The 50700-nt window shown below is 73.0% G+C and carries 43 protein-coding genes, 1 tRNA gene and 1 pseudogene; 17 read left to right on the plus strand and 28 right to left on the minus strand.

Annotated features, from left to right (window positions below):
- The 4 genes and pseudogenes from AB0G50_RS30605 to AB0G50_RS30620 all read right to left on the minus strand — a co-directional run.
- Nucleotides 1-234: pseudogene (locus AB0G50_RS30605) on the minus strand (PucR family transcriptional regulator); the annotation flags it as partial.
- A 77-nt stretch (nucleotides 235-311) separates the two neighbouring features.
- Nucleotides 312-1418, minus strand: coding sequence for an o-succinylbenzoate synthase (gene menC / locus AB0G50_RS30610; RefSeq protein ID WP_360115514.1), 1107 nt, complete (start codon nucleotides 1416-1418; stop codon nucleotides 312-314).
- Complete coding sequence (locus AB0G50_RS30615; RefSeq protein WP_360115517.1) at nucleotides 1415-2311, minus strand: GNAT family N-acetyltransferase; 897 nt, start codon at nucleotides 2309-2311, stop codon at nucleotides 1415-1417. The genes menC and AB0G50_RS30615 overlap by 4 nt, the downstream gene beginning before the upstream one ends.
- A gap of 31 nt (nucleotides 2312-2342) precedes the next feature.
- On the minus strand, nucleotides 2343-3512 hold the full coding sequence (locus AB0G50_RS30620) for a M20 family metallopeptidase (RefSeq protein ID WP_360115520.1): 1170 nt from the start codon (nucleotides 3510-3512) through the stop codon (nucleotides 2343-2345).
- A gap of 358 nt (nucleotides 3513-3870) precedes the next feature.
- On the opposite strand from AB0G50_RS30620, the gene AB0G50_RS30625 reads away from it, so the two are divergent.
- Nucleotides 3871-4839 carry a carbohydrate-binding protein gene (locus AB0G50_RS30625; RefSeq protein WP_360115523.1) on the plus strand — a complete coding sequence of 323 codons (969 nt, stop codon included), beginning with the start codon at nucleotides 3871-3873 and terminating at the stop codon, nucleotides 4837-4839.
- Nucleotides 4840-4854: 15 nt separating this feature from the next.
- Here the strand turns inward: AB0G50_RS30625 and AB0G50_RS30630 are convergent, their stop codons facing one another.
- Nucleotides 4855-5505 carry a hypothetical protein gene (locus AB0G50_RS30630; RefSeq protein ID WP_360115526.1) on the minus strand — a complete coding sequence of 217 codons (651 nt, stop codon included), beginning with the start codon at nucleotides 5503-5505 and terminating at the stop codon, nucleotides 4855-4857.
- 497 nt (nucleotides 5506-6002) lie between these two features.
- On the opposite strand from AB0G50_RS30630, the gene AB0G50_RS30635 reads away from it, so the two are divergent.
- Nucleotides 6003-6470, plus strand: a complete 468-nt coding sequence (locus tag AB0G50_RS30635; RefSeq protein ID WP_360115529.1) for a hypothetical protein — start codon at nucleotides 6003-6005, stop codon at nucleotides 6468-6470.
- Nucleotides 6471-6652: 182 nt separating this feature from the next.
- Here AB0G50_RS30635 and AB0G50_RS30640 read toward each other — a convergent pair whose 3' ends face one another.
- From AB0G50_RS30640 to AB0G50_RS30660, 5 genes are read right to left on the minus strand one after another with little or no spacing between them, the layout of a single operon-like run.
- Nucleotides 6653-7639 carry an aldo/keto reductase gene (locus AB0G50_RS30640; protein WP_360115532.1) on the minus strand — a complete coding sequence of 329 codons (987 nt, stop codon included), beginning with the start codon at nucleotides 7637-7639 and terminating at the stop codon, nucleotides 6653-6655.
- Nucleotides 7639-9372, minus strand: coding sequence for a CocE/NonD family hydrolase (locus tag AB0G50_RS30645; RefSeq protein WP_360115535.1), 1734 nt, complete (start codon nucleotides 9370-9372; stop codon nucleotides 7639-7641). Before AB0G50_RS30645 ends, AB0G50_RS30640 begins: the two co-directional genes overlap by 1 nt.
- A complete protein-coding gene (locus AB0G50_RS30650) occupies nucleotides 9365-11941 on the minus strand; it encodes a N,N-dimethylformamidase beta subunit family domain-containing protein (RefSeq protein WP_360115538.1) in 2577 nt (858 codons plus the stop codon). The genes AB0G50_RS30645 and AB0G50_RS30650 overlap by 8 nt, the downstream gene beginning before the upstream one ends.
- Before the next feature lie 40 nt (nucleotides 11942-11981).
- Nucleotides 11982-12887 (minus strand): helix-turn-helix transcriptional regulator, encoded by a 906-nt coding sequence (locus AB0G50_RS30655; protein WP_360115541.1) that lies wholly within the window; start codon nucleotides 12885-12887, stop codon nucleotides 11982-11984.
- Nucleotides 12888-12919: 32 nt separating this feature from the next.
- Entirely contained in the window at nucleotides 12920-14806 is a 1887-nt protein-coding gene (locus AB0G50_RS30660; RefSeq protein ID WP_360115544.1) for an ABC transporter ATP-binding protein, read from the minus strand.
- A 245-nt stretch (nucleotides 14807-15051) separates the two neighbouring features.
- Here AB0G50_RS30660 and AB0G50_RS30665 point away from each other — a divergent pair, with 245 nt between their 5' ends.
- From AB0G50_RS30665 to AB0G50_RS30685, 5 genes are all read left to right on the plus strand, one after another.
- Nucleotides 15052-16641 carry an ABC transporter substrate-binding protein gene (locus AB0G50_RS30665; RefSeq protein ID WP_360115546.1) on the plus strand — a complete coding sequence of 530 codons (1590 nt, stop codon included), beginning with the start codon at nucleotides 15052-15054 and terminating at the stop codon, nucleotides 16639-16641.
- A gap of 5 nt (nucleotides 16642-16646) precedes the next feature.
- Entirely contained in the window at nucleotides 16647-17591 is a 945-nt protein-coding gene (locus tag AB0G50_RS30670) for an ABC transporter permease (RefSeq protein ID WP_360115549.1), read from the plus strand.
- Nucleotides 17588-18472, plus strand: a complete 885-nt coding sequence (locus tag AB0G50_RS30675; RefSeq protein ID WP_360115551.1) for an ABC transporter permease — start codon at nucleotides 17588-17590, stop codon at nucleotides 18470-18472. The genes AB0G50_RS30670 and AB0G50_RS30675 overlap by 4 nt, the downstream gene beginning before the upstream one ends.
- 10 nt (nucleotides 18473-18482) lie before the next feature.
- The gene (locus tag AB0G50_RS30680) at nucleotides 18483-19703 is read left to right on the plus strand and encodes a multidrug effflux MFS transporter (protein WP_360115554.1); all 1221 of its coding nucleotides are present in this window, start codon (nucleotides 18483-18485) and stop codon (nucleotides 19701-19703) included.
- Between the two features lie 187 nt (nucleotides 19704-19890).
- Nucleotides 19891-21318 (plus strand): thiol-activated cytolysin family protein, encoded by a 1428-nt coding sequence (locus AB0G50_RS30685; RefSeq protein WP_360115557.1) that lies wholly within the window; start codon nucleotides 19891-19893, stop codon nucleotides 21316-21318.
- A gap of 40 nt (nucleotides 21319-21358) precedes the next feature.
- Here AB0G50_RS30685 and AB0G50_RS30690 read toward each other — a convergent pair whose 3' ends face one another.
- Both AB0G50_RS30690 and AB0G50_RS30695 read right to left on the minus strand, forming a co-directional pair.
- Entirely contained in the window at nucleotides 21359-22195 is an 837-nt protein-coding gene (locus tag AB0G50_RS30690) for an NYN domain-containing protein (RefSeq protein WP_360115560.1), read from the minus strand.
- Nucleotides 22196-22236: 41 nt separating this feature from the next.
- Nucleotides 22237-22887: a peptidylprolyl isomerase gene (locus AB0G50_RS30695; RefSeq protein ID WP_360115563.1), complete on the minus strand. Its 651-nt coding sequence runs from the start codon at nucleotides 22885-22887 to the stop codon at nucleotides 22237-22239.
- Between the two features lie 319 nt (nucleotides 22888-23206).
- On the opposite strand from AB0G50_RS30695, the gene AB0G50_RS30700 reads away from it, so the two are divergent.
- On the plus strand, nucleotides 23207-26368 hold the full coding sequence (locus AB0G50_RS30700) for a S8 family serine peptidase (RefSeq protein WP_360115566.1): 3162 nt from the start codon (nucleotides 23207-23209) through the stop codon (nucleotides 26366-26368).
- 125 nt (nucleotides 26369-26493) lie between these two features.
- Here the strand turns inward: AB0G50_RS30700 and AB0G50_RS30705 are convergent, their stop codons facing one another.
- The 5 genes from AB0G50_RS30705 to AB0G50_RS30725 are packed head-to-tail and all read right to left on the minus strand — an operon-like array spanning nucleotide 26494 to nucleotide 28877.
- Complete coding sequence (locus tag AB0G50_RS30705; RefSeq protein ID WP_360115569.1) at nucleotides 26494-27045, minus strand: hypothetical protein; 552 nt, start codon at nucleotides 27043-27045, stop codon at nucleotides 26494-26496.
- An 18-nt stretch (nucleotides 27046-27063) separates the two neighbouring features.
- Complete coding sequence (locus AB0G50_RS30710) at nucleotides 27064-27186, minus strand: hypothetical protein (RefSeq protein WP_360115571.1); 123 nt, start codon at nucleotides 27184-27186, stop codon at nucleotides 27064-27066.
- On the minus strand, nucleotides 27186-27725 hold the full coding sequence (locus AB0G50_RS30715) for a hypothetical protein (RefSeq protein WP_360115574.1): 540 nt from the start codon (nucleotides 27723-27725) through the stop codon (nucleotides 27186-27188). The genes AB0G50_RS30710 and AB0G50_RS30715 overlap by 1 nt, the downstream gene beginning before the upstream one ends.
- Nucleotides 27697-28167: a hypothetical protein gene (locus tag AB0G50_RS30720; RefSeq protein ID WP_360115577.1), complete on the minus strand. Its 471-nt coding sequence runs from the start codon at nucleotides 28165-28167 to the stop codon at nucleotides 27697-27699. The genes AB0G50_RS30715 and AB0G50_RS30720 overlap by 29 nt, the downstream gene beginning before the upstream one ends.
- Complete coding sequence (locus AB0G50_RS30725; RefSeq protein WP_360115580.1) at nucleotides 28164-28877, minus strand: hypothetical protein; 714 nt, start codon at nucleotides 28875-28877, stop codon at nucleotides 28164-28166. Before AB0G50_RS30725 ends, AB0G50_RS30720 begins: the two co-directional genes overlap by 4 nt.
- Nucleotides 28878-28982: 105 nt before the next feature.
- Here AB0G50_RS30725 and AB0G50_RS30730 point away from each other — a divergent pair, with 105 nt between their 5' ends.
- Nucleotides 28983-29390, plus strand: a complete 408-nt coding sequence (locus tag AB0G50_RS30730) for a MauE/DoxX family redox-associated membrane protein (RefSeq protein WP_360115583.1) — start codon at nucleotides 28983-28985, stop codon at nucleotides 29388-29390.
- Here AB0G50_RS30730 and AB0G50_RS30735 read toward each other — a convergent pair.
- From AB0G50_RS30735 to AB0G50_RS30745, 3 genes are all read right to left on the minus strand, one after another.
- The gene (locus AB0G50_RS30735) at nucleotides 29322-30911 is read right to left on the minus strand and encodes a SelB C-terminal domain-containing protein (protein WP_360115586.1); all 1590 of its coding nucleotides are present in this window, start codon (nucleotides 30909-30911) and stop codon (nucleotides 29322-29324) included. The two genes, AB0G50_RS30730 and AB0G50_RS30735, sit on opposite strands and share 69 nt — an antisense overlap.
- 34 nt (nucleotides 30912-30945) lie before the next feature.
- Nucleotides 30946-32226, minus strand: coding sequence for an L-seryl-tRNA(Sec) selenium transferase (gene selA, locus AB0G50_RS30740; RefSeq protein ID WP_360115589.1), 1281 nt, complete (start codon nucleotides 32224-32226; stop codon nucleotides 30946-30948).
- Between the two features lie 9 nt (nucleotides 32227-32235).
- Nucleotides 32236-32330, minus strand: a tRNA-Sec gene (locus AB0G50_RS30745).
- Between the two features lie 33 nt (nucleotides 32331-32363).
- Between AB0G50_RS30745 and selD the strand changes: the two genes are divergently transcribed.
- Nucleotides 32364-33347, plus strand: a complete 984-nt coding sequence (selD, locus tag AB0G50_RS30750) for a selenide, water dikinase SelD (RefSeq protein ID WP_360115592.1) — start codon at nucleotides 32364-32366, stop codon at nucleotides 33345-33347.
- Nucleotides 33348-33530: 183 nt separating this feature from the next.
- A complete protein-coding gene (locus tag AB0G50_RS30755; protein WP_360115595.1) occupies nucleotides 33531-35282 on the plus strand; it encodes a M28 family peptidase in 1752 nt (583 codons plus the stop codon).
- 54 nt (nucleotides 35283-35336) lie between these two features.
- Here the strand turns inward: AB0G50_RS30755 and AB0G50_RS30760 are convergent, their stop codons facing one another.
- Entirely contained in the window at nucleotides 35337-35951 is a 615-nt protein-coding gene (locus tag AB0G50_RS30760; protein WP_360115598.1) for a helix-turn-helix domain-containing protein, read from the minus strand.
- Between the two features lie 105 nt (nucleotides 35952-36056).
- On the opposite strand from AB0G50_RS30760, the gene AB0G50_RS30765 reads away from it, so the two are divergent.
- From AB0G50_RS30765 to AB0G50_RS30775, 3 genes are all read left to right on the plus strand, one after another.
- Nucleotides 36057-36779, plus strand: a complete 723-nt coding sequence (locus AB0G50_RS30765; RefSeq protein ID WP_360115601.1) for an SDR family NAD(P)-dependent oxidoreductase — start codon at nucleotides 36057-36059, stop codon at nucleotides 36777-36779.
- Nucleotides 36780-36879: 100 nt separating this feature from the next.
- Nucleotides 36880-38406, plus strand: a complete 1527-nt coding sequence (locus AB0G50_RS30770; protein WP_360115604.1) for a spherulation-specific family 4 protein — start codon at nucleotides 36880-36882, stop codon at nucleotides 38404-38406.
- A gap of 52 nt (nucleotides 38407-38458) precedes the next feature.
- Nucleotides 38459-39433 (plus strand): hypothetical protein, encoded by a 975-nt coding sequence (locus AB0G50_RS30775; protein WP_360115607.1) that lies wholly within the window; start codon nucleotides 38459-38461, stop codon nucleotides 39431-39433.
- On the opposite strand, the gene AB0G50_RS30780 is transcribed toward AB0G50_RS30775, so the two are convergent.
- From AB0G50_RS30780 to AB0G50_RS30795, 4 genes are all read right to left on the minus strand, one after another.
- Nucleotides 39425-39898: a hypothetical protein gene (locus tag AB0G50_RS30780; protein WP_360115610.1), complete on the minus strand. Its 474-nt coding sequence runs from the start codon at nucleotides 39896-39898 to the stop codon at nucleotides 39425-39427. The two genes, AB0G50_RS30775 and AB0G50_RS30780, sit on opposite strands and share 9 nt — an antisense overlap.
- A gap of 208 nt (nucleotides 39899-40106) precedes the next feature.
- On the minus strand, nucleotides 40107-40985 hold the full coding sequence (locus AB0G50_RS30785; RefSeq protein WP_360115613.1) for a hypothetical protein: 879 nt from the start codon (nucleotides 40983-40985) through the stop codon (nucleotides 40107-40109).
- Nucleotides 40982-43084 carry a hypothetical protein gene (locus AB0G50_RS30790; protein WP_360115616.1) on the minus strand — a complete coding sequence of 701 codons (2103 nt, stop codon included), beginning with the start codon at nucleotides 43082-43084 and terminating at the stop codon, nucleotides 40982-40984. The genes AB0G50_RS30785 and AB0G50_RS30790 overlap by 4 nt, the downstream gene beginning before the upstream one ends.
- Nucleotides 43081-43689 carry a toll/interleukin-1 receptor domain-containing protein gene (locus AB0G50_RS30795; protein ID WP_360115619.1) on the minus strand — a complete coding sequence of 203 codons (609 nt, stop codon included), beginning with the start codon at nucleotides 43687-43689 and terminating at the stop codon, nucleotides 43081-43083. Before AB0G50_RS30795 ends, AB0G50_RS30790 begins: the two co-directional genes overlap by 4 nt.
- A gap of 363 nt (nucleotides 43690-44052) precedes the next feature.
- On the opposite strand from AB0G50_RS30795, the gene AB0G50_RS30800 reads away from it, so the two are divergent.
- A complete protein-coding gene (locus tag AB0G50_RS30800; protein WP_360115622.1) occupies nucleotides 44053-45300 on the plus strand; it encodes a helix-turn-helix transcriptional regulator in 1248 nt (415 codons plus the stop codon).
- 155 nt (nucleotides 45301-45455) lie between these two features.
- Here the strand turns inward: AB0G50_RS30800 and AB0G50_RS30805 are convergent, their stop codons facing one another.
- Complete coding sequence (locus tag AB0G50_RS30805) at nucleotides 45456-45884, minus strand: hypothetical protein (protein ID WP_360115625.1); 429 nt, start codon at nucleotides 45882-45884, stop codon at nucleotides 45456-45458.
- A 293-nt stretch (nucleotides 45885-46177) separates the two neighbouring features.
- Here AB0G50_RS30805 and AB0G50_RS30810 point away from each other — a divergent pair, with 293 nt between their 5' ends.
- Together AB0G50_RS30810 and AB0G50_RS30815 are read left to right on the plus strand one after the other, a co-directional pair.
- Nucleotides 46178-47815 (plus strand): ABC-F family ATP-binding cassette domain-containing protein, encoded by a 1638-nt coding sequence (locus AB0G50_RS30810; RefSeq protein WP_360115628.1) that lies wholly within the window; start codon nucleotides 46178-46180, stop codon nucleotides 47813-47815.
- Between the two features lie 100 nt (nucleotides 47816-47915).
- The gene (locus tag AB0G50_RS30815) at nucleotides 47916-48347 is read left to right on the plus strand and encodes an Ohr family peroxiredoxin (protein WP_360115631.1); all 432 of its coding nucleotides are present in this window, start codon (nucleotides 47916-47918) and stop codon (nucleotides 48345-48347) included.
- Between the two features lie 47 nt (nucleotides 48348-48394).
- On the opposite strand, the gene AB0G50_RS30820 is transcribed toward AB0G50_RS30815, so the two are convergent.
- Nucleotides 48395-49390, minus strand: a complete 996-nt coding sequence (locus AB0G50_RS30820) for an alpha/beta hydrolase (RefSeq protein ID WP_360115637.1) — start codon at nucleotides 49388-49390, stop codon at nucleotides 48395-48397.
- 85 nt (nucleotides 49391-49475) lie between these two features.
- On the minus strand, nucleotides 49476-50700 hold a 1225-nt coding region (locus tag AB0G50_RS30825; protein WP_360115634.1), incomplete at its 5' end, for a LuxR C-terminal-related transcriptional regulator.

Consider the following 50700-nt stretch of genomic DNA (forward strand, 5'->3'; position numbering starts at 1 on the left):
CGCGCCGAGTCCGTGCAGGAGCCGGACGACGCTGTCCGGCTCCTGCACGCCCACGCCCAGCACCACCGCGTGCGCCGGGAACTCCGAGGTGTCGCGCGGGTCGTGGATCACCACCCCGCCCAACCGCTGCCGGGTGCTGCGGACTCCCGCGATCGGCTCCAGCAGCACGTCACCGAGGTCTTCGAGCACGCGGGCCAGGTTCGTGTGGGGCCGGGCGGGCAGCGGTGTCAGCACACCGCCGAAAGTAACGGCGGTCACAGCGAACCTCTTGGTGTGAAGCGACCAAAATCGACCCCTGAATTGGGCCGTTCCTACGAACGCACCCAGAGCCGTCCGGTCGCGACCTCCGCCAGCCGCTCCGGGATCGGCGTCACGCCGAGCCCCGGCCCGGTCGGCACCCGCAGGTGCCCGTCCTCCAGCACGAACGGCTCGGTGACGTCGAAGCGGAAGTAGCGCTCCGAGGCCGAGGTGTCACCGGGCAGCGTGAACCCGGGCAGCGAGGCGAGCGCCACGTTGGCCGCCCGGCCCAACCCGGTTTCGATCATTCCGCCGCACCACACCGGGACGCCGTGCGCCGCGCACACGTCGTGCACCCGTCGTGCCTCCAGGTAACCGCCGACCCGGCCGGGTTTGACGTTGACCACCCGGCACGCGCCGAGCCGGATCGCGTCCGCCGCCGAGCGGGCCGAGACGATCGACTCGTCCAGGCAGATCGGCGTCCGCAGGTGGGCGGCGAGGTCCGCGTGGCCGAGCACGTCCTCCTCGTCCAGCGGCTGTTCGATCAGCAGCAGGTCGAACGGGTCGAGCCGGGCCAGGTGCCGGGCGTCGGCGAGGGTGTACGCGGTGTTCGCGTCGACCTGGAGCAGCACGTCGTCGCCGAACCGCTCGCGGACCGCGCGCACCGGCTCGACGTCCCAGCCGGGCTGGATCTTCAGCTTGATCCGCAGGTACCCCGCGTCGAGGTACCCGGCGACCGCGTCCAGCAGCCTCGGCACCGAGTCCATGATGCCGACCGACACCCCGCACGCGACCGTGTCCCTCGTGGACCCGAGCAGGGAGGCGAACGACTGGTCGTGCGCGCGGAGTTCGGCGTCCAGCACCGCCATCTCCAGCGCCGCCTTGGCCATCCGGTGCCCCTTGAAGCGGGCCAGCAGCGGCCCGACCGCGTTCGCGGTGAACTCCCCCGCGCGACCCAGTTCCGGCACCAGGAAGTCGCGCAGCACCTGCTCGACGCCGTCGGTGTGCTCCGAGGAGTAGACCGGCTCGCGGATCGCGCCGCACTCGCCCCAGCCCTCGCCCACCGACGTCTCGACGCGGAGCAGCAGCAGCTCCCGGGCCTCCTGGGTGCCGAACGACGTGCGGAACGGCGCCACCAGGGGAATCCGGACCCGGATCAGCTCGACCCCGACGAGTTTCACGACGTCGGCCCGGTGGCCACGACGTACCACCCGGCGCGGTCGAAGCCGACCACCGAGCCGCCCTCGGCCATCAGGCCGTCGAGCACCTCGCGCAGGGCGTGCCGCCACTCGCCGCCGAGCGCCGGGTGGGTCCGGCGCAGGTCCTCGATGTCCGGTGGCACCGCGACGAGCACGACCGGTCCGTCCACCCGGCCGAACACCGGCCCTCCGTCCACTGTGGATGACAGGCCGACGACGGCGCCCCGCTCGCGCAGCGCGGCGGTGTCGGTGCGGGCGGGCTCGCCCAGCGCCGCCGCGCGCACGGCGGGTTCCGCGATCCGCCACGTCACCATCAGCCGGTCCGTCTCGCCGGCGCCGTTGATGCCGTCCCGCATGAGCCCGTAGAAGTTCGGCAGGTACCGGGTGGGCAGCGCGCCGAGCTTGGTGAGGTTGAAGTGCGCGTTGCGGCGCACCAGCGGGTCGAAGGTCCAGGAGATCGAGGTGACGCCCTGGTCGAGCGCCCAGGCCCGCTGGTGGAGCTTGAGCGCGAACCCGAGCCCACGCCCCAGACCCTCCCGCGCCACGCCGGCGATGTGGCTGTGCAGGCTGCCCTTGGTCGGCTCGCCGAAGAAGCCGAAGCACGCGCCGAGGAGCCGGTCGCCGTCGAACGCGCCCGCGACGTAGTTGCCCGCCACGACCATCGCCCGCAGCAGCTCCACCGACACCAGCCGGCCGCCGTCGCCCGGTTGCCAGATCGCCTCGTACAAGTCGCACACGGCGGCCAGGTCGGGCACCGCCGTCAGCGGGCTCACCCGCACACCGGACGCCTCCGCCGCGGCGGTCGCGGCCCTGTTCGCCTCGTCCCGCACGGTCGGCGGCACGAGACCTGGCACGTTGGTCACGAGATCTGTCACGGCACCATCCTCTTCGCGCCGCACCGGCGAGTCACCGTTGTCCCGCAACAGTTTTCGCCGCTTCGTTCGTCGTGGCGGACGGAGTCCGGCCGGCCAGCAGCGCCGCGGTGAGCGCGTGCAGCAACGCCGTCCGGCGCGGCACCTCGGCGACGATCACGTGCTCGTGGTCGGCGTGCGCGCCGCCACCCACCGCGCCGAGCCCGTCCAGCGTCGGCACGCCCAGCCCGGCGGTGAAGTTTCCGTCCGACGCGCCGCCCACGGCGGCCTCCGTCAGCGGCGCGAGACCGAGCCGCTCGGCCAGCTCCGACGCGAGGGCGAACAGCCCGGCCGAGGCCTCGGCGTCCAGCGGCGGCCGGTTGACGCCGCCCTCGATCCGCACCACCGCGCCGGGCAGCACCGGCCGCGCCGCGCGGATCTCCCGGTCCACCCGCTCCTGCTCGGCCAGGTCCCACACCCGCACGTCGACCGCGACGCCCGCGGCGGCCGGCACGGTGTTGCTCGTGGTACCGCCGGACAGCGCGGTGGGCACCACGCTCGTGCCCCGCTCCGGGTCGGCCAAGCCGGTCAGCGCGAGGATCTGGTGCGCGAGCTCGACGCCCGCGTTGATCCCCTTCTCCGGTTCCAGCCCGGAGTGCGCGGCCCGACCCTCGACCCGCACCCGGTAGAGCGAGGTGCCCTTGCGCCGGGTTTTGAGCGCGCCGCCGTCGGCCGAGGCCTCCAGCACCAGCACGGCCTCGCAGCCGCGCGCCTCGTCCTCGATGAGCGGGCGGGAGAGCGGCGAGCCGATCTCCTCGTCACCGGTGATCAGGATCGACAGGCCGGACCGGTCGTCGAGCGCGGCGGCGGCGTGCAGCGCCATCACCACGCCCACCTTCATGTCGAAGCACCCCGGGCCGCGCAGCACCCCGTCCTCGACCGAGAACGGGTGCGTCTCCAGCGAACCGTGCGGCCACACCGTGTCGTGGTGCCCGAGCAGTAGCACCCGCGACGGGCCGTCGCCGAACCGCCACCGCAGGTGCGTGCACCCCTCGGTGACGATCCGCTCCGGCTCGGCGCCCAGCAGCCGGGCGCCGAGCGCGGCCACCACCTCGGCGCTGCGCGCGACCGCCTCGTGGTCCGTCGAGGGCGATTCGCAGCGCACCAGGGACTCGATGTCGGCCAGCAGCGCCGGCAGCGTCGGGTCGATTTCCTCGGCCGTCATCTCGGCTCACCTCTCCACGGCTTTCCGGGAACGTGCGGAGTTCCCCGTCGCGGACGACGGGAATCCCGCCGACCGACCCTAGGACGTCGCCCGGCGGCCACGTTCGTCCAAGCCGACGAACCCGCGACGAGGTCTCCATCCGCGCGGACGAACCCCCCGTCGCGCCGACCGCTTATACGCCTTCCCTGCCATGGAATCAACGAGACCTTGCCCACCCACCGACACCCCCGGTTGCGCTCTAGCCCCCGACGCCGCGTGGGTGGACGCTGACAGGGCCGCGATGTCCTGGGGGGACAGCGAAATCTCGTCGCGTGCGCCCTCCTCGACGTGCGGTCCGTCCTGCCTGGGGAGGAAAACCGTGAAGTCGACCCTCTTACACCGCGCACCACTGCGCCTGGCCGCCGTCGCGCTGCTCGCCGCCGGCACCCTGTTCACCGCCGGCACGGCGTCCGCGGCGCTCCCGGAGTCCACTGTGGACACCGGACCGGCGCCGGACGCCCCGATCAGCGGGAAACTCGTGCCCGCGCTGCGCGGCGAGGCGGCCAGAGCCGCCACCGGGCCGCTGGTGGGCGAGCAGTTCCGCGAGCTGGGCGAGGCGCGCCACGCCGTGCCGGGCGCCAAGACCTCGAGCATCACCCCGTGGACCGGCGCGCTGCACGTGGTCTGGGGCTCGTTCCCGTCGGTGAACTCCGACGGCGCGCAGGCCACCCACACGATCAACCCGGGCATCCACCTGTCCGCGACCAACCCCGACGTGGTCTACGCGCCGACGCTGGACCCGAGCGGCAAGACCTGCATCGAGGTCACCACGTTCTACTGGCAGGGCGGCAACGGCGTCGGCGCGTGGGACTGGTGCGCCGCCTCACCGGGCTTCGCCGCCGTGTCGTGGATCGACACCACCTTCGTGAACACCTACACGAGCCAGTTCCAGGGCGTTCCGGCGTACACGGTGCAGGACGTCCAGACCAACGCGACCACCAACTCCTGGACCGCGTACCTGTACAACTACACGACCTCGTCCTGGGACGCCCTGTTCACCAGCGCGGACCCGGGCAAGCTCACCAACCCCGGCGGCGGCTGGGACATGTTCGAGGTCTACACCAACTACAACTCCGCCACCGGCCAGGGCCACTACTGCACGGAGACCTACGGCACCCAGTTCCACGCGACCAACATCAAGATCAAGGTCGGCGGCACGTGGAGCGGTCTGACCACGGCCAACTCCTCGGTCACCCCGCCGGGCAGCGTGTCCAGCACGTCGTTCGGCTGCAACGGCCTGACCTTCAGCCTGCCGACCGCGAACAGCCACTGGCAGGTGACGAACTAGCCGCGGACCGGGCGCTCACCCGGCCCGCAGCACCGCCGGGTCCACAAAGGACTCCTCGCGGGGGATCCCCGTGCGGTACTCGCCCTCCGAGTCCCACGACTCCTCGGCCTCGCCCAGCCGGTCGACCAGCTCGAAGAAGCGCTGCTCGACCGGCTTCAGGGCGGCCACCGCGGGTGCCAGGTCGAGGTCGGCCACGAACCGGGCGCCGGTGCGGCCCACCGCGAGGACGGCCAGCCAGCCCTTGTCCTCGGGCCGCCACAGGCTCCCGCTCGTCTCCGCCCAGAACAGCACCACGTCCTCGGCGTCGGCGGACTTGTGCGGGCCCGCGGCGGCGAGCAGGGCCAGCGCCGTGTGCACGCCCGCCTCGTCGTAGCCCAGGTGGAAGAGGTACGCCTCCAGCGCGCCGTCGCGGTGCAGCAGCACGGTCGTCTCGGGTTCGCCGTCGCACGCCCATCCAACCCGGTCCGCGAAGTACTCGCGGGGCGTCGTGGTCTCCACCGACTCCCACTCGTCCTCGACCGCCCGGCCGTCCCAGTACCAGCCGTCGAACACGGCGGTCGGGTTCGCGATCACGGCGGCGGGGTCCGGCGTCGGCGTGTCCAGCCACGCCTCGAACGCCTCGCGCGTCATCGGGATGCGGGCGGCGACCATGAAGCTGTCCGACACGACGTCCTCCTCCGGTGCGGTCGCGGCCGAGGTTAGCAACGGGCGTGGTCCCCTGATCACCGCCCCACGAGCAGCGGACCCGCCACGCTGCTGCCCGCCGACCCCTTCCGGACCGAGGTGGGGTGCGACGACGCGCTCACCGCGGCCGAGGAGTGGGCCGCGGACCGCGAGCCGCGCCGGCCGTGCTCGGCCACCGGTGTGACGGCGCGGTCGACCCCGGGTCGCGCGGCCCGTTCGTGCGGCCGAGCGACATCTCGAGGTGCCCCCCTTTCCCGGGGGCGCGGAATTCCGCGCTGCGCGGTGACCGGCCGGACCTCCCGACGTCCGACCGCACCTCGACGTCCGGGGAGCGCGACGCTCGACGTGACGATCACCGCACGCGGCCCGACCGCCAGTGACAGGACGGCGGTCGTGAGTGCCTTTTTCCGCCGGCGCCGACGAATGACCATTGCCCCCAACGGAATGTGCCGTTCGACGTGCAGGGAGCGAGGAGAGGCATGGGCAAGTACGATCACCTCTTTGTCCGGAACATGCGGGAGTGCGCCGACGACCTCGTCAACGAGGGTGCCGCCGCGGGTGGCGAACGTCCGGCGAACATCGGCAACCCGTACGGGCTGATGCGCGGCATCGACGTCGACCTCAGCAAGGTCCACATGGCCTACAGCTGGATCAACCCGACGTCCGAGCAGGTGCACTGGGTCAACGACCACGAGCACACCTACGACGAGGTGCTCATGTGGATGGGGAGCAACCCCGACGACATCCACGACCTCGGCGCGGAGCTCTACCTGGACATCGAGGACGAGCGGCACGTGGTCACCACGACCGGCTCCGTGTTCATCCCGGCGGGCACCCGCCACTGCCCGCTCGGCTTCTACCGCGTCGACCGGCCGTTCACGTTCATCGCGCTGTCCCTCAACCCGGACTACGCCTCGGACGAGAACGTGCCGCCGCAGCACTCCTGACCCGAAGAGCGGCGGGCCGGGCGACCCTTCTCCGCCCGGCCCGCTTTTTCGTGCCACGACACAGGGGAACGGGCCGGGTGCACACCCCCGGCCCGTTCCTTCGTGCCCGTGGTGGCCCGCGCGAAGGCCACCACGGGGCAAGGCCCCCGGTGCCGGGCACCGGGGGCGTTCCCGTGACCGGCCTAGGCCGGGATCGGCCCGCGGCCCGCACCGGTGGCGCGCAACGCCGTCACCACCTCGTCCAGGTCGTCCGCGGTCAGCTCCAGGGTCGCGGCCGGCAGCCAGCCGTCCACCTGGGACGCGGTGCGCGCGCCGACGATGGCCGCCGACACCCCGTGCACGCTCGTGGTCCAGGCGATCGCCACCGCGCCCACCGTCACCCCGTGGCGGTCCGCGATGGGCCGCAACGCCTCTTGCAGCGCCAGGTTGCGCTCCAGGGCCGGTGGGCGGAACTCGGCGTTGCGCGACCGCCAGTCGTCCTCCGGCAGCGCGGCGGCCCGCTGCGCGGTGAACGTGCCCGAGAGCAGACCCGCCGACATCGGGCTGTAGACGATGACACCCGTGCCGTTGCGCGCCGACCACGGGATCACGTCGCCCGCCGCGTCCCGCTTGACCAGCGACAGCGGCGGCTGGAGCGTGTCGACGTGCCCGACCGCCTGGCACCGGTCCAGCTGCTCGACGTCCATGTTGGACACCCCGACGTGCCGGACCTTGCCCTCCTGCGCCAACTCCAGCAACGTGCCCCAGGACTCCTCGATCGGCGGACCGGTCGGGTCCGGGTCGTGGATCTGGTACAGGTCGATGTGGTCGACGCCGAGCCGGCGCAGCGAGTCGTGGCACTCGCGGCGGATCGACTCGGGCGTGAGGTCCTGGTACTCGACGCCGTTCGCGTCCCACACCAGGCCGCACTTGGTGAACACCAGCGGCCGGTCGGCGGCGGGCAGCGCGGCCAGCGCCCGGCCGACCACCTCCTCCGAGTGCCCGAACCCGTACACCGGCGCGGTGTCGACCCAGTTCACGCCGCCGGCGACGGCCCGGTGCAGCGCGGCGACCGACTCGTCGTCGGACTGCGCGCCCCAGCCCATCACGCCGGGGCCGCCGGTGACCCAGCTGCCGAAGCCGACCGCGCTGATCTTCAGCCCGGTTCGGCCCAGTTCGCGTGCCGGCATCAGCTCTCCGTTCGATAAGGACGCGTGGCGTCCGGTGGCACGACCGGCAGCACGATCCGGGACGCGTGCGCGCCGGCGTGGTGCACGTTCTGCAACGCGCTCACCAGCTCGGTCGACGTGCCCGGCAGCTCGCCGGTGTTGGGGTTGCGGTCGAAGTGCGGGAAGTTGCTGCTGGAGATCTCGACCCGGATCCGGTGGCCGGGCTTGAAGATGTTGCTGGTGGCACCGAGGTCGATCCGGTACTCGACCACCTCGCCCGGCGTGACCAGCTCGGGCACCGCGCCGCGGTAACGGGCGCGGACGATCCCGTCGGAGATGTTGCGCGCGTAGCCGCACGGTCCGACGTCGACCAGCTTGGCGGTCCAGTCGGTGTCCACCGCGGAGGTCGCGGCGTGCAGCACCACGGTGATCGGGCCGGTCACGTCGAGCGGCTCGGTCAGCGGCTCGCTGGTGTACACCAGCACGTCCTCGCGCGCCTCGACCGGCCGCTGGTCGTACACGCCGCCCTGGAGGTGCACGGGGTTGCAGCACAGCGACCCGCCGAGCGTGGGCACCGGGTTGCGCGGGTTGTAGACGAAGCTGTCCGGCGGCTGGTCGCCCGGCGTCTCCCGGGACAGCGTGCCGTCACCGTGCAGCGTGTTGGCCCGGCCACCGCTGTGCAGGTGCCAGTCCTGGTACTCGGTGCCGGGCAGCGGCCACGAGTCGGCCTCGCGCCACTTGTTCTCCCCCATGGCGAACAGCAGCACGGTCGGGTCCGCGCCGGTGATCTCGACGCCGCGCAGCCAGCGGTCGAACCAGCGCAGCTGGAGGCCGTCGACGTCGAGCGCGCCGCCGGTGGACCGGCCGCCGAAGTTGTACTCCCCCACCGGGTTGCCGCGGAACAGGCCCTCGTGCGGCCACGGTCCGACGAGCAGCCGCTGCCGGTCGCCCACCGCGCTCTGCCCGGCCACGCCCGCGAAGTTCGCCAGTGTGCCGCCCAGGAACGTGTCGTACCAGCCGCCCATGTTGAACGCCGCGACGGTGAGGTCCGGGTAGGACGTCGACACGTTCAGCTTCCGCCAGTACTCGTCGTTCTCGGGGTGGCGCAACCACTCCCGGTAGTACGGCGCGACCTGGTCCAGGTACGGGTGGTCGGCCAGCGGCAGGATCCCGGTGGTGTCGACGAGCTTGTCCAGCGCGTCGGTCAGGTCCTCGGACACCGACGCCGGCACCGACGGGTCGCGGGCCGCGTTGTGCGAGGCCAGCGACAGCGTCCAGCCGAGGCTGAAGCCGAGCTGGAACGCGCCGCCGCGGTAGACCCACCCGTGGTGGTAGTCCGACGCGGTGACGTTGGGCGCGATCGCCTTGAGCGCCGGGTGCCCGGACATCGCGGCCTGCCACTGGGTCACGCCGTCGTACGAGCCGCCGAACATGCCGACGTTGCCGTCGCACCACGGTTGCGCGACGGCCCAGTCGATCGTGTCGTACCCGTCCTCGCGCTCGTGCACGAACGGGGTGAAGGTGCCACCGGACGCGCCGCGGCCGCGGGTGTCCTGCATGACCACGGCGTACCCGGCCTTGGCGGCGCGCAGCGCGAGCGTGCCGTACATGCCGAGACCCGTGCGGTCGTAGGGGGTGCGGAAGACCAGGACCGGACAGCGCTGTCCGACCGGGCGGTACACGTCGGCGTACTGGACGGTGCCGTCCCGCATGGGGATGGCGGTCAGGACGTCCACGGTGAGCGATTCAGGCATTGTCGTCCAACCACTGGTCGAGAACGTTGCGGGTGAGGGCGGAGAGCCCGTTGTCGTAGCCGTTCGCGGACAGGCCGCTGCTGTAGGAGATCGAGCCGGTGGCGAACACCGAGCCGCCGCCGCGGGTGCGGAAGAACACGATGTCCGAGCGCACGTCGGGGTTCTCGGTGGCGCCCTGGCCCGGGTGCGTGCCGCTCGACTCCTCGACGGCGAACTGGTAGTCGTCGTCCATGCCCTCCGAGGTGGCGAGCACGAGCGCGTCGGGCGGGCTGCCCAGGGCGATGTCGTAGCGGTCGATCTCGTTGCCGGCCGCGCCTCCGCCGCCGTCCAGCGCGACGTCGCCGAAGACCTCGGTGACCTTCTCCAGGAAGCGCTTCGCCTCCTCCTGGTGGCTGTCCGGCCCGATCCGGTAGTGCCCGGACGGCCCGCCGCCCTGCGCGGAGAAGCCGACGCCGAACACCTTCTGCGGCGCGCGGCTGCGGCCGTACCAGAGGCCGCCGCGCTCGCCGGTCGTGGCGTGGTGGTACTCGCCGGGCCTGGCCTGCCAGCTGCGGGTGCCCAGCTCGCCGCGGCGCAGCTCCATCACGTGCGGCAGGTCCGGGTGGAAGGAGACCACCCAGTAGTAGCCGTTGCCGCCCAGGTACGCCAGGTTGCCGCCACCGTCCACGTAGGACTCCAGGCCGTCGATCATCTGCTCGGAGGCGTACTCCGGGTGCGACCCGGTGAGCACGCCCTTGTAGCGGCGCAGCAGGTCCACACCCTCGGCGTGCAGGTCGTGGTCGGTGATGACGTCGAACGAGTAGCCCAGTTCGGTGAGCCAGTCGAGGATGTAGAGGTCGGCCGCGAGCAGGAACGGCGACAGGTGGATCCGGAAACCGGGCGCCAGCGTCAGGATGGGTCTACGCCAGGAGATGTACGACACACCGCTGCCGTCGGTGTGCCGCGCGTACCCCGAGTGCCCGAGGTCGTAGCGGTGCTCCAGGAACGCGGTGCCCGGCGGCACCACCGACACGTAGCCGAGGCCGCGCTCGTTGGAGTAGGCCAGGTAGGTCGCGGTCGGCAGCATCAGCGCGAGGTCGCCGGTCGCGGTGCCCCGGGGCGGGCGCACCACGAACGGGATGGACTGCGCGGCCGAACCGTCGGTCGCGGTCACCCGCAGCGCGTACACGCCGCTGGGCAGGTCCGCCGGCACGGTGAACTCGTGGCTGGGCGTCCAGTCCGCGTCGGCCAGCGCGTCGTCGTGGAAGTGGATCGCGGCGTACCCGTGCGGGTCGGCCGCGTAGTGCTCCACCCGGCCGCTGAAGTGGCGCCCGGTCACGCCGCGCACCGGCAGGTTCACCAGGTGCCCGTCGAGGCCCGGTCGGCCGGCGCACGGCACCACCAGGTCGGCCGCGGTCCGACCGGGTTCGAACTCCCAGCGCAGCGGCGCCTCGTGGTCCCGCGACACGGCCGCGAGCAGCGCGGCCCGGGACAGCGGGTGCGGCCACAGGCCCGGCCGTTCGATCTTGCCGTTGTAGTGCCCGGACTCCGGCGTGCGGGCGCCGAAGAGCAGGTCGCCGTGGTCGGCGGGGGTGAACGCGGCCTCGACCCGCTGTTCGACGACCTGCGGCCGGTCGTCGACCACGATCGGGCTCACCCGGCTGTTCACGCTGGTCACCAGTGGTTTGGTGACGAGGACGGCACGCCCGGTCGCCGGGTCGTAGCTCGCCGCCACGCCGTGCCACTGGTGCAACGCGAGCGGGGCGTCGAGGCGGACCGCGGTGTCCCGGGTGCCGTCGCCGAGCCACAGGGTCGGCCGGCCCTCCTCGTCCAGGCCCAGCGCGTAGCCGCGCGACCCGTCGTTCCACCGCGACACGACCGACTGCGGACCGCCGGTGAGGTGGGTCGGGTACACGTACGCCGCGATCGTGAACCCGCCGTCACCGGCCGTCACGCCGTGCGGGTCGCGGACCGCGATGTGCGAGCCGAGCCTGGTGCGCTGCACGTGGCCGCGGTGGGTGCCGAGCCAGGCGTCCGGCACCGGCTCCACCCGCACGCCCGGCCCGTCGGGCGCGTCGACGGTGTGCCGGAGCCGGATCAGCTCGGTGGTGTACTCCGCGACGTCCTCGGCGCTGACCATGAACGTGATCGGCTCGCCGGGCGAGGCGCTGACCCGGTCCGCGTAGCCCAGCAGCACCGGGCCGTCCTGGCGCAGCTCCGGCCCGTCCACCGCGTCGGTCGGGGCCTCACCCCACCCGAACACCTCGAACAGCTCCCGACGCAGGCACGCCTCGCGCGCCGCGTCCAGGCTGTCGAACACCCGCCGGTCCGCGAGCCGGTAGGTCGCGCCGCGGCGGATCGGCGGCCGGGCGAGCTGCCAGCGCTCGCCCGGCGTCGCCTCGTAGACGCACACCCGCTCGGCCGCCGGTCGGGAGTCGAGGAACCGCGCCAGCAGGCTCGACGGCTCCCGGTTGACCGCGCGCGGGTCGCGGATCCACTCGGTCACCAGCTCTTCGGTGATCAACGGACGGAGCTGCTCGGCACGGCGCTCGGCGAACCGCGCCCTGATGGCCACAACTGAGGAGTCCATGGTCAGACGCTATGCAGCCGCTCCGGGTAGGGGTAGCTCGTCAGGTCGGCGAGCGTGTCACTGAACGGAGGTGATCCGCGCCGCCCGCGTGCCTGCGGAACTCGCCGGGGCTCATCCCGGTCTCCCGCTTGAAGAACCGCCCGAAGTACGAGGGGTTGTCGAACGAGAGCCGTTCGGACACCTGGGCCACGGTCAGGTCCGTGTGCGTCAGCAGTCGCTTCGCCTCGACTGTCAACGCGGCCCGGATGATCTCCGCGGGTCGCTTGCCGGTGGTCCGCTTGACCACGTCCGCGAGGTGCTTCGAGGTGACCCCGATGCGGCTCGCGTACCCGCTCACGGTCTGCTCGTGCGGCAGCTCCTCGCTGACCAGCCGGAGGTAGTGGCGGGCCAGGGCGGTGCCCCGGTCCTCCTCCACCCGCCGGGCGCCCGCGTCGGTGTGCAGCCGGCGCATCTCCACCAGCAGGATGTGCAGGTAGGCCTGCAACACCGAGAGGTCCGCGCCGCCGGGGCGGCCGTACTCCCGCTCCATCGCGGTGATCAGCTCGGTGACCGGGCCGACCTGGTCCGGGTCCAGGTGCAGCGCGTGGCCGGTGCCGAGCGGGTCGAGCGCGAGGGACTGCCGCGGCGACACCCGGTCGCCGTACTGCGGCACCAGGAACTCCTCCACGAAGACCATCACGTGGCCCTCGAGCGGCGCCCGGCGCTCCCAGAACTGCACCTGGCCGGGCGCGATGAAGTACAGGGTCACCGGCGCGACCTCGTAGGGCACGAAGTCGATCACGTGGGTGCCCGACCCGCCGGTCACGCACACCAGCTCGTAGAACTCGTGCCGGTGCGGGTACGACGCGTCCGACCACGGCGCGAGGTCGGCGAACGACCCGATCGCGAAACCGGGCGGTCCGTCGGCGATCAGCGGGTCGTCGAACCGGTGGGTGGGAAGGGGCACGGGATTGGGCTGCACTACACCACTTCCTGCTGTCACTCGGGCGAGACCGGCTGCGGCGCGGACTCGCGGGCGGGCGGGGTGAGGCCGGGGTTGGCGGCCAGCAGGGTCCGGGTGTACTCGTGCTTCGGGTCGGCCGCGATCTCCTCGGGCGTGCCGACCTCCAGCAGCTTGCCGTTCTTCATCACGCCGACCCGGTCCGCGACGGACAGGATCAGGCTCAGGTTGTGGGTGATGAACAGGAAGCCGAGGTCGTGCTCGCGGCGCAGGTCCAGCAGCAGGTTCATCACCTGGCCCTGCACCGACACGTCGAGCGCGGAGGTCGGCTCGTCGGCGATGATCAGCCGCGGCTCGGGCGCGAGGGCCCGTGCGATCGCCACGCGTTGACGCTGGCCGCCGGAGATCTGCGCCGGAATCCGGTCGATGATGGACTTCGGCAGACCCACCTCGTCCAGGAGCGTCTCCACGCGTCGACGCAACGCGGCGCCGCGCAGGTCGGTCAGCTCGCGCAGCGGCTCGGCGATGATCCGGCCGATGGTGTGCCGGGGGTCGAGCGAACCCTGCGGGTCCTGGAAGACCAGCTGGACCGTGCGGCGGAACGCGCGGGCGTCGCCCTCCAGTCCACGCGGCGTGTGCCGTTGGCCCGCCACGGTGATCGTGCCCTCCGTGGGGTGGTCCAACGCCGCGACGAGCTGACCGAGCGTGGTCTTCCCGCTACCGGATTCGCCCACCAGGCCGAAGAACTCGCCCGGCCGGATGCTCAGGCTCACCCCGTCGACCGCGGCCATCCGCTCGCGCCGGCGCAGGCCGAGCAGACCACCGGAACGTCCACTGCGGGTGACGAACGCGCGCCGCACGCCGTCGATCTCCAGCAACGGCGCGGAGTCCTCGTCCGCCTCCGCCGCCGCGGGTGCCGCGACCGGTTCCGCCAGCGGCAGGTCGACCGGTCCGACACCGGGGTTCCAGCACGCGACCTCGACCCCGTCGACGGTCACCAGCGGCGGCTCGTCCACCCGGCAGCGGTCCGAGCTGTGCGCGCAGCGCGGCGCGAACCGGCAGCCGGCGAACTGGTTCGCGGGCTCCGGAACCGATCCCGCGATGGACGGCAGACCCTCGGCACGGCGCACGCCGATCTGCGGAACGCACTCGACCAGTGCCCGTGTGTAGCGGTGCTTCGGCGAGCCGAGCACCTGCGCGGCCGGTCCGACCTCGACCAGCCGGCCCGCGTAGAGCACCGCGATCCGGTCCGCGATCTCGGCCGCGACACCCATGTCGTGCGTGATGAACACGCACGCCATCCGGTGCTCCCGCTGCACGGTGCGGAACAGCCGCAGGATCTCGGCCTGCGTGGTCACGTCCAGCGCGGTGGTCGGCTCGTCGGCGAGCAGCAGGTCCGGGCCCGCCATCAGGGCCATCGCGATCATCACGCGCTGCTGCATGCCGCCGGACAGCTGGTGCGGGTAGAGGTTCGCGATCCGCTCCGGATCGGCGAAACCCACCTCCTTCAGCAGGTCCAGCGCTCGGGCACGGCCTTCGGCGCGGTGGTCGCCGCGTCCGCCCGGCGGCGCGGGGAACGCCTCTCCGAGCTGCGCGCCGATCCGCTGGGCCGGGTTGAGCGAGTCCAACGCCTCCTGGAACACCATGCCGATCCGGCGTCCGCGGTACGAGCGCATCTGCGCGGCGCTCAACTCGGTGAGGTCGACGTCGTCCAGCCGGACCGCTCCGGTGGTGCGCACCGACGTCACGAATTCCAACAGCCTGATCACGGAGAGCACGGTGACCGTCTTGCCGCTGCCGGACTCGCCGACCACGCACAGGGTTTCCCCTGAATCGAGACTCAGCGTCAGTTCGTGCACCAGTTCGGTGGCGACCTCGTCGGAGAGGACTCCGACGGAGAGGCGATCGATCTCCAGTAGCGACACGGGTGTCATCCCTTCCGCCGGCCGGCACGACCCCGGATCCGACGATTCTGTACCCCAAACAGCTCCACTATCAAGGGTTGCGGGGCAGTGTGCAGTGCCGGCGCGCGTCTGTCCACAGTGGGTGGTGGGGTCGGGGGCCACTTCGCCTCAGTGACAGAAAACCCGACACCGACGTCTGTGCGCCCCCTGTGGGCCGGATTACGTTCTCGGCCACCGACCTGCGGAATCAGGCAATAGGAGCCGCAATGGAGCGCACCGCCACACGTCCCAGGCACAGGATCGCCGCCCTCGCCGCAATAGGGCTGGTGCTGGGGGCCTGTGCAACGCCCCGGACCCAGTCCGCCGACGAGGCCGGCCCCGCCAAGCGAGGGGGAAACCTGAACGTCCGCCTCGCTCAGGACCCCGCCTCGCTGGACACCGTCCAGAACACCAACGCCGGGGTCACCTACATCGGCCACGAGGTGTTCGAGCAACTCGTCACCATCAACGCCGACTACCAGCCGAAGCCCGTGCTGGCCGAATCGTACAAGAAGGGCGACGACGGCCTGAGCTACACGTTCACCCTCCGCAAGGGGATCGTGTTCTCCGACGGCTCTCCGCTGAAGTCGTCGGACGCCGTCGCCTCGCTGAAGTACTGGGTGGGCAAGGGCAGCTACGCGGGCTCCCTCAAGCCCGTGCTCAAGGACATCACCGCGCCGGACGAGAACACCGTGCTGGTGACCCTCTCCGCGCCGTTCAACCTCGTGGCGCTGATGGCCGCGAGCCACGGCAGCGGCATCCGCCGGGAAGCCGACATCGCCGCCGCCGGACCCACCGGCATCCCCCGCGACAAGGCGATCGGCACCGGCCCGTACAAGGTGAAGTCCTGGACGCCGGGCCAGGAGGTCGTGCTGGAGCGCAACGACAAGTACCAGCCGCCCAGCGGCGAGTCGAGCGGCTACTCCGGCAAGAAGAACGCCTACCTGGACACGATCACGTTCAAGGTCGTCGCCGACTCCGACGCGGTGCTCAACGGTCTCCAGACCGGGATCATCGACGTGGCCGAGGCGTCCAACGACCAGTACGACCAGGTCAAGCGGAACGACACGCTGAAGGTCGGCCTCGAGGGCACCGCGAACATCCAGTACCTCGCGCTCAACCACAACTCCGGGTCGATCTTCGCCAAGCCCGAGGCGCGCGAGGCGATGAACCTGATCGTGGACAAGTCCGCGATCATGGCCTCGCAGGGCGTGCCGGACCTGGTGTCGCCGAACAACGGCGCGTTCGCCGCGGAGACGAACAAGGCCATGTACTCCGAAGCGGGCAAGGCCACGTGGTCCAAGCACGACCCGCAGCGCGCCAAGGAGCTGTTCGCGGCCGCCGGCCTCACCGCCGGGCAGAGCGTGCGGATGATCACGACCGACGAGTTCCCGCAGTTCAAGGACGCGCTGGTGCTGGTGCAGAGCGAGCTCCAGAAGATCGGCATCACGGCGACCATCGACAGCTACGACTTCGCGACGCTGATCGGCCGCAAGAACAACGAGCCGAACAGCTGGGACGTGCTGGCCCTGATGGACGACGCGAACCCGCCGGTTCCGTCCTACAGCGACAACGTGCAGGGTCTGGACAACATGGGCTACCCCAGGGACCAGCTCGCGCCGCTGCTCACCGCGTACAACTCGGCGACCACGCCGGAGGACCAGAGCAAGGCGATCGACAAGATCCAGGAGTTCACCGCGCAGAACCTGCCCACCATCACGCTGTACAACGGTCGGTCCTATGTGGCCTACAGCGCGAAGGTCAAGGGTTACAGCGGTTGGGGCATGGAGTTCGCCGACGTCTGGCTGGCGGGGTAACCCCGGTGGCAGCGGTCGTACTCCGCCGGTTGCGCGATCTCGTCATCGTGCTGTTCGTGGTCGGCACCGTGCTGTTCTTCCTCCTGCGGTCCATTCCGGGCGACCCGGCCCAGGTGCTGCTCGGCACCAAGGCCGACCCGGAGCAACTCGAACGGCTCCGCCGGGATCTCGGGCTGACCGGGCCGCTGCCCGAGCAGTACCTGCACTGGCTGGGAAACGTGCTGACGGGCGACTTCGGCACGTCGATCAAGTACCAGCTGCCGGTGCCGCAGATGATCCTCGACCACATCGCGCCGACGCTGACCCTGGCGGTGCTCGGCACGGTCATCAGCTTCCTGCTGACCGTGCTGATCGTCACCTGGGCCACCGTGTCGCCGCACAACCGGGTGGCCCGGTTCGTCAACCGGGCCGCCCAGTTCGGGCTCGCGCTGCCGGAGTTCTGGTTGGCGCTGCTGGCGGTCTACCTGTTCGCGCTGACCCTCGGGTGGTTCCCGACCAGCGGCTACACGCCGCTGTTCGAGGACCCGGTCACCGCGATCAGCCAGTTGGCGCTGCCGTTGACGGTCCTCGTGATCGGCCAGACCGCGTTCCTCACCATCACCATGGAGGAGAGCGTGCTGGGCGAGCTGTCGCAGCTCTACCTGCGCACCGCGCGGGCCAAGGGCGTCGGCGAGCGGCGGATCATGCTGCGGCACGTGCTGCCCAACTCGATGCTGCCGGTGCTCACCACGGTGGGGTTGAACTTCGCCTCGCTGATCGGCGGCGTCGTGGTGATCGAGAGCATCTTCGTCATCCCGGGTCTCGGCACCATGCTGCTCGGCGCCGTCTACGCCCGCGACTTCCCGCTCATCCAGGGCGGGGTCATGTTCGTCGCGTTCCTGTTCGTCGTGGTGAACCTGCTCGTCGACCTCGCGTACGCGCTGATCGACCCGAAGGTGAGGGTGTCATGACGGCCGTGCCCGTCGGGGACGTGGTCGCACCGGCCACGTCCCGGTCCCGCTCGTTCGTCCGCCGCAACGCGACCCTGGTGGTCGCGGGCGGGCTGCTCGTCGGCATCACGCTGCTGGTCCTCGTGCTGCCGTTGCTCCTGCCCGACCCGAACGCGCCCGACCCGGCGAACCGGCTGCTGCCGCCGTCGGGCGAGCACCCCATGGGCACCGACAAGTACGGCCGGGACCTGTTCGCCCGCTGGGCGTCCGCCGGCCGGGTGTCCATCGGGATGACGCTGCTGATCACCGCGTGCGCCGCCACGCTCGGCACGTTCATCGGGCTGGTCGCGGGGTTCTTCACCAAGGCCGGCACGGTGATCATGCGGATCGTGGACGCGTGGATGGCGTTCCCGTCGATCATCCTGGCGATCGTGTTCGCGGTCGTCGTCGGACCGGGCATGGCGAGCGAACTGCTCGCCGTCACCATCATCTTCACCCCGTACACGGCGCGGATCATCCGCAGCCGCGTGCTCGGCCTGGCCGCCCGCCCGTACGTGAACGCGGCGCGGGTGTCCGGGATGGGCCCGTGGAAGATCCTGGCCGTGCACGTGCTGCCGAACACGCTGCCGCTGGCGGTCGTGCAGTGCGTGCTGCTGTCGGCGGGCGCGATGCTCATCGACGGCTCGCTGAGCTTCCTCGGGCTCGGCATCTCACCGCCCACCGCCACCTGGGGGAACATGGTCGCCGACGGGCGCACCTACCTCCAGGACCACCCGACGATGGTGCTGTTCCCCGGGTTGACGATCGCGCTGTTCGTGTTCCTGCTGAACCTGGCGGGCACGAGTCTGCGCGCGTTCGTGGACCCGCGGGCCCGGCTGCTGCTCGCCCGGCGGCGCCGATGAGCGGGCGCGCGTGAGCGAACCCGGTGTCGAGGCGCCACCGGTCGTCCGGACCCGCCGGCTGCTGTTGCTGCTCGGTGCGCTCTCGACCTTCGGACCGCTGTCCATCGACCTGTACCTGCCGGCGCTGCCGGCGTTGGCCCGCCAGTTACACGCGTCCGAGGACGCCGCCCAGTGGAGCATCTCGGCCTGCATGGTCGGACTGGCCGTGGGGCAGCTGTTCATCGGACCGCTGAGCGACCGGGTCGGCCGGAAGCGGCCGCTGCTGATCGGCGTGGCGACGTACGCGGTGGCGTCACTGCTGTGCGCCACCGCGCCGTCGATCACGACGCTGGTCCTGCTGCGGCTGGTGCAGGGGCTGGCCGGGTCGGCGGGCATGGTCGTGGTCGAGGCGATGGTCCGGGACCTCTACGAGGGTCGCCGGATGGCGCGGATCCTGTCGCTGCTGATGCTCGTCGGCGGGTCCGCGCCGATCGTCGCGCCGGTGCTCGGCGGGCAGCTGCTCTACGTCACCGACTGGCGCGGGCTGTTCGTCGTGCTGGCCGCGATCTCGGCGCTGCTGCTGATCGCGGTGGTGGCGCTGCCGGAAACGCTGGTGCCGGGTCTGCGGCACGCGGGCGGCCTGCGCCGGGCGCGCGCCGGGTACGCGGCGGTGGTGCGGGACCGGATGTTCGTCGGCTGCACGCTCGGCACGAGCATCGGCAGCATCGCGCTGTTCGTCTACATCTCGATCAGCGCGTTCGTCCTGGAGGGCGGCTACGGCGTCAGCCCGCAGGTGTTCTCGCTGATCTTCGCGGTGAACTCGGTGGGCCTGGTCCTGGGAGGCTGGCTCAACTCGTTGCTGCTGCGCCGCTTCACCCCGGAGCAGCTGCTCGTCGCGGAGTCGCTGGTGGCGGTCGGCGCGAGTGCCGTCGCCACCGTCGCCGCCCTGCTGCACGCACCGCTGGCGGTCTTCCTGCCGATCCTGTTCCTGACCATCATGAGCGGCGGCCTGGCCTCCCCCAACGCCACCGCGCTGGCCCTGGAACGCCACCCGGCGAACGCCGGCACCGCCGCGGCCCTGTTCGGCAGCACGGGCTTCCTGTTCGGCGCGGTGTTCGCACCCCTGGCGTCCCTGGGCGGCACCGGCGCGGTCGCCATGACGTGCGGCATCTTCGGAGCCCGCATCGCCTCCTGGCTCGCCTACGCCCTCGTCGCCCGCCCTGGCCGGGTGACCGCCCCGCTGCCGCCGTGACGAGGTCGTCCGTCCGTTGTGGACGGACGACCGACGTGCCCGTTCCCGGTGGGGTCGACGTCGCCATCGCGCGGTCGACCCCACCGCGAATGGAATAAATTCCTTTGCGGAATTGATCCGTCACGATGAATGCGCCGGACACCCCACTCGGCGTAACGCGGTCTACTCCGCGCCCGATCTCACCGGCGTGAGCGACAGGGCCGTGATCGGCGCGTTGTCCGCAATTCTCGTGTTCGCCTCGGCGACGGCCTGCACCGTGACCGAAAAGCCGATCGCGGCGGTCGCGGACCAGTACCGGTGCACCACGACGACCGAACAGCGTTCCGCGGCGCGGGACAAGGTCGCCACGCTCGATCCCGCGTCGGATTGGCTCTACCCCGGTTCGATCCTGCGTCCCGATTCGGCGGACAGCCGGCAGTTCGTGCCGTCGACGGGCCTTCCCCGCGCGCCGCTGACCTATTCCATCTCCACTCAGCTACAGCTCGCCGGAACGCATTCGGCGACCTTGCCGAACCCGAGCCTGTCGGCCTACCGCGATTCGCTCGCCGGCCTGCTCGGCTCCGGCACGTCCGGCGCGACGGCCGCCGATCTGCACTGGGACAGCATGGAGATCACCCAGGCCGACCAGGTCGGCCTGTTCCTGGGCGCGGGTGCGGGCGTGGCCGGGACGGCACGGGTCGGCGTGGACTTCAAGTGGAGCGACACCTCGGTCCGCAGCCGGGCACTGATCAGGTTCACCCAGACCTACTTCACCGTCGACGTGGACAAACCCGCGACACCCGCCGGGTTCTTCGCCCCCGACGCGCCTCGCGACGAGGTCGACCGACTGCTGGGCGCCTCACCCGCCTACGTGTCCTCCGTCGCCTACGGCCGCACGGCGGTGATCGCGTTCGAATCGACCTACGCCGGTAACGAGGTGACGGCGGCGCTCAACGCCAAGCTCGGCTGGAACTTCGGGTTGACGACCGTCGACGGCGGCGCGGGCGCCTGGCACGAGTCCGCGTTGCGCAACACCCGGTTCAGCGGGTACATCCTCGGCGGTTCCGGCGCCGACGCCGCGCGCTCCTTCGACGGCCTGGACGCGGTGAAGGCCTACATCGCCGACGGCGGGAACTACTCGGCGTCGTCGCCGGGCGCTCCGATCTTCTACCGACTGACCGACATCGAGGACAACACCACGACCGGAGCCGGTCAGTCGGTCGACTACCCGGTCCGGAAGTGCGAGCGGCAGCGGGGGAAGGTCGGGATCCGGCTCGTCGAGATCCGGGTGGACTCCGACGACGACGTCGACGTGTGCGGGTGGGGTTTCGCGCGCAACGGGGACAGTCGCGTCGCGCTGTTCGACCGGGACTGCACGAAGAATCGTGAGATCGCCGTCGAACCCGCCCGACCGTGGCGGCCCGATGCCGTCCAGGTGCTCGACGTCGCCACGTCCCCCGGCCAGACGATCGACATCACCATCCGGCTGGTCGCCTCGGTGTGGAACGGGTTCGAGGAGATCGAGACCAGGGTGGCGAAGATCGGGTTCGAGGACGGGTGGCGGGGAACGCACGAGATCAGGTTCGCGCACGAGGCCATCGCGATGACCGCGGTTCTCGAACTCGTGCCCGGCTGACCACAAGTCCACAGTGGACACCTGCGCCCCGCGGGCACGATCACTCGGTGCGGATCGCGTGCGCCCTCGGGTACTTGCGGCCCGGTGTCGGGGTCGGCGAGCCGGTGAACGACACCGGGGTGCCCGTCGGGAGCATGGTGTGGCCCTCGGGCAGGTCGTCGCGCGAGGTGAACCACGACGCGCCGCGCGAGTCGGTGATGAAGCCGTGCGGTTGGCCGGAGCGCCAGCCGGTCACCGTGCCCCGGCGCCTGCCGCGCGGCGAGCCCGGTGCCGAGGCGACGACCTCCGCGGACCGCACGAACGGTCGGCGCAGCGGGTAGTCGGGACGGTCCGTCGGGGCGAACAGGGCGTCGAAGCCGGGGGTGGCGGTCGCGGCGGCGCGCAGCGGTGCGGCGGTGCGGGGTGTCCACGCGGGCGGCACGGGCGTGGACGGCACGTCGACCACCGGCACCAGGACCCGCACGCCGCGCGCGGTCAGCCGGGAGGCCAGCGGGGCGAAGTCGGCGTCGCCGGTGACCAGCACGACCCACTCCAGCGGCAGGGTGGTGGCGCTCTCCCACACCTCCAGCGCGAGGTGGACGTCCACGCCCTTCTCCTTGCCGCCGTGCAGCGGGAGGTCGTGCCGCACGACGCCGGCCGAGGCCAGCACCGCGTCGAACGAGGCGGCCGGGGTCTCGATCCGGCCGCGGACGTAGTGCGCGGCGAGCACCGGGCACGCCTCGAGCGGCAGGCCGGTCGTGGTGTGGACGTGCCAGCGGAGCGCGTCGTGGAAGCCGTCGAGCGCGATCCGGGCCGCCCTCGGGTGCGCGGTCGCGTAGAAATCGCTCAGGTACGCGAACCACGTGCCGTCGTAGAAGACCCCGATGCGTCCCTTCACCCCGGGGAGTTTACCCGCCGGTCCTCTGAGGACGCCGGTCCTCAGAACGTGAACGCCCACAGGACGCGCACCGGGTGCCGGGGCAGGCCGTCCTGGGCGTCGCCCGCGATGCCGGCCGCGACGATCCGGTCCAGCGTGTCCAACCCGCGCGTCACGCGGCCCAGGACGCTGTAGACGGGCGCGATGTTCGCGTGCGAGTGCACGAGGAAGAACTCGCTGCCGTTCGTGCCCGGGCCCTGGTTGCCCATCGCCACCGTGCCGCGCGGGTAGGTCTCGGCGCCGGTCACCTCGTCGGCGAACCGGTAGCCGGGTCCGCCCTCCTCGGCGCGGTAGACGTCACCGCACTGGAGGACGCCGAGCCGGGGCGAGTTCGTCAGCCGGAAGCACTGGGTGTTGTCGTAGAACAGATTGCGCACGAGGTGCGCGAAGTTGTGCACGGCGCAGGACGCGTTCGCCCGGTCGAGTTCGATCACCACCGGGCCGTAGTTCGTGACGAGGACGGCGGTGGCCCGGCCCCTGGTCGACGCGGTGGGGCTGGGCGGTCGCACCGGTTTGGCGGCCGGGTTCTCCGGCGTGGGGGTGAACACGCACTGCTTCGTCCGCCCGGTGTCGGCGGGCGCGGCGGAGGCCGGCGCGGCGACCCCGACGAGGGCCGCGAGCAGGACGAGCGCGGAGACGGCGATCCTTCCCATCCGCCGACCCTAGCGCGCACGACCGCCGAGCGACACGCTCCGCTCCGAACCGGTCATCCGCGGTCACCACGCGCGGGTTCGCGGGCACTGCGGGCATGCGGTGCAGGTGCGTCCGGACCGCCCATCATCACCGCGCGCGGGTTCGCGGGCACTGCGGGCACGCGGCGCAGGCGCCTCCGGACCACCCATCATCGCCCGCGCGGGTTCGCGGGCACTGCGGGCACGCGGCGGCGAACCCCGGTGCGCGGACCGCCTCCGGCCGTAGCGTTGTGCGCGACCGGGCGTCGGCCCGGGATCCGCGGTGGGATGGAGAACGCAGATGCGGTGGAGGACAAGGACAAGCGTCGCGGTGGTCGCGGTGCTGGTGGCCGGTGTGGTCGCCGGCGGCACCGGCCGGGCGGCACCGACGACGCCCGAGGGCGACGGCGGTGCGACCGTCACGCTCATCACCGGCGACCGGTTGCGGCTGTTACCGGGGCCGAACGGCGGCACGGCGGTCGAGGTGCGGCCCAGACCCGGTCGGGAGCACGTCGGGTTCCTGCGCGACGGTGACCGGGTGATCCCGTCGGACGCGCTGCCGCTGGTCGACTCGGGTCGGGTCGACCCCCGGCTGTTCGACGTGACGAAGCTGCGTCCGGACGCGCCGACGCCGGTGATCGTCACCGACGCCACGCCGGCCGAGGTGCCCGCCACCGACGTGCGGCCGCTGCGCAGCGTGGACGGCGCGGCACTGCGGCCGGGCGCCGGTTTCTGGGGCTGGTTCACGACTTCCCGGGCGTCGGTCTGGCTGGACGGGGTGGCCCGGCCGACGCTGGACGTCAGCGTGCCGCAGATCGGCGCGCCCGAGGCGTGGCGGGCCGGCGCGACCGGCGCGGGTGTCACGGTGGGCGTGCTGGACACCGGCGTGGACGACCACCACCCGGACCTGGCGGGCAAGGTGCTGGAGCGCGCCGACTTCACCGGCACCGGGCCCGCCGACCTCGTCGGCCACGGCACGCACGTCGCGGGCATCATCGCCGGCACCGGTGCGGCCTCCGGCGGGAAGTACCGGGGAGTCGCGCCGGACGCGAGCCTCGTCGACGGCAAGGTGTGCACGGCCAACGGGTGCCCGGACTCCGCGGTGATCGCGGGCATGGAGTGGATCGCGCCCAAGGCCAGGGTGGTGAACCTCAGCCTCGGCGGCGGGTACAGCGACGGCACCGACCCGGTTTCGCGCGCCCTGAACGGTCTCACCGCCCGCTACGGCACCCTGTTCGTGGTGGCGGCGGGCAACGACCGCGCGCTGGACGGGCCGGACCCGCTGGCCTCGGTCACCTCGCCGGCGGCGGCCGACGCGGCGCTGGCCGTCGGCAGCGTGACGAAGCAGGACACCACCAGCCCGTTCTCGCCGCGCCGACCCCGGTTGCGCGACTACGCGGTCAAACCGGACCTCGCCGCGCCCGGCAGCGACATCGTCTCCGCCCGGGTCGTCGGCACCCCCGCCGGCGACACCGCGCCGGTGGACGACCACTACGCCGCCCTGTCCGGCACCTCGATGGCCGCGCCGCACGTCGCGGGCGCGGCGGCCCTGGTGGCGCAGCGGCAACCCGGCTGGGCCGCCGACCGGCTCAAGCCCGCGCTGGTGAGCACCGCGAAGCCCACCGCGGACGTGTTCGAGCAGGGCGCGGGCCGGGTGGACGCCGCCCGCGCCGTCGCGCAACCGGTGGCCGCGCTCGGCGCCGGCCTCGGCTTCGGGTTCGTCACCTGGCCGTACGCCCCGGTCGCGGCCAAGCCCGTGACCTACCGCAACGACGGCGACCGGCCGGTGACCCTGGCGCTGGCCACGGACTCCGCGCTGTTCACCGCGTCCGCGCGCGAGGTCGTCGTGCCGGTGCACGGCACCGCGCAGGTGACCGTGTCGGCGAACCCGGTGGGACAGCCGGCGGGACGGCACGGCGGTCGGCTCACCGCGACCGCCGACGGCGTGGTGGTGCGCACCGCGCTGACCGCCGTGCTGGAGGCCGAGAGCTACGACGTGCGGGTGACCGTCAAGGGCCGCACCGGGAAGTCCGCGTCCGCGGTGGTCAAGGCGGTCGACAACGCGACCGGCGCGGCCGTCGGCGTGCGGGTCGCGGACGGCACGGGTCTCGCACGGTTGCCCAAGGGGCGCTACGACTTCACCGCGGTCGAGCTGTCCGACCAGGGCGACGTGACGCTGCTGGCCCGGCCGGAGGTGACCGTCGGCGGCGCGACGGCCGTGACGCTGGACGCCACCGGCGGGCTGCCGCTCACCACGCGGGTCGACCGGACCGACGCCCGGTTCCTGCTGGGCGAACTGCTGCTGGTGTCGGGCGACGCGAAGGGTGACCGGACCTCGCCGCTGGGCTGGTTCTCCCAGCCGGACCAGCACGTCTACCTCGTGCCCTCCGGGCGCCAGGTCACCGACCACGTGTTCTCGCTGGTCTACCGGGCCACGCTGACCGCGCCGGACACCGTCTACCACCTGGCCTTCGTCAACCGGGGCGGCATCCCGACCGGCCGGTTCACCGCGCGTGACCGCGACCTGGCGCGGGTCGACGCCCGCTACTACGCCCAGGGCGCGCCGACCCTGGGGTTACGCGGCGACTACGCGCTGATCGACTCGCCGGGCGCGAACAGCGGGATCTACCAGGCCTACCCGATCACGATCCCGAGCAGGCGCACCGAGTTCTACACCGCGGCGGCCGACACGACGTGGCAGCACCTGACCGCGATGTTCCCGCCGGACGCCTCCGACGTGGAGAACAGCGTGTCCTACCGGACCTACCGACCGGGCCGGTACCGGACGAACTGGAACCGCGCGCCGGTCGGACCGGCGTTCGGCTCGGCGGGTCTGGGCTTCGGGGTGTTCCGGACGGGCGGGACGTTCTCCGTCGACCTGACCCTGCTGTCCGGCGGCGACCCCGACCACTTCACCCTGCTGCCGGCCGCGGCGACCGGTCGGACCGAGCTGTCCCGGGACGGCGTGTCGCTGGGCGTGCGGGAGACGGCGGGCACCGCGGTGTTCGACATCCCGGACTCACCCGGCGTGTACACGTTGCGCGCGCAGGCCGACCGGGCCGTGCCGTGGTCCGTCATCGGCACGCACGCGGACGTCACGTGGACGTTCCACGAGGCGGGCGCGGCCGACCCGAAACCCGCGCCGCTGCTCGTGGTGCGCACGGCGGCCGAGGTGGACGAGCAGGGTCGGGCGCCCGCGGGCCGGGTGTTCCCGATCCGGGTGTTCGCCCAGCACCAGCCGGGCACGCCCGCGACCCGGATCACCGCGGTGAAGGTCGAGTCGTCGGCGGACGACGGCGCGACGTGGCGCACCGCGCCGACCGTGACCGACGCGACGGGCGCCGGCGTCGCCCTGGTCCGGCACCCGAGCGCGCCGGGCTTCACGTCGTTGCGCATCACCGCGCGCGACGCGGACGGCAACTCGGTGACCCAAACGGTGATCCGGGCCTATCAGACCGCGTGACGGTTCAGCCGGGGGCCGCCGACCGCGCGGCCCCCGGCACCACACCGGCCCGTCCGGTGCCGACCCCGGGCCACCGCGCTCCCCGGTGCCCGCTCGACCCGGGGCCGGCGCCGTCAGGCCTCGGCTCAGGCCGTCGTGGACCAGGCCGCGCCCGACAGCACCACCACGAACGCGACGCCCAGCAGCAGCGCGAGCCGGGACGAGTAGCGGCCCCACTGGAGGTCCCAGTTGCCGGGGTAGCGCAGGTTCGCCGTGGTCATCAGCGCCCGGCCGAGGCCGAAACCCGCGCCCACCAGCAGCGCGCCCGGCAGCGGCGCGGTGAGCAGCACGGCCGCCGCCGCCAGGTAGGGCAGGCCGCTCGGCAGGTACGTGCGCGCGCCGGTGCCCATCTCGACGCCGAACTGGAGCGGTCCCAGCAGGCGGCCCAGGCGGAACACGCTCTCCGGCACCAGGCGGCGGTTCTCCGGCAGCGTGAACCGCAGCACGCGCAGTTCCTTGAGCAGCACGGCGACCAGCGCGACCGCGACCAGCGACCAGCGCGCGACCGGTGGCAGCGGCGCGCGCAGCACCGAGCCCACGACCACGAGGACGGTGGCGCTCAGCACGCCTCCGACGAGCAGGCCGGCCTGGAACGCCAGCGCGGGTGTCGTCCCTCGCCAGACCGGCGAGCTCAGCACGAAGGCCGAGTTCCGGCTTCAAGTGGAGCCGGAGGTCGCCAACCCGGCGAGCGCGCCGAGGAACAGCCAGGGCACGACCAGCGCGCCCGCGAACGACGCCGCCACGAGCGCGCCCGCGACGACCAGGGGGTGCCAGCGCATCAGACCTGGGCCCGGCAGATGGTCAGGTAGGTGTTGCCCGCGCCGTCGACCCAGTACGTGCTGAAACCGTCGGAACAGCGGTAGACCTTGCCGTCGGGAGTGGCCCAGCGCCAGGCGTTCTTCGTCGTCACGGTGCCGCACGCGGTGGAGATCGGCGTGTGGTCGACCTGCACGTCGCCGTCGTTGACGGTGCCGTACTTGTGCCAGCCCGCGACGCAGAAGTCACTGCTGCGCCACGAACCCGCGTAGCAGGCCGCGTACGTGCCGACGTACTGGCCGCTGGTGTCGGGATCCTGGTCGTAGCCGTTGGGGTAGGCGTCGCGGCAGTCCGTGCGGTCCCAGCCCTGCAACGCGTTCGGCCCGGTCTCCGCGCGGGCCCGGCCCGGCCAGGTCAGCACCGAGGACCCGATGGTGAGCGCGCCGAGCGCAACCGCCTTGAGCACGGTCCGCCTGCGCCCCACGGGCTTGAAGTCGCGCAGGGCCGCGCTGCGGCCGCTTCCCGCGTCGTGGTCAGGAATCAGGTCGAACGCGAGCGACATCGCGCACCCCCCACTCGTCGAGCACCTCGTCCACCTGCTCCTCGCGCACCGGCAGCACCAGGCGCGCCACCCGACCGTCCGCGCCGACCAGCATGAGCACCGGCGGCGCGAGGTGGGAGACCACCCGCCACGCCTCGCGGTCGCGCACGACCTCCAGCGGGGTGGTCCACACCGACTCGGGCTCGTGGGTCAGCAGCACCGCGCCGGGCAGCCGCCGGGACACCGCCACGCACAGCGGGCACCCGGAGTCCGCCGCCAGCACGACGCGGCCGGCGAACCGCGGCCCCAGCACCAGATCCGGTGGCGCGGCGGTGAAACCGCCGGCGTCGCGGGCCACGACCGCGCGCAGCAACCGGACCTCGCGCAGCACCGCGGCCAAACCCAGGAACAGCAGCAGGATCGCGGCCCACGTGATCACGTCGAACGCCGTCGACGCGCTCACCCGGCGCTCCAGACGACCTCGAGGCCGTCGAGCCAGTCCAACCGCTCGCGGTCGGTGCGCGCCGCCGAGTCGGAGAAGTGCACCTCGGCCGCGCCCCGGGCGAACCCCACCACGAACACGTGGTCGGCGAGCCTGGTCGACGCGGCCACGCCGGGCAGCGGGGTCTTCCACACCTCGCCGTGCCGGGTCTTCGCGCCCGCGTGCGCCGGCACGAGTTGGCGCGCCTGCGTCGGGCCGGGCACCGACACCGAGCCGAAGTCCTTCACCACCACCACGACGTTCTCGCTCATGGTGTCCAGCAACGTCGCCGTGCGCGGCCGGACGACCATGCCCTCCACCCGGTCCTCCACGCGCAGCGAGTCGAACAGCGCGAAGACGCGGTCGCGGCGCGGCGCGGGACCCGCGTAGACGGTCATCAACTCGTGGTGCACGCCGACGAGGGTGGCCAGCGAGGACTCGCCGTCGCGCGCCTCGGCGACGACGACCTCCCTGCCGTGCACCAGGATCCGGTCGGTGGTCCGGGCCGGCGCGACGTGCGCGCACGCGAAGTCGTGGTAGCCGCGCGGCCCGATCTGGAAGCCGGTGCCGTACGAGCCGCCCGCGAACCGCACCGCGGCGGCCACGCTGGAGACGGGTCGGTCGCCGGGCAGCGCGATGGCGACCCGGTCACCGCTCGGCGCCACCAGGTCCAGCCGCTGTGCCGTGGTCACGTCGCCCGACGCTAGAGCACGCCGGGATTCCCATCAACCGGGTCCGCACCCCTTTCCACCGGATGCCGGTTACCCGACCGCCCGCCGGCTCACTACGTTTCCGGTGTGATCGCCGCGGGTGGTGCGCTGTTGCTCTTGTCGGCCGCATTCGGGCACCGCCGGAACAGACGGGCGCTCGCGTTTCTGGAACTGGTGGTCGCCGTTTCGGTATTCGTCACGCCGTACCCGGTTGCGGTGCTCTACGCGGGGTTCGCGGGTTATCTGGTGGTGCTGCGCCGACGCTCGCCCGGCGCGCCGTGCGGGTGCTTCGCGGGCGAGGGGCCGGTCACCCGGTGGCTGGTCGGGCGCGCGCTGTTCTTCGCGGTGGGCGCGGCGCTCGAGCCTGCCACGCCTTGGCTCATCGCGCTGACCGGCGGTTTCGTGCTGGCGATGGCCGGGTGGCTGCTACCGGAGCTGACGCGTGTCGTCCGGCAGCCGCTCCGTCACACCGCGCCGGTCGAGGAGGTCCAGTAGCGCGAGCGCGACCCGCCGCGAGGTGTCCCACTCCTGCCTCGCCCGGCTCGTGGTGAACGGCTGCGGTATTCCGGACAGCGCCCGCGCGGCGCGCTCGACCGCGTCCGGGGCCAGCACCACCCGTTCGGCCACCTTCACCAGTCGACCCGCCCGAACGGCCGCCGCTATTTCCCGCGACCCCAATCCGAGTTCGGCCAGTCGGACCGCGTCGGGAGCCCGGAACGGCGTCGTTCGGAAATCCGAAGCCAACGCCTCCAGGGCCTTTTCCAGGTATTCGGGCAATTGCCGCGCGGGCGGTCCGGCGGCGGCCACGAGCGGCGCGACCAACTCCGGGTCGGGCAGCCGGAGCGCGCTCCGCAGGGTTTCCGCCGGCGGGGCGTCGACCGGGTTCGCCGCGCGCCACCCGGTCAGCACCTCCCGCGTCCGGTCGACCGCGGCCCGCCACCCGGCCTCGTCCGCGTACCAGTCGCCGACGACGTTGATCCCGGTGCGCCCCAACGCCTTCCACTCGTCGGCACGCAGGAACACCCGACGGCCCAAGCGGTCCACGTCCAGCACGTCCGCGCCGACGACCCGCCGCCCACCCGGGTCGCGCAGCAGCACCCGGTCGCCCACCCGCAGCGGCAGCGGTCGGCCCAGCACCAGCCGTCCGCCGGCCGCGCCACGCCGGTGCACCCGCACGGGCACCGCCGCCGACCCGACGTGCAGCACCACCTGGCGCGGCAGGTCCGGCACCGCGACGTCCACCACCTCGGCCGACCGCCAGGCGCCCGGGGTCAGCAGCGCGTCACCGCGCCGCACCGCGTCCCGCGCGACGCCGCGCAGGTTCACCGCGACCCGGGCGAGCGCCGGCACCTCGTCACGCGCGCGACCCAACGCCTGGAGCCCGCGCACCGCGACCCGTCCACCGTTGAGCACCAGCTCGTCGCCGGCGCGCAGGGTGCCCGCCTGGAGCGTGCCGGTGACCACGGTCCCCGCGCCCGCGACGGTGAAGGACCGGTCCACCCACAGCCGCACGTCGGCCGTCACGTCCGGTGCCGGCAGGCCGCGGACCAACTCCTCGACGGCGGCGCGCAGATCACCTCCGGGCGAGACCACCGAGGGCACCGGACCCAGGGTCGTGCGGGCGATCCGGGCCAGCGCGTCCGCCCGGATCGGCGCGGGGTCGGCCAGGTCGGCGCGGGTCACCACGAGCAGCCCGTGTCGCACGCCGAGCGCGTCCAGGGCGGCCAGGTGCTCGGCGGCCTGCGGCATCCAGGGCGCGTCGGCCGCCACCACGAACAGCACCGCGGGCACCGAACCCACCCCGGCCAGCATGTTCGGCACGAACCGCTCGTGCCCCGGCACGTCGACGAACGCCACCTCTCCCCCACCGGGCAGGCTCGTCCAGGCGAACCCGAGGTCGATGGTCAGCCCGCGCCGCCGCTCCTGCGCCCACCGGTCCGGCTCCATCCCGGTCAGCGACCGGACCAGCGTCGACTTGCCGTGGTCGACGTGCCCGGCGGTCGCGATCACGTGCACCGCGCCACCACCCGACCACGCGCGCCCAGACCGATCACCGGCACGCCAGCACCGCCTCGACCACCCGGTCGTCGTCGGCCGCCGCCAGCGTGCGCAGGTCCAGCAGGCACCGGCCGCGCTCGACCCGACCCACCACCGGCGGCGCGCCGAGCCGCAGCGCCGCCGCGTACCGCTCGGGCAGCCCCACCGCCGTGCTCGGCAGCTCCACGCCGGGCGCGCCACCGCCGCCGACCACCGCCACCGACGGCACGACCTCGACGTCGACCCCTTGCGCGGCAAGGACTTCGGCCATGCGGACGGCCCGCTCGCGCAGCACGCCCGGCTCCGCCTCCAGCGCCTCGACCACCGGCGGGCGCGGCCCGCGCACGGTGGCCTCCAGCGCCGCGAGGGTCAGCTTGTCCACGCGCAGCGCGCGGGCCGCCGGGTGCCGGCGCAGCCGTTCGACCAGGGCGGCCTCGCCCAGCAGCAACCCCGCCTGCGGCCCGCCCAGCAGCTTGTCGGCGCTCGCCGTCACCAGCGTCGCGCCGGCCCGCAGCACCGAGGTCGCGTCCGGCTCGTCGGGCAGCGCCGGGTGGGGGCGCAGCAGTCCCGAGCCGACGTCCACCACCAGCGGCACGCCGAGGCCGGTCAGCTCGGCGACCTCCGGGGTGCCCGCGAACCCGGTGACGCGGTAGTTCGACGGGTGCACCCGCAGCACGAACCCGGTGTCCGGGCCCACCGCGTCCGCGTAGTCGCGCACGGCGGTCCGGTTGGTCGTGCCGACCTCGCGCAACCGCGCGCCCGACGAGCTCAGCAGGTCCGGAATCCGGAACCCGTCGCCGATCTCGACCAGTTCGCCGCGGCTGACCACGATCTCCCGGCCGGCGGCCAACACCAAGGCGCACAACAACAACGCGGCCGCGTTGTTGTTCACCACGTGCACGTCGCCCGCGTCCGGCACGGCCGACCGCAGCGCGTCCAGCGTGCTCTCCCCGCGCCGCCGGCGCACGCCCGTGCGCAGGTCGAACTCCACGTCCGTGGCGCCGGACGCGGCCACCACGGCGTCCCGGGCGGCGGCGGAGAGCGGCGCGCGGCCGAGGTTGGTGTGCACCAGCACGCCGGTCGCGTTGAGCACCGGCGTCGGTCCCGTCCGCAACCCGGCGAGCGCCTCGTCCACCACCCGGTCCGGCGGCACCTCCCCGGCCCGGATCCGGTGCTGCGCGGCCACGATCGCCGCCTTGACCGCGGCACGGCCGTGCGCCCGGAGCGCGTCGGCCAACCGGGGCGAGGCGAGCACGGCGTCCGTGCGGGGCACGAGTCGACGCGGGTCGGTCATCGGACGCGGTGGCGGAGGCGGACGGGAATCGAACCCGCCAGCGGCTGGACCTGACGCTCAACGGTGTTGAAGACCGAGCCGGCCACCAGGCCGGGTACGCCTCCTCGCGGCATCGGTCGATCATGCCACACTGCCTTGTGGCCCTTCGATTAACCCAATTCGCGCACGGCGGCGGCTGTGCCTGCAAGATCCCTCCCGGCGAGCTGGAGCAGGTCGTGGCGGGTCTCGCCCGCACCCCGCGCGACCCGCACGGCGCACTGCTCGTCGGCCTCGAGACCGGTGACGACGCGGCCGTGGTGCGGCTGCGCGAGGGCCTGGCCCTGGTCGCCACCACCGACTTCTTCCCGCCCGTGGTGGACGACGCCTACGACTGGGGCCGGATCGCGGCGGCGAACGCGCTGTCCGACGTCTACGCCATGGGCGGCACCCCGGTCGTCGCGCTGAACCTGCTGGGCTGGCCGCGCGACCGGCTGCCACTCGAGCTGGTGTCCGAGGTGCTGCGCGGTGGTCTGGACATCGCGACCGAGGCCGGGTGCCACCTCGCGGGCGGGCACAGCGTGGACGACCCGGAGCCGAAGTACGGCCTCGCGGTCACCGGCGTGGTCGACCCGGCGAAGCTCCTGCGCAACTCGACGGGCGTCGCGGGCGTGCCGCTGTCGCTGACCAAACCGCTCGGCCTCGGCGTGCTGAACAACCGGCACAAGGCGACCGGCGACACCTTCCCCGAGGCGATCGCGGTGATGACGACGCTCAACCGCGACGCCGCGCGGGCCGCCGTGGACGCGGGCGCGGTGTGCGCGACCGACGTCACCGGCTTCGGACTGCTGGGGCACCTGCACAAGCTCGCGCGGGCCAGCGGGGTGACCGCGGTGCTCGACTCCTCCGCCGTGCCCTACCTGGACGGCGCGCGGGAGTCGGCGGCGGCCGGCTACGTCAGCGGCGGCACGCGGCGCAACCTGGACTGGGTGGCGCCGCACGTGGACTTCGTCGCGGACGCCGACGCCCTGCTGCTGGCCGACGCGCAGACCTCCGGCGGGCTGCTGGTGGCGGGCGAGGTGCCGGGCGCGCCGGTGGTCGGCGAACTGGTGCCGCGCCGCGACCACACGGTCGTCGTGCGCTGACCGGCGCGGAAGGCAACCCCAGAGTGTGACCGGAGATCGGGCCGGCCGGTACCTACCGGAAGCCCTACCTCGGTACGCCGTGCGGGTGCGACGCTTCGCTGGTTCGACCGCATCCCAACCAGGCCGCCAATTCCTGCGAGGGCGGGTGCGGTCGGCTTTTCCCTGCCTCACAAGGAGCATCGGATGAAGCACAGAATCCTGGGTGCGGCGGTCGCCCTGGCGGCCCTCGCCTGGGTCACCACGTCGGCGGGACCCGCGCTGGCGACCGGAGCGGAGCGGCCCGCCGGAACGACGGGCGCCGCGGCGTTGGCGGCGCCCAACATCGACGTGGCCGCGGTTCAGGCGCACCTGACGCAGCTGAACCAGATCGCGAACAGCAGCGGTGGCAACCGGCGCGCCGGGAGCAGCGGGTACACCCAGTCGGTGGCCTACATCAAGGGCAAGCTCACGGCGGCCGGTTACCAGGTCACCGAGCAGAGCTGCACCGGATGCACCTACGTGTCGAACAACCTGATCGCGGACTGGCCCGGCGGCGACGCCAACCAGACGATCATGTTCGGCTCGCACCTGGACAGCGTCTCGGCGGGACCCGGCATCAACGACAACGGGTCCGGCTCGGCCACCCTGCTGGAGAACGCCCTCCAGCTGGCCGCCAAGAACCCCACCATGACCAAGCACGTCCGGTTCGCCTGGTGGACCGACGAGGAACAGGGCCTCAACGGCTCCAAGTTCTACGTCGGCCGGTTGACCTCCGCGCAGCGGAGCGCCATCAAGGCGTACTACAACTTCGACATGGTGGCCTCGCGCAACGGCGGCTACTTCATCAACAACATCAGCACCGCCGTCGCGGCGCCGCTCAAGGAGTACTGGACGTCGCTGAACCTGGCGCCGCAGGAGAACGTCGAGGGCGCGGGCCGCTCCGACGACTACTCCTTCCAGAACGCCGGCATCCCGTCCTCGGGGTACGCCACCGGCGCGTCGGCGCGCAAGAGCAGCGCCGAGGCCCAGAAGTGGGGCGGCACGGCCAACGCGGCGTACGACTCGTGCTACCACAGCTCGTGCGACACGACGTCGAACATCAACGCCACCGCGTTGGACCGCAGCGCGGACGGCGTCGCGTACACGATCTGGAAGCAGGCCGTGAGCGACACGCCGGCGAGCGACTTCTCGCTGTCGGTCAGCCCGTCCTCGGGCACGGTCACGCCCGGCTCGTCCGGCACGTTCGCGGTGAACACCACCACGACGTCCGGTTCGGCCCAGAGCGTGGCGCTGACCGCGACCGGCCAGCCGAACGGCGTCACCGTGTCGTTCAGCCCGGCGACCGTCCAGTCCGGCTCGTCGTCCACGGCGACGGTCTCGGTCGGCTCGTCGGTGTCGGCGGGCTCGTACACCATCACCGTCCGGGGCGCGGGCACCGCGACCAAGACGGCGACGTACTCGCTGACCGTCCCCGGTGACACGTCGAACGACTTCTCGGTGTCGCTGAGCCCGTCCTCGGGTTCGGTCGGCACGGGCGCGTCCGGCTCGTTCACCGTGAACACCGCGACCGTCTCGGGTCAGGCGCAGAGCGTGGCCCTGTCGGCGTCGGGTCAGCCGAGCGGCGTGACGGTCTCGTTCAGCCCGTCCTCCGTCCAGTCCGGCTCGTCGTCCACGGCGACGGTCTCGGTCGGCTCGACGGTGACCGCGGGCACGTACTCGATCACGGTCAACGGCGCGGGCTCCACCTCGCACTCGGCCACCTACACGCTGACCGTCACCGGCGGCGGCGAGCCGGGCTGCGGCGGCGTCCAGGCGTGGAGCTCCTCCGCGTCCTACGTGCCGGACGACGTGGTGTCGTACAACGGTCACAAGTGGAAGTCCACCTGGTACTCGTCGGGCGCGGAGCCCGGCGCGCCGGGCTCCTGGGCGGTCTGGCAGGACCAGGGCGCCTGCTGATCCACCCGTGAGGAGCGGGGCGGTCGTCTTGGCGCGACCGCCCCGTTCGCGCGTTCAGCAGTCGCCGCGCAGCACCCGGGCCAGTTCCTCGGGCCGCATCGGCGGTTCGGGCAGCGGGTGCGCGGCGTCCGCGCGCAGGCCGTCGAGCAGGATCGCCAGGTGCCGCCGCCACAGCTCCGGCCGCACCGCGCCCACCGCCTCGACCGTGCGCGAGGTACCCCACGTCACGAAAGCCATGTCCTCCAGCGTGATGTCGGCCCGCAGCGCGCCGTCCTCCTTGGCCCGCGCGAGGATCCGCGACATCAGCTCGTACCCGTGCCGGTGCGCCCCGGCGGGTCGCGACACCAGCTCGTTGTAGCCCCGGTCGGCCGCCTGCAACTCGCAGACCCGCTCCAGGAAGTGCACCAGGCCCGGCCACGGTTCGAGCGTCAGCGCGTGCTCGGCGATCCGCGCCACGGTGTCCACCCGGTCCGCGAACACCTCCTCCACGAGGTCCGCGCGCCGCGGGAAGTGGTTGTAGAGCGTGCCGATGCTCACCCCGGCGGCGCGGGCGATCTCCTCCAGCGCGACGTCGAGCCCCTGCCGCGCGAACAGCGCGCGGGCGGACTCGACCAGCCGGTCCCGGTTGCGCCGGGCGTCCTTGCGCAGCGGTCTGGCTCGCGTGGTCATGGGCCGCACCCTAACAAACTTGAGGACCGCCTCAGGTTGTGCGTAGGCTCAGGCGTCGTAGTCGAGGATGACCTCAACTTCAGTCGACCGCGAAGGACTCGACCCGTGGCACCCACCCTCGCCCTCCTCGGCGCCGGCCCCGTGCTGGGCCTGGCGCTCGCCCGCCGCTTCGGCCGCGAAGGCTTCCGCGTCGCGCTCGTCGCCCGCACCGGGGCCACCCTGGACGACCTCACCGCGCGACTGGCCGCCGACGGCGTCGAGGCCGTCGGCTTCACCGCCGACGTCTACGACCGCGACCGGATCGCCGCCGTCACCGAGGAGATCACCGCGCGGTTCGGCCGGATCGACGTCGTCGCGTTCAGCCCGGGCGGCGGCACCGCGGACGTGGGCATCGCGTCCGCCCTCGACGTCACCCCGGACAACCTCCGCCCACTGCTCGACCGCTTCGTGCTGACCGCGGTCGCGCTGGTCCGCGCCGTGCTGCCCGCCATGACGGCCCGGGGCGACGGCACGATCCTGTTCACCGGCGGCCAGTCCGGCCTCCACCCGACGCCCCACCTGGGCAACATGGGCATGGCGCAGGCCGCGTTGCGCAACTACGCGCACACTCTCCACAGCGCCCTCGCCGCGAAGGGCGTGCACGTCGGCGTGGTGAACATCGGCGCGCTGATCGAGGGCAGCGTCCCGCACGTCGCGCTCACCTCGGCGCCCGGCCGGCTCGACTTCACCCCCGAGGTGATCGGCCCCGAGGCGGTGGCCGAGCACTACTGGGACCTGCACGTCCGGCGCGACCGCCCGGAGTCGCTGGTCGGCGACCTCGGCCGGTGAACACCGCCGTGCGACCGGCACGCGGCCACTGATAGGCCTAACACCCGGCCGGGCGTTCGCGGGATTGTGGGCGACGGCGGGTTGCCGAACACTGGGTTGCATGACGCGCCTCAGGACGGTCTCGGCGCGGGTGGGAGTGGCCCTCATGGCGGTGACCCTGCTGGCGCCCGCGCCGGCGGGCACCGCGGCACCGGAGCAGCGCGCCGCGGTGCCGGCGTACTGGAGCCCGGCGACCGCCGAGGGCCGGACCCTGTTCCGCCGACTCGCCCAGAACCGGCCGACGACCGGGATCATCGTGGTGAACGGCAGCGAGAGCAGACCGGAGGCGCCGTTCGACCGGGCGTGGGCGGACGCGATCGGCACCGTGCACGACTCGGGCGCGAAGGCGCTGGTGTACGTCGACACGGGCTACCTCGGCGTGGACCTCGGCCAGGGCGCGCACCCCACCCGGACCGGCCTGACCACCGCCGACGCGTGGGAGGACCAGGTCGAGCAGGACGTCGAGGAGTGGTACGACCTCTACGGCGACCGCGGCGTGGACGGCGTGTTCCTCGACCAGACGCTGCCGACGTGCGGCCCGGACGACGAGCACGTCGACCGCTACGCCGAGATCGCCGACCGGATCCGCGAGGAGCACCCGGATGCCTACCTGGTGATCAACCCGGGCCGCCCGGTCGACCGCTGCTACGCCGACGTGGCCGACACGATCCTGTCGTTCGAGGGCGACTTCCAGTCCTACCTGGCCTATTCGCCACCCGCGTGGGAACGCGCGACCCGCGACCGCCGCAAGTTCTGGCACCTGGTCTACGACGTGCCGACCGAGGCCGACATGGCGACCGCGGTGGCCCGCAGCAAAACCCACGGCGCGGGCTACGTCTACGTCACCGAACGCGCACACGACCCGTTCCCGTGGAACACCCTGGCGTCCTACTGGGACGGCGAGATCGGCCAGGTGGCGGGCGTGGCCGACCACACCGCGCCCACCGCGCCGCGCTACACCCGCACCTCCGCCGGCCCGAACCAAGCCGTGGTCCGCTGGAACCGCTCCCGCGACAACGTCGCCGTCGTCGGCTACGAGGTCCTGCGCGACGGGGCCCCGATCGGCACCACCTACGACACCGCGTACACGGCCACCGACCTGGAACCCGGCCACACCTACACCTTCACCGTCCGCGCCAGGGACGCCGCGGGCAACGTCTCACCCCTCGGCGCCCCGTCCACGGTGACCACCCCGACCGAGTCCATCCACACCCCGTTGGCGTGCCTGACCCCGACCACGGCCACCTACACGGCCACCTTCCTCCGCGACTTCACCCACCGAAGGGTCTTCATCGACTCCGACGACAACGCCACCACCGGCTTCCCCCTCCCCGACGGCCGCCCCCAGGGCATGGACCACATGGTCGAAGACGGAACCCTGTACCGCTACACGGGCCCGGGCTGGAACTGGACGAGGGTGGAGGAGGTGGAGGAGACCACCACGGAGGACACCGTCACCTGGCACTTCCCCACCCCGACCCTGTCCACCACCGCCACCCGCCAGGTGGTCGTGTTCAACGGCTACGACGGAACCGACGACTACAGCCCACCCCTGACCGTCGACCAAACCCCGGACTGCGCCGGCTGACACCGATTCGGCCGCTCGACACGGTGTCGAGCGGCCGGTGAGACTGGGGCGCATGCGGCCGCTCGGCGTGACCCACCCGGTGCCGGCCGACCACCCCGCCGGTCACCTGGACGTCGAGTTGCGGGCGTTGCGGCGGGGCCTCGGCCTGTACGACGCGCGGTTGCCGCAGCGGGTGGGCGGCCTGGCGAGGCGGGTGTTCGAGGTCGCGCCCTCCGACGTGGTCACGACCGTGCGGGCCAAGGTGATCGACGCGCTGGACCGGGCCATGGTCCGGTTCCCCTCCTACCAGCGGGCGGTGCTCGGCGCGGCCTTCAACCTCGGCGCGGTCGACGCGACCTACCGACGTCGGATGGAGGAGTTCGCCGCCGTGCGCGGGGTGGTCGAGCGGACCGCGCGCCGGTGGGCCGACCGCGGCGTCGCGGCACTGGCGGGCGCGCTGCACGACCCGACCGCGCCGCGGCCGCGCGCCGCCTGGTGGACCGACCACCTGTCCCGGACGCTGGTGCTGGACCGGCCGCGCGCACAACTGCTGGAGGCGCGCCGGATCGTGGCCGTGGCGGAGGTGTCCGAACTGCGGCTCTCCCTGGCGGTGCCGGGCTGTTCGGCGGCGGACCTCGCCGAGCGCGCCGCGTTCCAGGTCTTCCACGGCGGCGCGCTGCGGATCGGCGCGCCCGAGTCGTCCACGCGACTCGGGCTGGTGCTCACGCTGCCCCGGACCCTGCGCGCCGGCGAGTTCCACGAGTACGCGCTGCTCGTCCGACTGCCCGCGCACCACGTGCCGGCGTCGTACTTCGTGCACGTGCCGCGCCACCCGTGCGCCGCGCTGGACCTCCGGGTGCGGTTCCCACCGGGCGCGGCGCCCGGTGGGGTGACCGTGCTCGCCGACGTCCTGCACCACGAGGTCGAGGACCCGCTCGTGGTGGGACCGGGTGCCGACGTGGACTCCGTCGGCGACCTCCGCGTCGGGTTCGACCACCCGACGCCGGGTTTCGCCTCGGGTGTGCGCTGGGGAGGCGCGTCACGGTGAGAACGGCGTCGCCACCTCGTCCACGACGACCGCCCCCGAACTGCGCACCACCAGGCCGCCGTCGGAGATCCGGTACTCGACGGACCCGTTCCGCGCCACGTGCCCGGGCGGGGCGGCCTCGGCCGGCAACGCGATGTGCGTGTCGGACCCCGGCGGCGCGTCCCGTTTGCGGCCGTCGTAGTGCAGCCCCCCGGCGGAGTCCTGGCACACCACCACGACGAACGACCGGGTCCGGTACGCCTTGACCAACGTCGCCTCACCACCCGGCGAGGCGAAGTACCGGCCGACCTCACTCGGGCACCGAACCGTGGCACCCGCCGTGTCCACCGGGGTGCCGACCAGCGTGCGACCGGTCAACAACAGCAGCACCCCGGCCGCGGCGATCCCGAGGGGCTTCTTCCGCTTCAGCACGACGTCGCGGTTGCGCCACCCGGCGCGGACGCACCCGCCGACCACCCGTGCCACGACCGACCAAACGGTGCCGACCGTCCGCCGATCCTCTTGGGGGACAACGGTTTCTTCCTCGACCTCCGGTGCCGGCCGGTCTTCGAGCCGGGTGCTCGACCGACCGGCCGGTGGAGGTTTGCTCATTTCGACCTGCCACGACTGTGGCTCGCTCACCACTCCTCCTTCGTCCCACCGGTGCCGCGACCGGTGCGGAAGTCCTCGGTGGTCAAGGGTTCTCGTCCCGGTTCCGGTCCCCGGCCTCGAGGGCGGGCGGATCGGTCTTCTTCTCCTTGGACCGGCGGCGGAGTACCGGCCTGATCGGGGTCCGCGGCGAAGCCTGCGTGCCCAGGTTCATCCTTTGCGCCAGGAGTTGCGCCAGGACCGCCTGACTCAGGGTCCCCTTCGCCATCTCGATGTACTCCAGCTCGTTCTTGAAGTCCTGCCCCAGCGCCTCGTTCACCGCCTTCAGGACGGCGACGGGGTCGGCGTCGGGTCTGGTGAGGAGGTGCGCGGCCAGGTCGGCGCGGTCGCCGGTCACGACCGAGCGCGCCTCCGTGCGCTTGAACCTGTCGACCACCGATTGGCGCCGGGCCTCGGCCAGGTCTCCCCGCGGGTGGTCGACCTCGGCGGCGAACGCCGACAGCGCGAAGCCGGGAGGCGACTGGCCGTGCTGCACCAGCCGGGTCACCTCGGCTTCGGCCTCGGCGGTCGCCAGGGCGTCCATCCGGCGCAGGACCGGTCGGACCCGGTCGGTGATCGCACCCTGGAGGGAGCCCGCCACGTCCCGGTACGGGAGGTGCGGCACCACGACCGGGTCCACGACCTGGCAGCTGAACCGCACGGTGACGACGAACTCCCACCCGTCGGCGCTCGGCGTCTCGAACGACACCGAGAGCCGGTGCCGGGTCGTGTCGACCAGGTAGGCCGCGCGGTGCCCACCCCACCAGCGCCGGGGCACCTGTCGACCCGGCGGCACGACGTCGAGCCGACCTCCGGGGTGCTCCAGCACCAGCGCCGTGCCCGGCGCCGCGCCCCGCGCGGAGCCGAACCTCAGCCCGATGCCCCTCCACTGCCTCACCAGCGGGTCGTACGTCTCGTTGGTCACGCGCCCATCTCCTCCAAGTAGCGCAGTCGGTACAGGAGTTCCGCCGCCGCCGTGGCGTCGGGGTCGAGCGCCCAGCACTCCAGCAGGGCGTCGATCGCGAGGTGGTCGTCCGGACCGCGGTCCGAGACGCCCGCGACCAGGTCGAGCACCGCGTCCTGCGCGTCGGGCTCCCGCACCGTGGCGTCGACCCACCCGCGCAACGCGCCCTCGGCCAGTTCCCGGGCGGGCGCGCAGGCCAGTGCCCGCCCCCACAGTTCGATCAGCAGGTCGTCGTGCCGCTCGTACTCCCGCAGCAGCACCGGGAGCGAACCCGGCCCGACGACGCGCCGCACCACGTAGGTGAACACGGTCAGCGCCTTCGCCACCGAGGGCTCCTCCGAGGAACCCTCGCTCCACTCCGCGAGGGCGCGCAGCAGCGGCGCCGTGACACCGGCGTCCAGCAGCGTCCGCGCGCCGATCGACACCGCGCTGAGCGTTGCCCACTGCGGACCGCGCACGACGGTGCGCAGAATCGCGAGCGCTCTGCCCGGCTCGGCGGCGCCGAGGGAACCGCCCGCCGCCAACGCCGCCGTCTCGGCGAGGTGCCGGGATCGGGCGGTCGAGTCGGGTTCGTCGGCCCACCGCACCAACCGGTCCCAGAAGGCGTCCGTGCGACCGCTCAGCACTCCGGCGGCGTTGGCGGCGAGGGCGGCGTTCTGGCGCAACGTCAGGGAACTGCTCCCCGCCCAGGGCACCAGGATGTGATGCACACCGAAGTCGAAGTCCACGGCGGTCAGCAGGGCCGCCGCGTCCGTCGCCTTGGCGTGCACATCCACATCGGCGTGGCTCGCCAACCTGGTCAACCACCGCACGACCGCAGACCTCCCGCCGTCGAGCCGGAGCCAGGTCTGCACGAGCACGGCCTGCCGCAGGTCTTCGTGGCGGAACCGCAGCGTTCCCCGGCCGTCGGCGGAGGTGTCGCGCTCGATCCACTTGCGCTCCGCTTCGAGCATCCGCCAGAAGCGGAGGTTCGTACGTGAGCTGCCGCCGAGCGACTTGGACAGCGACAACGCGGCCTCGGAGATCCGCAGGTAGGTGGACTCGTCCAGCACCGCGGTGGTGACCACCAGCGCGATCTCGGACAACTCGGGGTCCGCGCCGAGCCACTCCCGCGCCTGCTCCTGCGGGTTGCGCAGCCGCGCCAGGTCCGACCGCAGGTCGGAGCCCGCCTTGAGCGAGGCGATCACGGCGCTCGCCGCGCGGTTCGCGAAGAGCGGGTCGTTCCGCTCGGCCACCAGGTCGCGGAGCGTGGTGGGCGTGATCAACGCCTCGTACCGCTCCGCGGTCAACCCCGGGTACTCGGCGAGCACCGCCCGGCGCACGATCTCCAGGGGGTCGGGCAGCGCCAGCCCCTCCAGCACGTGCGCCTGCCGGCCCGCCGTCCCGGCCAGCACGCCCTCCGGCACGCCGGTCACCACGACGAGGAACCTCTCCTGTTCCCCCAGCGCGTACGACGCCTGCGCGAGCCACGCGTCGTCCAGCCGGTGCGCGGCGTACTTGCCCTGGAACGGTTCGTCGTGCACCAGCAATCCCCGTGCGGTGCCGGGCGGCTGCCAGGGCCGAGTGCCGAGCGCACTCGTGGGGAGCTCCACGAGACCCGCCCGGGCCTCCTCGCCGAGAACCTCGGTGAGCATCGCGACCGCCCGAGCCCGGCGCCCGGTCTTCCCCGGATCCGCCACGACCACCACGTTCACGTCCCGGAGCATCATCACTCCGTTGTCGAAGTCCTCCGGACGCACGTAGAGGGCGACCGCGTCGATCTCCGCCTGCTCGATCGGCCGCGCGCGTGCCTGCCGCTTGCGCGCCGTTCGGGCCGAGCCCTGTCCGTTGACGAAGTCGCCGTAGATGGCGACGTTGTGGGCGGCGAAGACGTGGGAGCCCAGGACCTTCCGCACGACGACCGAGGCTTGCATCGCCTGGTCGTAGGCCCGGCCGTGGCGGTCGCTGCCGATGAGCGCGAGCATCTCGTCCCGGGACTCCGGCGCGTCGTCGACCAGGGTGGACGCCGGTTCTTCGTCCGGCGCCGGGTCGATCAGGTCGGCCGGTGCCTCCTCGGTCACCGGGCACCGCGCCAGTCGTTCCGGATGGCGCCCATCGTGAAGGTGCCGGTGTTGGTGAAGGTCTCCTGGGCCTGCACGTTGCTCCCCGAGACGTCCGAGATGGTGATCGTGGTGCGGGGAGCCACCTGCGGCACGGGCTCGGGCAGCGCGGGGACGACCTCGGCCAGCCGCTCCGCGAGGTTGTCGAGGTCGGCCTCGGCGTTGCGGAAGCGCACCTCCACGTCCTGGCACTCGACCAGGGCCGCCAAGACGTCGGGCAACTCCTCCCGAAGCGGCCTCGACCGGCCTAGGCGGACCGGTACGACGATCTTGCCCAGGTCGAAGGCCAGCAGGATCTCCCGGCGGACGAAGTCGGCCGGGTCCTCGAGCAGCGACCGGCCGTCGAGGTCGACGCCGGGCCAGGTGCGACCCATCACGACCAGGAGCGCCGTGGACTCGGCCACCGCCTCGAACATGCGCCGCTCCCAGTCCGCTCCGAGCGGGATCGACTTCGCGGCGCGGAACACCGCGTCGGAACCGAAACGCCTGGAGAGTTCCCGGTCGACCAGGGCCGTGCCGAACGGCTCGTCGGCCGCCCGGTAGTTGAGGAACACAGTCGTCGTCACTGAGGGTTCACCTCTCGGGGTTAATTGCACTGATCGAGGCCGCGTTGTTCCCGGATGGGCTAGCGGCGTGGTGATGCTGCGAATTCTTATCGGAGAGATACGCGTCGTGCCAACTCCTACCGGCCGGTACGGAGGTGTTTCCTGTTTCCTATTTCCGCGTCCTGCGCGGTGTCCTTTATCTGCCCACTGGACGTGTCCAGGCCGGTTGGACGTGGCCCGACGGGGTGGATTAGCCTCGATCACCACCGGCGCGCGTTTACCGTTTCCGGTGCCGACCGGCATCGGTAAACACCTGTGCGACCACCGCCGTGATCGGCAGAATCAGTGCTGTCGAGTTCGATCGGTCATCCGGATTGGAGCCCTGTGTTGCGGTCCACTTTCGACGCTTTCGGTCTGCGGATGCGCGCGTTGCGCGAGGCGCAGGGCAGGTCGCTGAGCGCCTTCGCGGAGGAGATCCACTACAGCAAGGGCTACGTGAGCCGGGTGGAGACCGGCAAGCAGAAGCCGTCGGCGGACTTCGCGCGGCAGTGCGACGCCGCGCTCGAGGCCGGCGGTCGGCTGTTCGCACTCGCCCGCGGCGCGGAGGAGGCGAGGGCCTCCGAGCCCCGGGACGACGAGGGCCGCACCGGCCTCGGCCGGCGCAACGTGCTGCTGGGCGGCGCCGCCCTGATCGGGGCGCTGACGCGGGGCGTGCCCGTCCCGGATCCCCGGCGCGCCGAGGAGAACCTCGCCCACCACCGGAGCAGGTTCGACTCGCTGCGGGGGCTCGGGCAGGTGTGCCCGCCGGAGGTCGTCCTGCCCGCGGTGGTCGACCAGGTGAGGGAGGTGCGGTCGGCCGCGACGGACACCCGCGATCCCGCGACCCGGGTCGCACTGGGTCTGCTGCTGGCCCGGATGACCGAGTTCGCCGGCTGGATGGCGCAGGAGGCGGGTGACACCGGCGCCGCCGCGTGGTGGACCGGCGAGGCGGTGCGCACCGCGGAGGAGGCGGGCGATCCGCACACCGCCGGGTACGCGCTGGTCCGCCGGGCGCTCGTGACGATGTACGACGGCGACGCCGACGCGACCATCGCCTACGCCGCCCAGGCCGGGAAGGTGCCCGGCACCCCGGCCCGGATCCTCGGGCTGGCCGCGCAGCGCGAAGCGCAGGGGCACGCCCTCGCGGCCGACCACAGGTCGGCCATGCGGGCGCTGGAGCAGGCGGCCGAGCACCTGCGGACGGCGGCCGCGCAACGGGACGACGGACCCACCGTCGGCACGACGCACGTGCCGGACCCGGTGGCGGTGACCACCGGGTGGTGCCTGTACGACCTGGGCCGGCCGCGCGAGGCCGCGGAGGTGCTGGACCGGGAGATCGACCGCATCCCGATCACCGCGGTCCGCGCCCGACTCCGCTTCGGCGCGCGACAGGCGTTGGCGCACGCCGCGGCCGGGAACCTGGAGCGGTCCTGCGACCTGGCGTCGCTGATGGTCCCGCAGGCCGCGACCATCGGCTCGGCCACCGTGGTGACCGACCTGCGCCGGTTGGCCGCGGTCCTGCGCCGCAACCGCGACCACCGCGCGGTCCGCGCGCTCGCGCCGGCGTTCGGCGCGCTCTTCTACGGCCGGTAGCGGACACCGTCCAGAACGTCCACAAAGGACCGTGCCCGCCACCCGTCGGCGGGCACGGCGTTCGGATCGCACGGTGTCGCCACTAGCCCAGGAAAGCCTTGGTGGGCAACGAAAGCGCTACCCGAGCCGCGGCGGAACGAGGGCGTTGTGGAGTGTCAGCGGGCTCGCCACACCGGGGCGGCGTCGTCGGAAGGGCTCAGCACGAACGCTACGGCGCGTTGGGCGGTGGCCGCGTCGACCGGTGCGGCCGTGGGGAGGTGGGCGTTGACGTGGGCCAGGAGGTCCGGTTCCGGTGCCAGGGAGTGGTGTTCCAGGTAGTAGGTCACCGTGTCGGTCCACACCCAGGTGCCGTCGGTGAGGAAGTTCGTCGGCACCACCGCGCCGCGGGCGGGCTCCACCACGTCGGTCAGCAGGGTCGGCGTGACGAGGACGCGGGCGCCGCTCTCCAGGTAGGCCACCAGGTTCCGGCGCTCGGCCTCGTCCGGCACCCTCGGGTGGTCGGCGGCGAAACCCGGGCCGGTCGCGGGGTCCACCACGTCGAACACCCGCGCCAGCGTGAACGGGCGCTCTCCAGTCTGCTCCATGGCGCCAAGCACACCGCGTCGGAGCGTGGTCGGTCAACGCAGGAGGACCGGCAGAAGTGGCCGGCGCGGAAACCCCGGTGGAGGGGCGCGGTGGCCCTGCTATCGTCCACGGCGGACGAATCGAGTTCCGGGAGGAACCTCCAAGTGGTGGGTGAAGACGACATCTCCGGGTGAGCCCGGGGTCGCAGGCCACCGGCCGAGCGCGCGAGCGCGCCGCCGACGTGGCCATGTCGTGCTCCCCCGTTTCCTCCACACGGCACCGCCGTGTCCTCACCACGTCCGAGGTTCCCCGCATGTCTCGATCCACCCTGCCCGCTGCCCTCATCGCCCACGAGGTGGTGCGCGTCCTCGGTGACCGCCGCGTGCTCGACGGCGTGTCGCTCACCGCGGCCCCCGGCCACCGCATCGGCCTGATCGGCGAGAACGGCGTCGGCAAGAGCACGTTGCTGCGCCTGCTCGCGGGCGTCGACCGGCCCGACTCCGGCAGCGTCGTCCGCCCGGCCGACCTCGGCTTCCTGTACCAGGAGATGCCGTTCGACCCGGGCGCGACCGTCGGCGACGTGCTGGCCGACGCGCTCGCCGACGCCCGCCGCACCCTCGCCGAACTGGACCGGCTCGCCGGGCTGCTCGCCGAGTCGCCCGAGGACGAGGGCGTGCTCGCCGAGTACGCCGACCGCCTGGACGACGCCCAGCGCCAGGACGCGTGGGACGCCGACCGGCGCGCCGAGGTGGTGCTCGCCGGTCTCGGCCTGGCCGCGGTCGCGCCGGACCGACCTCTCGCGGCGCTCTCCGGTGGTCAGCGCGCCCGGCTGGCGCTCACCGCGCTGCTGGTGCGCCGACCGTCCGCGCTGGTGCTGGACGAGCCGACCAACCACCTGGACGACGACGCGGCCGGGTTCCTGGAGGAGCAGCTGCGCGGGATGACCGGCACCGTCGTCGTGGCCAGTCACGACCGGGCGTTCCTCGACGCCGTGTGCACCGACGTGGTCGACCTCGACCCGGCCGTGGACGGTCCGGTGCGCCACGGCGGCAACTACAGCGACTACGTGGCCAGGCAACGCGCCGAGCGGCAGCGGTGGGAGCAGCGCCACGCCGAGGAGCAGGACGAGATCGCGGCGCTGCGCGAGGCGCTCGGAACGATCACGCACAGCGTCGCGCCGAACCGGGCCAAGCGGGACAACGAGAAGATGGGGTACGGGCACCGGGCTGGTCGGGTGCAGAGCCAGATCGCCCGGCGGGCCCGCAACACCGCCCGCCGGCTGGAGGAGCTGACCCGCCGCCAGGTCCCGCCGCCGCCGCGCCCGCTGCGGTTCCGGCCGGGCGCGCTGGTCGACCAGGCGCCCGACGAGGTGCTGGTGGCGCTGCGCGACGTGCGCGTGCCGGGTCGGCTCGTGGTCGACCGGCTGGACGTGCCGGCGTCCACCCGGCTGCTGGTGACCGGCCCGAACGGCGCGGGCAAGTCGACGCTGCTGCACGTGCTGGCGGGTGGTCTCGAGGTCGAGGGGGTGCGCCGGCGGCCGCGGCTGCGGGTCGGGTTGTTGAGCCAGGACACCGAGTTCGACCGGCCCGACCGCACCGCGCGGGAGACCTACGACGCGGCGCTGGGCGAGGCGCGGGCGGGCGCCGTGCCGCTGAACTCGTTGGGGTTGCTGCGGTCGCCGGACCTGGCCAAGCCCGTCGGGCAGCTGTCGGTCGGCCAGCGGCGCAGGCTCGCGCTGGCCCTGCTGGTGGCGAACCCGCCGCACCTGCTGCTGCTGGACGAGCCCACCAACCACCTCTCGCCCCGGCTGTGCGACGAGTTGGAGGACGCGCTGGCCTCGGGTCCCGGCGCGATCGTGCTCGCGAGCCACGACCGCCGGCTGCGGTCCCGGTGGCAGGGCGGTGAGATCCGGGTCGAGGACGGGCGGTGCGTCGACGACGTACACGCATGACGTCGCGCGACGGGCGCCACGGGGTGTCCGCGCTGCCTACGTTGGTCCCCGTGACCGGTCGCCACTCGGGCGACAAGTCCCGGAACGCAAAGGAAAGCGCATGGCTGAGATCACCTACACCGCGGTGGCGACCTCCACGGCGGAGGGCCGCAACGGGGGTCGCGCGACCTCCGACGACGGGGTGCTCGACCTGACCCTGGCCGTGCCCGCGGCGCTCGGCGGCGCGGGCGGCGGGACCAACCCCGAGCAGCTGTTCGCGGCCGGCTGGGCGTCCTGCTTCATCGGCGCGGTGCGCCGGGTGGCGGGCGAGAAGAAGGTGCGGCCGACCGACCTCGCGGTGGTCGCCGAGGTCACGCTGCACCACGACACCGAGGCGGGCGAGTTCACGCTCAGCGCCGCGCTGCACCTGGAGGCGTCCGGCATCGACCAGGCCACCGCCGACGAGTTGGTGGCGGGCGCGCACCAGGTGTGCCCGTACTCGAAGGCCACCCGCGGCAACGTCGAGGTCACCCTCGACGCCACGGTGGCCTGACCCGGGGACGGGCGCCTTCCCCAGAGGCGCCCGTCCTCACCCCGGTGTCAGAGCCTGCCCGCGTCGAGCACCGCCCGGGCGAACAGCTCCGGCGCCTCCTGCGGCACGTTGTGCCCGACGCCCGCGAACACCCGGTGCTCGTAGGGGCCGGTGAACCTGTCCCGGTACCCGGCGCCGTCCGCCGCCGCGCCGTCGAAGTCGCTGCCGACGGTGATCGCGGGCACGGTGATCACCGGCCGGGTCGCGAGCCGCCGCTCGTACCGGTCGTAACGGGGCTCGCCGGGCGCGAGACCGAGCCGCCAGCGGTAGTTGTGGATCACCACGTCGACGTGGTCGGGATTGTCGAACGACGCCGCGGTCCGGTCGTAGGTGGCGGCGTCGAAGTCCCACGAGGGTGACGCGGTGCGCCAGATCAACCGGTTGAACTCGCGCACGTCGCGCCGATAGCCGAGCACACCCCGCTCGGTCGCGAAGTAGTACTGGTACCACCAGCCCAGCTCGGCGGCGGGCGCGAGCGGCTCCCGGTTCGCCTCCACGTCGGTGATCAGGTACCCGCTCACCGGCACCACGGCCCGGCACCGCCGCGGCCAGAGCGCGGCGAGCACGCCGACGGTCCGCGCGCCCCAGTCGAACCCGGCGAGCACCGCCCGGTCGATGCCCAGCGCGTCCATCAGGGCCAGCACGTCGAGCGCCACCGCCGACTGCTGGCCGTTGCGCTTGGTGTCCGCCGACCGGAACCGGGTCGGCCCGTAGCCGCGCAGGAACGGCACGACCACCCGGTGGCCGGCCTCGGCGAGCAGCGGTCCGACGTCCACGAAGCTGCCGGCGTCGTAGGGCCAGCCGTGCAGCAGCACGACCGGTGGCCCGTCCGCCGGGCCGAACTCGGCGTAGGCCATGTCCAGCTCACCGGCCCGGACGTGCTTGATCACGCCGAGCGAGGTGGCGCCGAGCGGCGCGGCACCGGCGGGTGGCGCGCTCGACGCCCACCCGGCCGTCGCCACACCCGCCGCCAGCACCCCGGTGAAACGTCGCCTGGTGATCATGTCGACCCTCCGATTCGTCACGGAGAGCGACGGTACGGGCACCCGACGACCACTCGCGAGCGTCGGGCGACGTGGGCCGGGTAAGTCAGCGGTCGGAGTCGTCCACCGCCGCGAGCGCCTTCGCGAGGTCGGCACGCGAGGTGACGCCCAGCTTCGGGAAGATCCGGTGCAGGTGCGTGCCGACGGTCCGGTGCGACAGGAACAGCCGCAGGCCGATCTCCCGGTTCGTCAAGCCCTCCGCGGCCAGTTGCGCGATGCCCAGCTCGTGCGGGGTGAGGCGGTCCCGGGCGTCCGGGCCGCGGTTCGGGCTGGTCTCCCCCGCGCCGCGCAGCTCGCGCCGGGCCCGGTCGGACCACGCGGTCAGCCCGAGCGCGTCGCACGCCTCCCGCGCGGCGCGCAGGTGGGTCCGCGACTCGACCACGCGGCGCTGCCGGCGCAACCACTCGCCGAACGCCAGGTGCGCGCGGGCGCGTTCGGCGGGCCACCCGGCCAGGTCGGCGGTCAGCGCGGCCCGGAACAACTCCTCGGCCTCGTCGGTGGGCGCCAGCACGGCGCGCGCGTAGCGCAACCCGATGTGCAGCGCGGGCGACGGGGTCCGGTCGGCCGGCGGCGCGAGGTCGGTCAGCACGGCGCGCAACGCGTCGGTCCGCCCGGCGCGCACGGCCGCGTCCGCGAGTTCGGCGACGCAGTGGGCGCGCAGGGCGAACTGGTAGGCCGGGTCGGCGGGGTCGAGCAGGCGGCTCAGGTCGTCGTAGGCATCCTCGAACCGGCCCTCGCCGGACGCGACGAGCCCGCGGGCCAGCGCGACGGTGGCCAGCACCGGCCGCGCGCCCGCCGCCAGGCCGACCCGCTCCGCCTCGTCGGCCGCCGTCCGCGCCTGCTTGAAGTCACCGCGCAGCGCCGCGATCTCCGCCTGCGTCGCCCGCGCCAGCCCGTACATGAAGGGCTGCCGGGTTTCCCGGGCGAACGCGGCCGCCTCCGCCGCGACCGGTGACGCGCCGAGCGGGTCGCCCAGCCGGGCCCGGCTCCACGCCTGCACGGCCAGCGCCCGGGCCAGCAGCCCGAGCCGCCCGGTGGCGCGCAGTCCCGGCACGGCGGCCGCCGAGAACCGGGCCGCCAGGTCGAACGCGCCGACCTGCAACGCCGCGCTGCCGAGGTACCGGTCCACCTCGGGGTCGGCGCCCGCCCGGCCGGCCAACGCGCGCAACTCCGCGACCCTGGTTCCGGCGTTGCACGCCGGACCCCAGCCGTAGGTGACGTAAACCGAATCGCGGTCCAACATCGCCACCACGTCCTCGGTGATGTCCGCG

It is taken from the genome of Actinosynnema sp. NPDC020468, assembly GCF_040642015.1.
Taxonomy (GTDB): domain Bacteria; phylum Actinomycetota; class Actinomycetes; order Mycobacteriales; family Pseudonocardiaceae; genus Actinosynnema.

Excerpts from the sequence above, each read along its gene's own strand:
- AB0G50_RS30710 (WP_360115571.1), bottom strand. The coding sequence starts at position 27,186 with ATGCGCTGGCACCCCCTGGTCGTCGCGGGCGCGCTCGTGGCGGCGTCG.
- AB0G50_RS30775 (WP_360115607.1), top strand. The coding sequence starts at position 38,459 with ATGCGGCCGCTCGGCGTGACCCACCCGGTGCCGGCCGACCACCCCGCC.
- AB0G50_RS30675 (WP_360115551.1), top strand. The coding sequence starts at position 17,588 with ATGACGGCCGTGCCCGTCGGGGACGTGGTCGCACCGGCCACGTCCCGG.
- selA (WP_360115589.1), bottom strand. The coding sequence starts at position 32,226 with ATGACCGACCCGCGTCGACTCGTGCCCCGCACGGACGCCGTGCTCGCC.
- AB0G50_RS30635 (WP_360115529.1), top strand. The coding sequence starts at position 6,003 with ATGGGCAAGTACGATCACCTCTTTGTCCGGAACATGCGGGAGTGCGCC.
- AB0G50_RS30695 (WP_360115563.1), bottom strand. The coding sequence starts at position 22,887 with ATGGGAAGGATCGCCGTCTCCGCGCTCGTCCTGCTCGCGGCCCTCGTC.
- AB0G50_RS30700 (WP_360115566.1), top strand. The coding sequence starts at position 23,207 with ATGCGGTGGAGGACAAGGACAAGCGTCGCGGTGGTCGCGGTGCTGGTG.
- AB0G50_RS30755 (WP_360115595.1), top strand. The coding sequence starts at position 33,531 with ATGAAGCACAGAATCCTGGGTGCGGCGGTCGCCCTGGCGGCCCTCGCC.
- AB0G50_RS30620 (WP_360115520.1), bottom strand. The coding sequence starts at position 3,512 with ATGACGGCCGAGGAAATCGACCCGACGCTGCCGGCGCTGCTGGCCGAC.
- AB0G50_RS30810 (WP_360115628.1), top strand. The coding sequence starts at position 46,178 with ATGTCTCGATCCACCCTGCCCGCTGCCCTCATCGCCCACGAGGTGGTG.
- AB0G50_RS30640 (WP_360115532.1), bottom strand. The coding sequence starts at position 7,639 with ATGCCGGCACGCGAACTGGGCCGAACCGGGCTGAAGATCAGCGCGGTC.
- AB0G50_RS30820 (WP_360115637.1), bottom strand. The coding sequence starts at position 49,390 with ATGATCACCAGGCGACGTTTCACCGGGGTGCTGGCGGCGGGTGTGGCG.
- AB0G50_RS30645 (WP_360115535.1), bottom strand. The coding sequence starts at position 9,372 with ATGCCTGAATCGCTCACCGTGGACGTCCTGACCGCCATCCCCATGCGG.
- AB0G50_RS30760 (WP_360115598.1), bottom strand. The coding sequence starts at position 35,951 with ATGACCACGCGAGCCAGACCGCTGCGCAAGGACGCCCGGCGCAACCGG.
- AB0G50_RS30715 (WP_360115574.1), bottom strand. The coding sequence starts at position 27,725 with ATGTCGCTCGCGTTCGACCTGATTCCTGACCACGACGCGGGAAGCGGC.
- AB0G50_RS30650 (WP_360115538.1), bottom strand. The coding sequence starts at position 11,941 with ATGGACTCCTCAGTTGTGGCCATCAGGGCGCGGTTCGCCGAGCGCCGT.
- AB0G50_RS30665 (WP_360115546.1), top strand. The coding sequence starts at position 15,052 with ATGGAGCGCACCGCCACACGTCCCAGGCACAGGATCGCCGCCCTCGCC.
- AB0G50_RS30805 (WP_360115625.1), bottom strand. The coding sequence starts at position 45,884 with ATGGAGCAGACTGGAGAGCGCCCGTTCACGCTGGCGCGGGTGTTCGAC.
- AB0G50_RS30770 (WP_360115604.1), top strand. The coding sequence starts at position 36,880 with ATGACGCGCCTCAGGACGGTCTCGGCGCGGGTGGGAGTGGCCCTCATG.
- AB0G50_RS30815 (WP_360115631.1), top strand. The coding sequence starts at position 47,916 with ATGGCTGAGATCACCTACACCGCGGTGGCGACCTCCACGGCGGAGGGC.